This is a genomic window from Thermotoga sp. Mc24, from assembly GCF_000784835.1.
GTDB lineage: Bacteria > Thermotogota > Thermotogae > Thermotogales > Thermotogaceae > Thermotoga.
The window spans coordinates 57,672-114,231 of sequence record NZ_JSFH01000002.1 but is presented as its reverse complement, the minus strand read 5'-3'; the positions used below and the strand labels follow the sequence as shown (position 1 = coordinate 114,231).

Annotated in this window: 62 protein-coding genes, 1 tRNA gene and 1 CRISPR repeat array (2 of these 64 only partly in view); of the genes, 44 read left to right on the top strand and 19 right to left on the bottom strand. The window is 46.1% G+C overall.

From position 1 onward, the window contains the following. From MC24_RS00565 to MC24_RS00550, 4 genes are all read left to right on the top strand, one after another. Window positions 1–1,690, top strand: partial view of a beta-galactosidase gene (locus tag MC24_RS00565; protein ID WP_012310641.1) — the 3' portion only. It extends 329 nt beyond the left edge of the window; the window shows 1,690 of its 2,019 coding nt (coding positions 330–2,019); its start codon lies off the left edge, out of view; the stop codon is at window positions 1,688–1,690. Window positions 1,691–1,787: 97 nt separating this feature from the next. Further along, window positions 1,788–2,276 carry a DUF6512 family protein gene (locus MC24_RS00560; RefSeq protein ID WP_011943218.1) on the top strand — a complete coding sequence of 163 codons (489 nt, stop codon included), beginning with the start codon at window positions 1,788–1,790 and terminating at the stop codon, window positions 2,274–2,276. Between the two features lie 59 nt (window positions 2,277–2,335). Further along, window positions 2,336–3,313, top strand: coding sequence for a Gfo/Idh/MocA family protein (locus MC24_RS00555; protein WP_038051523.1), 978 nt, complete (start codon window positions 2,336–2,338; stop codon window positions 3,311–3,313). Between the two features lie 13 nt (window positions 3,314–3,326). Then, window positions 3,327–4,286 carry a potassium channel beta subunit family protein gene (locus MC24_RS00550; protein ID WP_038051520.1) on the top strand — a complete coding sequence of 320 codons (960 nt, stop codon included), beginning with the start codon at window positions 3,327–3,329 and terminating at the stop codon, window positions 4,284–4,286. A 22-nt stretch (window positions 4,287–4,308) separates the two neighbouring features. Here the strand turns inward: MC24_RS00550 and MC24_RS09340 are convergent, their stop codons facing one another. Then, window positions 4,309–4,482 (bottom strand): YHS domain-containing protein, encoded by a 174-nt coding sequence (locus MC24_RS09340; RefSeq protein ID WP_065212819.1) that lies wholly within the window; start codon window positions 4,480–4,482, stop codon window positions 4,309–4,311. A 94-nt stretch (window positions 4,483–4,576) separates the two neighbouring features. Between MC24_RS09340 and MC24_RS00545 the strand changes: the two genes are divergently transcribed. From MC24_RS00545 to MC24_RS00520, 7 genes are read left to right on the top strand one after another with little or no spacing between them, the layout of a single operon-like run. Next, window positions 4,577–4,825 carry an SHOCT domain-containing protein gene (locus tag MC24_RS00545; protein ID WP_038051518.1) on the top strand — a complete coding sequence of 83 codons (249 nt, stop codon included), beginning with the start codon at window positions 4,577–4,579 and terminating at the stop codon, window positions 4,823–4,825. Next, window positions 4,818–5,144: a carboxymuconolactone decarboxylase family protein gene (locus MC24_RS00540; RefSeq protein WP_004083056.1), complete on the top strand. Its 327-nt coding sequence runs from the start codon at window positions 4,818–4,820 to the stop codon at window positions 5,142–5,144. Before MC24_RS00545 ends, MC24_RS00540 begins: the two co-directional genes overlap by 8 nt. After that, window positions 5,101–7,281, top strand: a complete 2,181-nt coding sequence (locus MC24_RS00535) for a heavy metal translocating P-type ATPase (protein ID WP_038051516.1) — start codon at window positions 5,101–5,103, stop codon at window positions 7,279–7,281. Before MC24_RS00540 ends, MC24_RS00535 begins: the two co-directional genes overlap by 44 nt. Beyond that, window positions 7,278–7,538, top strand: coding sequence for a class I SAM-dependent methyltransferase (locus MC24_RS09760; protein WP_235280266.1), 261 nt, complete (start codon window positions 7,278–7,280; stop codon window positions 7,536–7,538). Before MC24_RS00535 ends, MC24_RS09760 begins: the two co-directional genes overlap by 4 nt. Then, window positions 7,535–7,900: a class I SAM-dependent methyltransferase gene (locus tag MC24_RS09755; protein ID WP_235280265.1), complete on the top strand. Its 366-nt coding sequence runs from the start codon at window positions 7,535–7,537 to the stop codon at window positions 7,898–7,900. The genes MC24_RS09760 and MC24_RS09755 overlap by 4 nt, the downstream gene beginning before the upstream one ends. Further along, complete coding sequence (locus MC24_RS00525) at window positions 7,893–8,135, top strand: DUF542 domain-containing protein (RefSeq protein ID WP_235280264.1); 243 nt, start codon at window positions 7,893–7,895, stop codon at window positions 8,133–8,135. The genes MC24_RS09755 and MC24_RS00525 overlap by 8 nt, the downstream gene beginning before the upstream one ends. A 12-nt stretch (window positions 8,136–8,147) precedes the next feature. Beyond that, a complete protein-coding gene (locus MC24_RS00520) occupies window positions 8,148–8,351 on the top strand; it encodes a heavy-metal-associated domain-containing protein (protein WP_004083068.1) in 204 nt (67 codons plus the stop codon). On the opposite strand, the gene MC24_RS00515 is transcribed toward MC24_RS00520, so the two are convergent. Continuing rightward, window positions 8,336–8,920 carry a ThuA domain-containing protein gene (locus MC24_RS00515; RefSeq protein ID WP_038051514.1) on the bottom strand — a complete coding sequence of 195 codons (585 nt, stop codon included), beginning with the start codon at window positions 8,918–8,920 and terminating at the stop codon, window positions 8,336–8,338. The genes MC24_RS00520 and MC24_RS00515 overlap by 16 nt on opposite strands. A 153-nt stretch (window positions 8,921–9,073) precedes the next feature. Between MC24_RS00515 and MC24_RS00510 the strand changes: the two genes are divergently transcribed. The 8 genes from MC24_RS00510 (at window position 9,074) to MC24_RS00475 (ending at window position 15,620) form a co-directional block, all read left to right on the top strand. After that, a complete protein-coding gene (locus MC24_RS00510; protein ID WP_004083072.1) occupies window positions 9,074–10,084 on the top strand; it encodes a C4-dicarboxylate TRAP transporter substrate-binding protein in 1,011 nt (336 codons plus the stop codon). Window positions 10,085–10,152: 68 nt separating this feature from the next. Beyond that, entirely contained in the window at window positions 10,153–10,632 is a 480-nt protein-coding gene (locus tag MC24_RS00505; RefSeq protein ID WP_038051511.1) for a TRAP transporter small permease, read from the top strand. Between the two features lies 1 nt (window position 10,633). Continuing rightward, complete coding sequence (locus MC24_RS00500; protein ID WP_004083077.1) at window positions 10,634–11,917, top strand: TRAP transporter large permease subunit; 1,284 nt, start codon at window positions 10,634–10,636, stop codon at window positions 11,915–11,917. Window positions 11,918–11,932: 15 nt separating this feature from the next. After that, window positions 11,933–12,688 (top strand): SDR family NAD(P)-dependent oxidoreductase, encoded by a 756-nt coding sequence (locus MC24_RS00495; protein WP_004083078.1) that lies wholly within the window; start codon window positions 11,933–11,935, stop codon window positions 12,686–12,688. Window positions 12,689–12,700: 12 nt separating this feature from the next. Continuing rightward, complete coding sequence (locus tag MC24_RS00490; RefSeq protein WP_038051508.1) at window positions 12,701–13,543, top strand: MurR/RpiR family transcriptional regulator; 843 nt, start codon at window positions 12,701–12,703, stop codon at window positions 13,541–13,543. A 17-nt stretch (window positions 13,544–13,560) separates the two neighbouring features. Next, window positions 13,561–14,544: a phosphoglycerate dehydrogenase gene (locus MC24_RS00485; RefSeq protein WP_038051497.1), complete on the top strand. Its 984-nt coding sequence runs from the start codon at window positions 13,561–13,563 to the stop codon at window positions 14,542–14,544. 39 nt (window positions 14,545–14,583) lie between these two features. Next, a tRNA-Thr gene (locus MC24_RS00480) sits at window positions 14,584–14,660 on the top strand. 33 nt (window positions 14,661–14,693) lie between these two features. Further along, window positions 14,694–15,620: a type II restriction-modification system DNA methyltransferase gene (locus tag MC24_RS00475; RefSeq protein ID WP_038051494.1), complete on the top strand. Its 927-nt coding sequence runs from the start codon at window positions 14,694–14,696 to the stop codon at window positions 15,618–15,620. Window positions 15,621–15,624: 4 nt separating this feature from the next. On the opposite strand, the gene MC24_RS00470 is transcribed toward MC24_RS00475, so the two are convergent. From MC24_RS00470 to MC24_RS00430, 9 genes are read right to left on the bottom strand one after another with little or no spacing between them, the layout of a single operon-like run. Beyond that, on the bottom strand, window positions 15,625–16,077 hold the full coding sequence (locus MC24_RS00470; protein WP_052125259.1) for a hypothetical protein: 453 nt from the start codon (window positions 16,075–16,077) through the stop codon (window positions 15,625–15,627). Further along, the gene (locus MC24_RS00465; RefSeq protein ID WP_038051492.1) at window positions 16,052–17,356 is read right to left on the bottom strand and encodes an amidohydrolase; all 1,305 of its coding nucleotides are present in this window, start codon (window positions 17,354–17,356) and stop codon (window positions 16,052–16,054) included. Before MC24_RS00465 ends, MC24_RS00470 begins: the two co-directional genes overlap by 26 nt. Then, on the bottom strand, window positions 17,353–17,916 hold the full coding sequence (pyrE, locus tag MC24_RS00460; protein WP_038051489.1) for an orotate phosphoribosyltransferase: 564 nt from the start codon (window positions 17,914–17,916) through the stop codon (window positions 17,353–17,355). Before pyrE ends, MC24_RS00465 begins: the two co-directional genes overlap by 4 nt. Then, window positions 17,913–18,518 carry an orotidine-5'-phosphate decarboxylase gene (pyrF, locus tag MC24_RS00455; RefSeq protein WP_038051487.1) on the bottom strand — a complete coding sequence of 202 codons (606 nt, stop codon included), beginning with the start codon at window positions 18,516–18,518 and terminating at the stop codon, window positions 17,913–17,915. Before pyrF ends, pyrE begins: the two co-directional genes overlap by 4 nt. Beyond that, the gene (locus MC24_RS00450) at window positions 18,515–19,327 is read right to left on the bottom strand and encodes a tRNA-dihydrouridine synthase (protein WP_038051485.1); all 813 of its coding nucleotides are present in this window, start codon (window positions 19,325–19,327) and stop codon (window positions 18,515–18,517) included. Before MC24_RS00450 ends, pyrF begins: the two co-directional genes overlap by 4 nt. Beyond that, a complete protein-coding gene (locus MC24_RS00445) occupies window positions 19,315–19,968 on the bottom strand; it encodes an iron-sulfur cluster-binding protein (RefSeq protein ID WP_038050869.1) in 654 nt (217 codons plus the stop codon). Before MC24_RS00445 ends, MC24_RS00450 begins: the two co-directional genes overlap by 13 nt. Then, on the bottom strand, window positions 19,931–21,061 hold the full coding sequence (locus MC24_RS00440) for a dihydroorotase (RefSeq protein WP_038051557.1): 1,131 nt from the start codon (window positions 21,059–21,061) through the stop codon (window positions 19,931–19,933). Before MC24_RS00440 ends, MC24_RS00445 begins: the two co-directional genes overlap by 38 nt. A gap of 26 nt (window positions 21,062–21,087) precedes the next feature. Then, on the bottom strand, window positions 21,088–22,326 hold the full coding sequence (gene estD / locus MC24_RS00435; RefSeq protein ID WP_008193616.1) for an esterase EstD: 1,239 nt from the start codon (window positions 22,324–22,326) through the stop codon (window positions 21,088–21,090). After that, window positions 22,323–24,026, bottom strand: coding sequence for a YgiQ family radical SAM protein (locus MC24_RS00430; RefSeq protein WP_004083105.1), 1,704 nt, complete (start codon window positions 24,024–24,026; stop codon window positions 22,323–22,325). Before MC24_RS00430 ends, estD begins: the two co-directional genes overlap by 4 nt. A gap of 541 nt (window positions 24,027–24,567) precedes the next feature. Between MC24_RS00430 and MC24_RS00425 the strand changes: the two genes are divergently transcribed. From MC24_RS00425 to aroQ, 11 genes are all read left to right on the top strand, one after another. Beyond that, entirely contained in the window at window positions 24,568–24,951 is a 384-nt protein-coding gene (locus MC24_RS00425) for a DUF2089 domain-containing protein (protein ID WP_011943199.1), read from the top strand. Then, complete coding sequence (locus MC24_RS00420; protein ID WP_011943198.1) at window positions 24,944–25,444, top strand: SHOCT-like domain-containing protein; 501 nt, start codon at window positions 24,944–24,946, stop codon at window positions 25,442–25,444. Before MC24_RS00425 ends, MC24_RS00420 begins: the two co-directional genes overlap by 8 nt. 6 nt (window positions 25,445–25,450) lie before the next feature. After that, window positions 25,451–25,627, top strand: a complete 177-nt coding sequence (locus MC24_RS09725) for a hypothetical protein (RefSeq protein WP_164819368.1) — start codon at window positions 25,451–25,453, stop codon at window positions 25,625–25,627. 12 nt (window positions 25,628–25,639) lie between these two features. Further along, complete coding sequence (locus MC24_RS00410) at window positions 25,640–26,881, top strand: MFS transporter (protein ID WP_011943197.1); 1,242 nt, start codon at window positions 25,640–25,642, stop codon at window positions 26,879–26,881. A 256-nt stretch (window positions 26,882–27,137) separates the two neighbouring features. Continuing rightward, on the top strand, window positions 27,138–28,154 hold the full coding sequence (gene aroF / locus MC24_RS00405) for a 3-deoxy-7-phosphoheptulonate synthase (protein ID WP_004083125.1): 1,017 nt from the start codon (window positions 27,138–27,140) through the stop codon (window positions 28,152–28,154). Further along, window positions 28,151–28,912 (top strand): prephenate dehydrogenase, encoded by a 762-nt coding sequence (locus MC24_RS00400; protein WP_004083127.1) that lies wholly within the window; start codon window positions 28,151–28,153, stop codon window positions 28,910–28,912. The genes aroF and MC24_RS00400 overlap by 4 nt, the downstream gene beginning before the upstream one ends. Continuing rightward, window positions 28,909–30,174 (top strand): 3-phosphoshikimate 1-carboxyvinyltransferase, encoded by a 1,266-nt coding sequence (aroA, locus tag MC24_RS00395; RefSeq protein ID WP_011943196.1) that lies wholly within the window; start codon window positions 28,909–28,911, stop codon window positions 30,172–30,174. Before MC24_RS00400 ends, aroA begins: the two co-directional genes overlap by 4 nt. After that, on the top strand, window positions 30,171–30,932 hold the full coding sequence (aroE, locus tag MC24_RS00390) for a shikimate 5-dehydrogenase (RefSeq protein ID WP_011943195.1): 762 nt from the start codon (window positions 30,171–30,173) through the stop codon (window positions 30,930–30,932). Before aroA ends, aroE begins: the two co-directional genes overlap by 4 nt. Beyond that, complete coding sequence (gene aroC, locus MC24_RS00385) at window positions 30,929–32,059, top strand: chorismate synthase (RefSeq protein WP_011943194.1); 1,131 nt, start codon at window positions 30,929–30,931, stop codon at window positions 32,057–32,059. The genes aroE and aroC overlap by 4 nt, the downstream gene beginning before the upstream one ends. Then, window positions 32,007–33,485, top strand: a complete 1,479-nt coding sequence (gene aroB / locus MC24_RS00380; RefSeq protein ID WP_038051481.1) for a bifunctional shikimate kinase AroK/3-dehydroquinate synthase AroB — start codon at window positions 32,007–32,009, stop codon at window positions 33,483–33,485. Before aroC ends, aroB begins: the two co-directional genes overlap by 53 nt. Continuing rightward, entirely contained in the window at window positions 33,482–33,916 is a 435-nt protein-coding gene (aroQ, locus tag MC24_RS00375; protein WP_011943192.1) for a type II 3-dehydroquinate dehydratase, read from the top strand. Before aroB ends, aroQ begins: the two co-directional genes overlap by 4 nt. Here the strand turns inward: aroQ and MC24_RS00370 are convergent. The 6 genes from MC24_RS00370 to MC24_RS00345 all read right to left on the bottom strand — a co-directional run bounded on the left by MC24_RS00370 (window position 33,909) and on the right by MC24_RS00345 (window position 41,874). Then, entirely contained in the window at window positions 33,909–34,514 is a 606-nt protein-coding gene (locus MC24_RS00370; RefSeq protein WP_235231276.1) for a LysE family translocator, read from the bottom strand. The genes aroQ and MC24_RS00370 overlap by 8 nt on opposite strands. Window positions 34,515–35,134: 620 nt before the next feature. Then, a CRISPR array of direct repeats spans window positions 35,135–36,634; the repeat unit is 30 nt; unit sequence GTTTCAATAGTTCCTTAGAGGTATGGAAAC. A 69-nt stretch (window positions 36,635–36,703) separates the two neighbouring features. Then, complete coding sequence (locus tag MC24_RS00365) at window positions 36,704–37,918, bottom strand: ABC transporter permease (RefSeq protein WP_012310632.1); 1,215 nt, start codon at window positions 37,916–37,918, stop codon at window positions 36,704–36,706. After that, a complete protein-coding gene (locus tag MC24_RS00360; RefSeq protein WP_008193575.1) occupies window positions 37,905–38,609 on the bottom strand; it encodes an ABC transporter ATP-binding protein in 705 nt (234 codons plus the stop codon). Before MC24_RS00360 ends, MC24_RS00365 begins: the two co-directional genes overlap by 14 nt. Beyond that, a complete protein-coding gene (locus tag MC24_RS00355; RefSeq protein ID WP_012310631.1) occupies window positions 38,606–39,613 on the bottom strand; it encodes an efflux RND transporter periplasmic adaptor subunit in 1,008 nt (335 codons plus the stop codon). Before MC24_RS00355 ends, MC24_RS00360 begins: the two co-directional genes overlap by 4 nt. After that, window positions 39,610–40,872, bottom strand: a complete 1,263-nt coding sequence (locus MC24_RS00350; protein ID WP_012310630.1) for a TolC family protein — start codon at window positions 40,870–40,872, stop codon at window positions 39,610–39,612. Before MC24_RS00350 ends, MC24_RS00355 begins: the two co-directional genes overlap by 4 nt. A 15-nt stretch (window positions 40,873–40,887) precedes the next feature. Next, entirely contained in the window at window positions 40,888–41,874 is a 987-nt protein-coding gene (locus tag MC24_RS00345) for a TolC family protein (RefSeq protein WP_011943187.1), read from the bottom strand. Window positions 41,875–42,040: 166 nt separating this feature from the next. On the opposite strand from MC24_RS00345, the gene ilvA reads away from it, so the two are divergent. The 4 genes from ilvA to MC24_RS00325 all read left to right on the top strand — a co-directional run bounded on the left by ilvA (window position 42,041) and on the right by MC24_RS00325 (window position 45,735). Continuing rightward, complete coding sequence (gene ilvA, locus MC24_RS00340) at window positions 42,041–43,246, top strand: threonine ammonia-lyase (RefSeq protein ID WP_008193563.1); 1,206 nt, start codon at window positions 42,041–42,043, stop codon at window positions 43,244–43,246. An 81-nt stretch (window positions 43,247–43,327) separates the two neighbouring features. Continuing rightward, the gene (locus tag MC24_RS00335) at window positions 43,328–44,536 is read left to right on the top strand and encodes an iron-containing alcohol dehydrogenase (protein WP_008193562.1); all 1,209 of its coding nucleotides are present in this window, start codon (window positions 43,328–43,330) and stop codon (window positions 44,534–44,536) included. An 81-nt stretch (window positions 44,537–44,617) separates the two neighbouring features. Then, entirely contained in the window at window positions 44,618–44,824 is a 207-nt protein-coding gene (locus MC24_RS00330; protein WP_004083158.1) for a hypothetical protein, read from the top strand. A gap of 2 nt (window positions 44,825–44,826) precedes the next feature. Continuing rightward, a complete protein-coding gene (locus MC24_RS00325; protein WP_038051478.1) occupies window positions 44,827–45,735 on the top strand; it encodes a diacylglycerol/lipid kinase family protein in 909 nt (302 codons plus the stop codon). 13 nt (window positions 45,736–45,748) lie between these two features. On the opposite strand, the gene mds is transcribed toward MC24_RS00325, so the two are convergent. Next, window positions 45,749–46,819: a GDP-mannose:di-myo-inositol-1,3'-phosphate beta-1,2-mannosyltransferase gene (mds, locus tag MC24_RS00320; RefSeq protein ID WP_011943183.1), complete on the bottom strand. Its 1,071-nt coding sequence runs from the start codon at window positions 46,817–46,819 to the stop codon at window positions 45,749–45,751. 234 nt (window positions 46,820–47,053) lie between these two features. On the opposite strand from mds, the gene tnpA reads away from it, so the two are divergent. From tnpA to MC24_RS00305, 3 genes are read left to right on the top strand one after another with little or no spacing between them, the layout of a single operon-like run. Continuing rightward, complete coding sequence (gene tnpA, locus MC24_RS00315) at window positions 47,054–47,443, top strand: IS200/IS605 family transposase (protein WP_038051475.1); 390 nt, start codon at window positions 47,054–47,056, stop codon at window positions 47,441–47,443. Beyond that, on the top strand, window positions 47,428–48,636 hold the full coding sequence (locus MC24_RS00310; RefSeq protein WP_038051472.1) for an RNA-guided endonuclease InsQ/TnpB family protein: 1,209 nt from the start codon (window positions 47,428–47,430) through the stop codon (window positions 48,634–48,636). The genes tnpA and MC24_RS00310 overlap by 16 nt, the downstream gene beginning before the upstream one ends. Before the next feature lie 50 nt (window positions 48,637–48,686). Further along, window positions 48,687–49,037 carry a MazG nucleotide pyrophosphohydrolase domain-containing protein gene (locus MC24_RS00305; RefSeq protein WP_012310625.1) on the top strand — a complete coding sequence of 117 codons (351 nt, stop codon included), beginning with the start codon at window positions 48,687–48,689 and terminating at the stop codon, window positions 49,035–49,037. On the opposite strand, the gene MC24_RS00300 is transcribed toward MC24_RS00305, so the two are convergent. After that, window positions 49,034–49,357, bottom strand: a complete 324-nt coding sequence (locus MC24_RS00300) for a hypothetical protein (protein ID WP_012310624.1) — start codon at window positions 49,355–49,357, stop codon at window positions 49,034–49,036. The genes MC24_RS00305 and MC24_RS00300 overlap by 4 nt on opposite strands. A 55-nt stretch (window positions 49,358–49,412) precedes the next feature. Between MC24_RS00300 and MC24_RS00295 the strand changes: the two genes are divergently transcribed. The 7 genes in view from MC24_RS00295 to MC24_RS00265 are tightly spaced (at most 47 nt apart) and all read left to right on the top strand, a layout consistent with a single transcriptional unit that may run on beyond the window. Then, entirely contained in the window at window positions 49,413–50,276 is an 864-nt protein-coding gene (locus MC24_RS00295) for a deoxyribonuclease IV (RefSeq protein WP_012310623.1), read from the top strand. 1 nt (window position 50,277) lies between these two features. Next, window positions 50,278–51,927 (top strand): Rqc2 family fibronectin-binding protein, encoded by a 1,650-nt coding sequence (locus tag MC24_RS00290; RefSeq protein WP_012310622.1) that lies wholly within the window; start codon window positions 50,278–50,280, stop codon window positions 51,925–51,927. Beyond that, on the top strand, window positions 51,924–53,249 hold the full coding sequence (gene mgt / locus MC24_RS00285) for a 4-alpha-glucanotransferase (protein WP_012310621.1): 1,326 nt from the start codon (window positions 51,924–51,926) through the stop codon (window positions 53,247–53,249). Before MC24_RS00290 ends, mgt begins: the two co-directional genes overlap by 4 nt. Next, window positions 53,249–54,604 carry an aminopeptidase gene (locus MC24_RS00280; protein WP_038051470.1) on the top strand — a complete coding sequence of 452 codons (1,356 nt, stop codon included), beginning with the start codon at window positions 53,249–53,251 and terminating at the stop codon, window positions 54,602–54,604. The genes mgt and MC24_RS00280 overlap by 1 nt, the downstream gene beginning before the upstream one ends. A gap of 9 nt (window positions 54,605–54,613) precedes the next feature. Next, on the top strand, window positions 54,614–55,255 hold the full coding sequence (nth, locus tag MC24_RS00275; RefSeq protein WP_011943175.1) for an endonuclease III: 642 nt from the start codon (window positions 54,614–54,616) through the stop codon (window positions 55,253–55,255). Next, the gene (locus tag MC24_RS00270) at window positions 55,227–55,904 is read left to right on the top strand and encodes a TIGR00266 family protein (protein WP_008193539.1); all 678 of its coding nucleotides are present in this window, start codon (window positions 55,227–55,229) and stop codon (window positions 55,902–55,904) included. The genes nth and MC24_RS00270 overlap by 29 nt, the downstream gene beginning before the upstream one ends. Window positions 55,905–55,951: 47 nt before the next feature. Next, window positions 55,952–56,560 carry the 5' end (the start) of a methyl-accepting chemotaxis protein gene (locus tag MC24_RS00265; RefSeq protein ID WP_038051468.1) on the top strand. 1,374 nt of this gene lie beyond the right edge of the window, so only the first 609 of its 1,983 coding nucleotides appear in the window; the start codon lies at window positions 55,952–55,954; the stop codon falls past the right edge of the window.

Sequence of the window (56,560 nt, the reverse complement as noted above, 5' to 3'; positions counted from 1 at the left end):
CAGACAGAACTTTTGTCCCAACAGTGAGAAGTACAGATATTTTGCAAGAAACATCGCAGAGAAACTCGCAGAACATTTCAAGGATCACCCTGCTCTCGTTCTTTGGCACGTGAACAACGAATATTTGAACTACTGCTACTGTGATATCTGCAGGGGGAAGTTTCAGAATTGGTTGAAGGAAAAGTACGGCACACTCGATGAATTGAACAGAAGATGGAACACGCGTTTCTGGTCCCAGACCTTCACCGCCTGGGAAGAGATTCCTGTTCCAACAACGAGAAGTGTTCTCTTCTGGAGAAAGGACAGGTATCAATCTGTTCTTCCGGAACTTTATCTGGATTACAGACGCTTCATGACACAGAGTATGCTCGAGTGTTTCCTGGAGGAATACAGGGCAATAAAGAAACACACTCCAGACATACCCGTCACCACGAATCTGATTGCGGCAACTTTCAAGGAGTGGAACTATTTCGAATGGGCGAATCATATGGACGTTGCAGCATGGGACAACTATCCCGGTTACAAAGAAGATTTCTCCGTGATTTCTTTGAGACACTCTCTGATACGCGGTTTGAAAGAAGGAAAACCCTTCGTCCTAATGGAACAGTCTCCTTCGCAGGCGTGCTGGAGATGGTACAATCCCCAGAAAAGACCAGGAGAGATGAGGCTCTGGAGTTATCACGCTCTCGCTCACGGTGCAGAGACTCTCATGTTCTTTCAGCTGAGACAATCAAAGGGAGGAGTAGAAAAATTCCACGGGGCTGTTATCACGCATGTCGACAGTCCGAACACAAGGGTCTTTCAAGAAGTGAAAAGAGTGGGAGAAGAGATAAAGTCCTTATCGGATATTCTCGACACAAGGGTTGTCTCACAGACTGCTCTTCTTTTCGACTGGGAAAGCTGGTGGGCGATGGAAGACACTCTGACACCGAACATAGACTTCAAGTACCTGAACGAAGCAGAAAAGTATTTCAAGGCACTTGTGAAAACCGGCCTTGGAGTCGATGTTGTTGGTAAAGATCAGAATTTTGAGGGATACAGGATCATCGTTGCTCCGGCGCTTTACATGGTGGACGAAGAACTTGCACGGAAGCTGAAAGATTACGTCTCGAACGGAGGAATCTTGATCCTCACAACAATGAGCGGTATTGTCGATGAAGACGATCAGGTTGTTCTGGGAGGTTATCCAGGTTATCTTCGCGATCTTATGGGGGGCTATGTGGAAGAAATAGATGCTTTGCCACCTGAGGAGAAAAACGAAATCTTGATGTTTGGCAAAAGGTACGAGTGTAGTTTGGTGTTTGACTACATAAAAACCACCACAGCGGAAGTGCTCGGAAGATTTGGAAGGGACTATTACATGAACGAACCTGCCGTGTTGAGAAACAGATACGGTGGTGGATGGGTTTACTACGTAGGTTCTTCCGCGTCTTTCGATCTTGTATGGGATCTTGTGAAGTTCATAGAGAGAGAACACGATCTCAGAGCAGAGATCACACCGCCAGATGGTGTAGAGGTGATAAAGAAAGTCAAAGGAGAGAAGACCTTCTACTTTCTCTTCAATCACTCTCATGAACCGCAGATCGTTGACTTGCCGGAAGGAACGTTCAGGGATCTGATCAAAGGAAATTTGTATGAAAAAAAGGCAAGACTGCAACCGCTCGATGTCTTGATCCTTCTGAAAGAGTGAGAGTTTTACCAACAGTAGTGTGTTCAAGGGCGGATTTCCGCCCTTTTTTGTTCTGGTGTTAGAATTTGTACAAGCTTCGTATAGGGGAGGTGTGATGATGCTCTGGAAGGCTTTGATCTTTCTGGGTATCTACGCTGTTCTTCACTTTGGCTACGAACTCTCCGGCTGGGAATTCTTAAAGCCCATCTGTGGAGTTGACGAGTCTGTCTTTGAACATCTCAAGATCGGCTTCTGGGCGTACTTTTTCACGAATATCATCGAGTATTTCTTCGCAAAGAAAAAACACGGGTTCTGGTATCCTCGTATCCTATCAACAGTTCTTCTTCCCTGGTTCATAGTGCTCATCTGGTACATGCTTCCTGTGTTCTTTGGACACATCGAATCGCTTGCTGTGGATCTTTCCTGGGCTTTTGTGGTAACCTTCCTTGCTGCGATCCTGTCGGAAATTTTCGAGAGAAATCTGGAAAGAAATTCTCTCGGAACAGATTTCAAAACAGTGATAGTTGTACTTTTCATCATCTCCATAATCTTCTACACCGCTTTTTCATTTGAAAAACCTTGGATCGACGTCTTCACTGAACATTGAAATGAAAACATTTTCAAACTATAATGTATTTGGAAACCACATGAAAGAAGGTGAAGCCTTTGAGAAAGATCAGATTGGGTGTTGTGGGGTGTGGAATCGCCGCTCGAGAGCTGCACCTTCCTGCTCTGAAGAACCTTTCCCATCTCTTTGAGATCACGGCTGTCACGAGTAGAACGAAGTCTCACGCTGAAGAGTTCGCGAAAATGGTCGGAAATCCTGTTGTTTTCGATAGATACGAGGAACTTTTGGATTCTGGTCTTGTTGACGCGGTCGACCTCACACTTCCCGTTGAATTGAACCTCTCGTTCATTGAAAAGGCCCTTCAAAAAGGAGTCCATGTGATCTGTGAAAAACCCATTTCAACGGACGTAGAAACGGGAAAGAAAGTTGTCGAGTTGTCAAAAAAGTCTGAAAAAACAGTCTACATCGCGGAAAATTTCAGACACGTTCCAGCGTTCTGGAAGGCAAAAGAACTGGTTGAGAGCGGGGCGATAGGTGATCCTGTTTTCATGGGTTGGCAGATCTGGGTGGGAATGGACGAAAACAACGAGTACGTTCACACCGACTGGAGAAAGAACCCAAAACACATCGGGGGTTTTCTCTCGGACGGAGGCGTACATCATGTGGCGGCGATGAGACTGATCTTTGGTGAGATAGCGTGGGTTTCTGCCATCGCAAAGGATATCTCCCCACTCCTTGGCGGAATGGATTTTCTTTCTTCGATTTTTGAGTTTGAAAGCGGTGTTGTTGGAAATTACACGGTTTCCTATTCTCTGAGAGGAGACGACAGGTTCGAGATCGTTGGAACGAAAGGAAGAATGGAAATATTCTGGGACAGAATAGTCCTGAACGGAGAAGAGATAGAAGTTCCCCATCAGGATAGTTATCAGAGAGAATTCGAGGATTTCTACCGTGTGATCATGGGAGAAAAGAGAAACGATCTGGGAGATCCTCTCGAGGCGCTGAAGGATCTTGCCTTCATAGAAGCATGTGTGAGATCTCAGGGAAACAGGGTGTCTGTTTCCAGTCTGCTGTGAGGAGGTGCTGTTTATGGAGTACAGGAAGGTTGGAAAATGGGGTATCAAGATCAGCGAACTCTCTCTTGGATCCTGGCTCACGTTTGGAAAACAGCTCGACCTCGATACTGCCACAGAAGTGGTGAAAAAGGCGTTCAACAGTGGAATAAACTTCTTCGACACGGCAGAGGCGTACGCGGGTGGAATAGCAGAGGCGATGCTTGGAAAAATACTCAAGAACTTCAGAAGAGAGGACCTCGTCGTTTCCACGAAGATCTTCTGGGGTGGAAGTGGCCCGAACGATCTGGGGCTTTCGAAGAAGCATCTTCTCGAGGGGACCTGGAACTCTTTGAAGAGGCTTCAGATGGACTATGTGGATATCCTCTACTGTCACAGACCCGATCCGAACGTTCCCATGGAAGAAGTTGTCTTCGCGATGGACTACATTTTGAGAGAAGGGCTTGCACTCTACTGGGGAACCTCTGAGTGGAGTGCAAAGGAGATAGAGGAAGCGCACAGGGTTTGCAAAGAACTGGGCGTCATGCCTCCCATCGTGGAACAGCCTCAGTACAACATGTTCGTGAGGGAAAGGGTGGAAAAGGAGTACGCACCTCTCTACGAAAAGTACGGCATGGGACTAACCACTTATTCACCTCTCGCGTCTGGCCTTCTCTCTGGAAAGTACAACAACGGAATACCGGAGGATTCAAGGCTTGCCACATTCCCGCAGGTAAGGAAGTGGCTCGAAGAGGGAGGGCTTCTCAACGAAAAAACTTTCGAAAAGCTCAGAAAACTTCAGAAAATAGCGAATCAGCTCGGTGCGAGTCTTCCACAGCTTGCCATCGCGTGGATCCTGAAAAACAAAAACGTCAGCAGTGTCATTCTTGGAGTGAGTAGACCGGAACAGCTCGAAGAGAACCTGAAAGCAGTCGAGATCAAAGAAAAGCTCACAGAGGACGTGATGAGAGAAATAGAAAAGATCTTGAATGAATAAAAGGCGCCGGGCGGCGCCTTTTTCAATGACAACAGCCGCGTGGTCTTTCCCGGTGTGCATACTGCTCCGGGTTATCTTTGAACTTTTCAGCACACTCTTGAGAACAGAAGTAGTACTCTTTCCCCATGTACTCTATCTTTTCTGCCGCTTCTTCTTTTTCGATCTTCATTCCGCAGACGGGATCCTTCACTTTCATAAAATCCACCTCCTTGCTAGAAAATTTCGACTTGAATTAGGCTTTCATAATATGCTACAATTAGTATAGCATAATTTGAAAGGAGGAATCAGCGATGTGTCCATTCTGTTTTTGGAGCTGGGGCTTCTGGCCCTGGAACTGGGGAGGAGTTATCATGATGATTTTCTGGGCAGTTATTCTGGTGTTTCTTTTTGTCTTTCTCTTCAGGTGGCTTGGAGGAGAAAGACATGAAAGAGTGGAAAGAACTGATAGAGCTCTTGAGATACTGAAGGAAAGGTTTGCCCGTGGCGAAATCACGGAAGAAGAGTATGAGAGAATGAGAAGGAAGATCCAAAATGAATGAATTCGAAAGGTGGAGAAGAGAATTCCCTGAGGTGAGCGGTGCGGTTGTGAGGATGAGAAATAAGGCCTTTTCTGATGGATCGATACCTGCAAAGTACAAGGTGCTGGCAGCCTTAGCCATAGCGGTTGTGGAAAAGTGCAAGCCCTGTGCTCAGGGGTACTATCAAAAAGCAATTGAAATGGGTGCCACAAAGGATGAAATAAAAGAGATCCTCGAAGTTGCTGTCACCATGGGAGCCTGCATCGCAGAAACCTGGGCGAGGGAGGTGTGGCAGTATGAGCGATCAGAAAACGATGGAGGATCGTGCTGCGAAGAATGAGGAGATAAAGAAGACCTTCACTGTGACAGGAATGACGTGCGCCACCTGTGCGAAAACCGTTGAAAAGGCCCTGAAAAAACTCGACGGGGTGAAGTTCGCGGCTGTGAATCTTGCCACTTCAACGGGGTTCATAGTGGCAGAGAAAGAGATATCCTTCGAGGAAATCAAAAAAGCTGTGGAGGAAGTAGGATACGGAGTAACAACAGAATCTCCGGAAGATGTGGAAAGAAAGCGATACGAAGAGTCGAAGAGAAATCTGATTCTTGCCTGGCTTGTCACGGCCCCTCTTGCCCTCCTCATGATCTATCACATGTTTGTTTCTGAGGTGCCTTATTTCACCTGGATAGAGGTTTTCGCGGGTGCGTTCGTTACGTTCTATGTGGGCAGAGGAACGATCAGAGGGGCATGGATAGCCCTCACACACAAACACACAAACATGGACACGCTCATCTTCTTCGGTGCGGTGACTTCTTGGGTGACCGCTGTTCTTGACAGTGTGGGACTTCCTGTAATGTCCTTTGGTGCCATCGGTGCGATGATCGTTGCGTTCCACATCACGGGACGTTTCATAGAATCTTACCTGCGCGACAGGGCCAGCAAAGAAATCAAAGCCCTTCTGAAACTTCAAGCAAAAGAAGCCCGCGTCATCACCGACGAAGGAGAAGTGATGATGCCGATAGAGGCGGTGAAAGAGGGTTTCATCGTGCTGGTAAAACCCGGTGAAAGAATCCCCGTGGATGGGGTGATCGTGGAAGGGCAGTCTTCGATCGACGAATCTGTGGTCACGGGTGAATCCATACCGGTTTTGAAGAAAGAAAACGATGAAGTGATCGGTGGTTCTTTGAACGTATCGAGTCCTATCAAAATAAAAGTCACAAAGGTAGGAGAAGACACCTTTTTGTCCCAAATGGTCAAATTGATTCAGGAAGCGCAAGGTTCGAAGGTACCGATCCAGGCTCTGGCCGACAGGATCACCATGTGGTTTGTTCCCACGATCATCGTCCTCGCTATAACCAGCGCTCTGGTGTGGTACTTCAATTACGAACGGTTCCTTCCCTTTGTAGAAAAGGCAAGAGAAATCTTCCCTTGGATCATACAAACCAGTGACCCGCTGACATTTTCTATCTTCGTCTTTGTTGCAACGATTGTCATAGCGTGTCCGTGTGCTCTCGGTCTTGCAACTCCCATGGCGCTTGTAACTGGAACGGGACTTGCGGCAAAGAAGGGCCTTCTCATAAGAAACGCCGAGGCGATTCAGACATCGAAGGATGTAGGGGTGGTTCTCACGGACAAGACGGGAACGCTCACCGAAGGTAGTCCGAAGGTGGTGAATCACGATCTCTCCGCTGAACTGATCAGAATAGTTGCAAGTATAGAAAGGAACTCGAACCATCCGCTCGCGAAGGCAATTTCTGAGCTATCTCAGGATGTGGTCGAAGTGGAGAGCGTGGAGGAGATTCCGGGAGAAGGGGTAAGGGCACTCTACGGAGGAGAGGAGTATTTCGTCGGGAAACCTCTGGATTACTCAAAGTACGAGTCTCTTTTGGAGGAAGGAAAGACCATTGTCGAGGTGAGAAGAAACGGTGAAGTTGTGGGATTTCTCGCAATAGAAGATCCGATCCGAGAAGACAGTCCCGAGGCCGTGAGAAGACTCAAAGAGATGGGAATAGAACCTGTCATGATAACGGGAGACAATGAAAAGACCGCAAGGGCGGTTGCAAGACGCCTTGGAATAGAGAAGTTCCATGCAGGTGTGAAGCCTTCTGAGAAACTTGATCTTGTAAGATCTTACCAGGCACATGGAAAGAAAGTCGCGATGGTGGGAGACGGCATGAACGATGCCGCTGCTCTGAAAGGAGCCGATGTTGGAATAGCGATAGGTTCAGGAACAGACCTTGCTATCGACAGTGCAGACATCATCATAACAAAGGGTGGCATATCGAAAGTCGTCGATGCGATAGAAATATCGAGAAAGACGTTCAAAATCATAAAACAGAATCTCTTCTGGGCCTTCTTCTACAACGTGATAGCTATTCCCATGGCGATGATGGGACTGCTTCATCCGGTGATTGCGGAACTCGCCATGGCGTTCAGTTCCATCACCGTGACCCTCAATTCTATGAGGGTGAGAGAGTGAGTGTTGAGAGAAAGTACGACAGATTTGCAGCACTGTACGATAAGTTCGAAAGTTTTATCGAGAAAAAATTTTTCTCACGGTTTCGTGAAGAACTCTTCAAAAGAGTAGAAGAGAAGAAAATATTGGAAGTTGGTATCGGCACCGGAAAGAACGTTCCGTACTATTCGGACGATATGAACGTCGTGGGTGTAGATATCAGTGAAGGAATGCTCAGGGTGTGTCAGGAAAGGTTAAAAAAGTTTCCAGAAAAAAGGTGAAGTTGTTGAGAGCGGACGTTCAGAATCTTCCTTTTTCAGACGGAGAGTACGACTGTGCTGTTTCTACGTTCGTTTTCTGCACAGTGCCTGATCCTGTGAAAGGTTTGAAGGAAGTTCACAGAGTTCTCAGACCTTCTGGAAAAGCCGTTTTTCTCGAACACATGAGAAGCAGAAAATGGTACGTTAACGTGATTTTGTTTTTGATGCACATCTTCACGAAACTTCTTTGGGGAACGAGCATGCTCAGAAAAACGGTTGATAACATAAAAAAAGCAGGATTTGTGATCGAAGAAGAAAAACACCTCTTGGGTGATGTGGTACGTTTGATAGTTGCCAGAAAAGGAGGTGAGGAAAGTGGTTGAGAAGATAAAAGAAGATTCCACTCTCAAGGAGATCATGGAAGCCCACGAGAGACTGGAAAGGACACTCAGAAAATACGGCTTTGATACTTGCTGTGCAAAGATGGAAAGTTTGAAAGATGCCTGTGAAAAGAAGGGCCTGGATGTTGAAGAGGTTCTGGAAGATCTCAACAGAGTTGTGGAAGAGATCAACGAGGAAGAGAGGATAATAAAAGAGATAGAATCTCAGTTTCTGTGAGGAGGTGCTGCCATGAGGTACGTTCTCTATGTTCCAGATATTTCCTGCAATCACTGCAAAATGAGAATTTCGAAGGCGCTGGAAGAATTGGGTGTTAAAAACTACGAGGTGAGTGTGGAAGAGAAAAAGGTGGTCGTTGAAACGGAAAATCTGGACAGTGTTCTGAAGAAACTCGAGGAGATCGACTATCCGGTGGAGAGTTACCAGGAAGTCTGATTAACAAAGGTGTTGAGAACTTTTTTCAAAAAATCTCTAAAGACCTGATCCTTCAGGCCCTCGCTGTGAGCAGGTGTGAGGGCCAGTATTTTTCCGTTGTGGTATCTTCTTCTCCAGCCCGCAATGGAAGTTCCATCGTCCGACTCGCTCCAGAGGAATATCTCTACATCGGAATACAGATCCACAAAATAGTGTTCATCCACAAACTCAAATTCGATGTCCTTGCCGTAGTATCTCACTTTTTTCTGAGGTGGATGGTGGATGAACCTTCCTCCAACGAGTCCGTTGTAACTCTCTGGAAAACGTGCAAGGCCGGAGTGCCAGACGAAGAGTTTTCCTCCAGATCTCACATAGTCTTCCAGGATCTTGATGTCTCCCTCTTTGAGCCACGGTGTTTCATCATCGAGAAGGTTCCATCGTCCTATGACAACAAGATCTGGGAGTTTTCTGATCTCCGGGAAATCCTCAGGACGAAGATCATTAATCTCACAGTTTAAGGCATACTTCAAAGTTTCCAGAAAGAGATCGTGATCGTGGTACTTATCTCCAAGAAAAGAAAAAGCTGTCATCTCAACCCCTCCTCATCAGTATCCTATCACCACGTTATGTAACAAAAATATTAACCATTGACTTCCAATTCGATTTAGACATAAAATTTTTTTGCAAAGATATGGTTATATGGTCATAAGAAAAAAATATTTTTAACGAGGAGGTGTGGATTAATGAGTAGAAGGCTTCTTCTGATCCTAGTCTTGGGTGTATTTTTGGTGTCAGCGGTATTTGGCGCGAAGTACACACTGAGATTTGGACACGTTCTTGCTCCAGGTGAACCGTACCATCAGGCGTTTCTGAAATGGGCCAAAGCAGTTGAAGAGAAAACGAACGGCGACGTTAGAATTGAGGTTTTCCCGAGCTCTCAGCTCGGAGTGGAAGAGGACATCATCGAACAGATCAGAATGGGAGCACCTGTGGGATGGAACACGGACTCTGCGAGGCTTGGAATGTACGTTAAAGACATCGGTGTCATGAATCTTGCATACTTCATCGACTTCATGGGTGCAAAAACTCCTGAAGAGGCAATTGAGGTTCTGAAGAAGATCAAACAGTCTCCGACAATGCAGAAGTGGTTGAAGGAACTTGAACAGAGATTCGGCATAAAAGTTCTCTCCTTCTATTGGGTGCAGGGTTACAGACACTTTGTGACAAACAAACCTATCAGGAAACCGGAAGATCTGAATGGCTTGAGAATCAGAACTCCCGGTGCACCAGCATGGCAGGAATCCATAAGATCTCTCGGTGCTATCCCTGTTGCTGTCAACTTCGGAGAGATCTACACAGCGGTTCAGACAAGAGCAGTTGATGGAGCGGAACTCACCTACGCAAATGTTTACAACGGCGGTCTCTACGAAGTTTTGAAGTACATGTCTGAAACAGGTCATTTCCTCCTCATCAACTTCGAAATCGTCAGCGCAGACTGGTTCAACAGCCTGCCTAAGGAATATCAGAAGATTATTGAGGAAGAGATGGACAAAGCGGGAATCGAAGTCTCTCTCAAAATCATGAAAGAACTCGAAGAAGAATACAAACAGAAGTGTATCGAAAAGGGTATGGCAGTGATACCAGCTTCTGAAATCGACAAAGAGGCTTTCATGGAAAAGGCAAAACAGGCTTACAAAAATCTCGGTCTTGAGAATGCCCTCAACCAGCTGATCAAGGAAGTGAAGGGAGAGTAATTATTAACTTACCCGGCCCTTTCTGGGTCGGGCTTTCTTTCACTCTAATTCAGACAGAGGTGAGAGACGTGAAAAAAGTGGACCAAATTCTTTTGAAGTTTGAGAAGCACGCCGCCAAGATTCTCCTTATGGCTATGATTGTTCTTGTCTTTGCTTCAGGGGTTGCCAGATTTCTAAAGCATCCAATAAACTGGGCTGTTGATATGAGTAGTTTTCTCTTTGCCTGGGCTTGTTTCTTTGCAGTCGATGTAGCCTGGCGTGAAAACAAAATGATGTCGGTAGATATACTTGTGAAGAAATTCTCCGAAAGAACTCAGAAAATCATCAGAATAGTGAATTACCTTATCATTCTTGCCTTCATTGTTTATCTCATTGTGTGGGGCTTTTATCTTTCCTATAAAACAAGATACAGAACCTTCGTAGGGATACCGAACTTTAGCTACACGTGGGTTACACTTAGTGTTCCTGTTGGTGCGATTCTGCTCTTCAGAACAACTGTACTGAAGCTGATAGGAGAATTCAGAGGCAACAAGAAGGAGGAAAGATGACATGATCATAGTTCTCATCGCCTTTGCTGTTTTTCTGATGCTTGGAATGCCTGTTGCCTTTGCTATAGGAATATCCGGGTTTCTCTGGTTTCTCCAACATCCTGAACTACCTATCACCATTCCGATACAGAGACTGCTTTCTCAAACGGTGAATTTCACGTTGCTTGCTATTCCCATGTTCATTGTGGCTGGAAATGTGATGAATTCTGCTGGAGTGACGAGAAGACTCCTCGATTTTGCCTCCACCCTCGTTGGTCACATGAGAGGAGGACTCGGTCAGGTTTCAGCTGTTCTTTCCACGTTGATGGGAGGAGTTTCCGGATCCAGTATTGCAGACGCAGCTATGGAAACAAGGATGCTCGGTCCAGAGATGCTCAAACGAGGTTATCCAAGAGGTTTCGCAGTTGCCGTGAATGTCTGGACGTCTCTGATCACCCCGATCATTCCCCCTGGTATCGCTTTCATCATTTACGGTACGATCGGTCAGGTCTCTATAGGAAGGCTCTTCGCGGCAGGAATAGGACCCGGTCTTCTTTTGATGATCGTGTACATGATCACCATATGGTTTGTTGCTAAAAGATTGAACCTTGCACCCGAACGAGAGAGACGAGCACCGGTAAATGAAGTTTTCAGATCTCTGGGAAAGAGCATCTGGGCTCTTATGTTTCCGGTTTTGCTGATTGTGGGTCTGAGAGGCGGTATCTTTACCCCTTCAGAGGTTGGTTCCTTCGCGGTTTTGTACGGAATGCTGGTGGGATTCATAATACACAGAGAGATGTCTCTCAAAACCTTTTACTGGGAAACCCTGGAGAATTCTCTTGGTGATATCGGGAGTGTGATGTTCATACTTTCGATGTCTACAATTTTCGGTTACGGTATGATCTGGGAAAGAATACCGGAAAAGCTCGCGGAATTTCTCCTGGGAATATCTTCCAATCCAAACGTTCTGATGATAATGATCTCTTTATTCTTGGTTTTTGCCGGTCTGTTTGTCGATGCAACGGCTTTGATTCTCATGCTCACGGCAATCTTGCTTCCTGTGGCAGAACAGGTGGGAATAGATCCAGTTCACTTCGGTCTGGTATTCATTTTATCCGCTGCTATGGGTAACCAGACACCTCCTGTAGGTGCTTCTATGTACGCAGGTTGCTCGGTACTCGATGCGACTATGGAAGAGTACATACAGGCATCCTGGCCTTTCTTGTTTGTGACGATACTGGCGATACTTATAGTCATCTTCTTCCCACAGATCGTATTGTTCATTCCGAATCTCATCTTTGGATGAGGAGGGAGCAGAGATATGAATTTCCAGGGAAAAGTGGTTTTAATAACAGGAGCAGGTTCCGGTATTGGAAAGAAAGCAGCCGTTATGTTCGCAGAAAGAGGGGCAAAAGTAGCGATCAACGATATCTCTGAAGAAAAAGGAAAAGAAACTGTGGAGCTGATAAAGAGCATGGGAGGAGAAGCTGCGTTTATCTTCGGAGATGTAGCGAAAGATGCAGAACAGATAGTGAAGAAAACGGTGGAAACGTTCGGAAGGCTCGACATCCTGGTGAACAACGCTGGCATCGTACCTTATGGAAACATAGAAGAGACTTCGGAGGAAGATTTTGATAAAACAATGGCTGTGAATGTCAAAGGGCCTTTTCTTCTCTCAAAATATGCCGTTGAGCAGATGAAAAAGCAAGGCGGAGGAGTCATTGTAAACGTTTCCTCCGAAGCAGGACTCATAGGAATTCCAAGAAGGTGTGTCTACAGTGTTTCAAAAGCTGCACTCCTGGGACTTACAAGATCTCTTGCCGTCGATTACGTCGATTATGGAATCAGGGTCAACGCGGTGTGCCCGGGTACCACTCAGTCTGAGGGACTCATGGCGAGGGTGAAGGCTTCTCCAAATCCAGAAGAACTCCTGAAAAAAATGACCTCCAGGATCCCTATGAAGAGACTGGGAAAAGAGGAGGAAATCGCCTTCGCGATCCTCTTTGCAGCGTGTGACGAAGCCGGATTTATGACGGGCAGTATCATAAACATAGATGGAGGTTCTACCGCTGTGTGAGGAGGTCTTAGTGTGGATGTTATTCAGAGGATAAAGGAAAAATACGATGAGTTCACGAATGCGGAAAAACAAATCGCAGATGTCGTTCTGGCAGATCCGAGGAGTATCATAGAAAGCTCCATCAGTGATCTCAGCATGAAAGCCGGTGTAAAAAGTGAAGCTTCCGTCGTGAAGTTTTACAAAAAACTGGGGTTAAACAGCTTTCAGCAGTTCAAGGTGCTTTTAGCCCAGAGTATCTCCAGGGCACCGCTCGAGATCGTCTACGAAGATGTCTCAAGTGAGGACGATACGAAAACCATCACGGAAAAGATATTCAAAGCAACGGTGAGAGCCATTCTAGACACACTGAACTGGCTGGATATCGATTCCATTGAAAGAACCGTCGATCTGTTCAAAAACGCTCAGAGGATCATATTCATTGGTTTTGCAGCTTCGGCCGCCGTTGCCTTCGATGCGTTTCATAAATTCACAAGAATTGGAAAAAACTGTCTGTTTTCCAACGATGAACACATCATAGCAGCCATTCTTGCCACAGCCTCACCAAGCGATCTGCTGGTTGCCATATCGCACACTGGAGAAACGATCTCCGTGGTGAACTTCGCTAAGAAAGCGAAAGAAATGAAAATGCCAGTTGTTACAATCACAGGAAACAGAAAATCCACGCTCGCGAAGTACTCAGATGTTGTTCTTGCCACCAATACGAAAGAAACGAAAATAAGAACCGATGCAATGACTTCGAGGATAGTCCAGCTTGTGATTCTTGACACGATATACACACTCTTAGCAGCAAGAGATCCAAGGGCAATAGAAAATCTCAACAAGAGTAGACTCGCAGTCTCAGAATTGAAGTACTGAACCTGGAGGGGGAAGATATGAAAAAAATATTGATCGTGACACGAACCTTCGGAAAGTACTCTCAGGAACCTGTCGAATTCCTCAGAAAGGAAGGTTTCGAAATAATAAGGTCTGATACTATAGACCCCGATGTCTTGAGAGAAGCAGATGCTTTGATCGTGGGGACAAACCCTCTAACAGCGGAAATGGTAGAAAACTCCAGTCTCAAGATCATAGCAAAGCACGGTGTGGGAGTGGACAACATAGATTTGGAAGCTGCCACGAAGAAAGGTATTCCCGTTACCATCACAGCCGGTGCGAATTCCCTTTCTGTTGCGGAACTTACAATCGCTTTCATCTTCGCACTGAGTAGGGGACTTGTATGGGCTCATAACAAACTGTTTCTCGAAAGAAGATGGGAAGGAACGGTGGGACAGGAAGTTTCTGGAAAAATACTGGGTATGGTGGGGTTTGGCTCGATAGGAAGAGAAGTGGTTAAAAAGGCTGTCTGCCTTGGAATGAACGTACTGGTCTACGATCCTTACGTGAGCAAAGATAGTGTTAGATTACTGGAAGCCACCCCTGTTGATGATCTGGAACAGCTTTTGAAGGAAAGCGATTTCGTCTCACTCCATGTTCCGCTGAACGAAAGCACAAAGAACATGATAGGAGAAAGAGAACTTTCACTCATGAAGAAATCTGCTTTTTTGATCAACACCTCCCGCGGAGAGCTGGTGGATGAAGAAGCGCTTGTGAAAGCTTTGAAAGAAGGAAGAATAGCGGGTGCAGCCTTGGACGTCTTTTCTGAAGAACCTCCAGATACCAATTCACCTCTTTTCGAATGTCCCAATCTCATCACCACGGCGCATATAGGTGCACACACAAAGGAAGCCATCTTCAGAATGAACATGATGGCCGCCCAATCTATTGTGGATTTCTTCAAAGGTAGAATACCAAGGTACGTGGTGAATAAAGAAGTGATCCGAATTTTGAAAGAAAAGGGTTATCAGGAAATATCTTGAATAGAAAAGGTTCGTGTGTTAAAATAACCACAGAGGCGAGCAGGCGTAGCTTCAAGCGGTGGAGCGCCGCCTTGGTAAGGCGGAGGGTGTGGGTTCGAGTCCCACCGCCTGCTCCATTTTCTATTTTCCTATCCCCAGGGGATGACATTGTGAAGAGAAGAAGATCAACAAGAACCAGTTCGTTTGGAGTAAAAGGCAGGGAAAGCCACGATTCGTCTCCATTTTATAGTAGAGCGATCTATTCCAACTTTTCCCTTCCAAAACCTTCAGAGGAAGATTTCATCGAGAACCCACTTCCTGAAAATCTCTTAGACAAAGTCATTGAGGGAGATGCCAGAGAAGTTCTGAAAAAAATACCTGATCGTTCGATACATCTCATGGTAACTTCACCTCCGTACAATGTAGGGAAAGAATACGATGAAGACATGACTCTTGATGAATACCTTGAATTCATAGAAGAGGTCATGAAGGAAGTGTACAGGATTCTCGTCTGGGGTGGAAGAGTCTGTTTCAATGTAGCAAATCTTGGAAGAAAACCTTACATTCCGCTCCATGCGTATCTCATCCATTTGTTTGAAAAGATAGGCTTTTTGATACGTGGAGAGATCATTTGGGACAAAGGAGAAGCGGTGAGCGGTTCTTCGACTGCATGGGGTTCGTGGATGTCGCCTGTGAATCCTGTGCTAAGGGATCAACACGAGTATATCATTGTAATGAGTAAAGGAGATCTAAAGCGAAGAAAACCCAGTGATAGAGAAGTAGAATCAACAATAACAAGAGAAGAATTTTTAGAATTCACAAGGAGTGTTTGGAAGTTTCCCCCAGAGTCAGCTAAGAGAGTAGGACATCCTGCTCCCTTCCCTGAAGAACTTCCCTACCGTTGTATACAGCTCTACACCTTTAAAGGAGATGTTGTTCTCGATCCTTTTGCCGGTGTAGGGACAACATGTGTAGCTGCCGTTAAAACAGGGCGGCATTTTGTTGGAATAGAGATAAATCCCGAATACGTAAAAAAGGCCGAAGAGAGAGTAAAGGATATTCTCAGCAAACCTACTCTTTTTGAAGATCACTGGTGATATTTTATTCTTCTTTCGCTTTGGGCATCAATTCAGCGGGAAAAGGTTTGTAATCGATTTCGAGATAATTTCCCTCTTCTTTTGAAAGCTCGATCAGTCTTCTTACAGTGGAACTCTTCAATCCGAAACCACGTGGGTTTGTGTTGCTGTTCGGGAGTGAATAGTACTCCCCCAACTTGGAAAATCCTTCAGTTGTTTTTATACTGTACCTCTTTGTTGAGCCGTCTTGAAAAGTTATTTCAATATCCCAGTTTCTTTCTGTGTCCAGGGCTTGATTAACGGATTTTATGAGGTGTGGAAGTTCTTTTCTTAGCATCTCAACTATGAAATTCTCGCGCCTTTTACCTACATCGGGAGCTCTTCCTTCAAAATAAAAGATATCCCATGCTTTTCCAAGGATATCGATTCTCTCTTTGTTCTTCTTGAAAATGTCAATGAGAGGATCCGTTTTTCTCATAAATCTTCACCCCCTCCACGAACACCGCAACGGGATCGTCCTCGAAAAGAAGTGGATCTCTTTCGTAGAGGCAGAAATCTGCTCTGTACCCTGCTTCTATCCTTCCTGTTTTTATTCCTACCTGGCTTGCCCCCGCTTCCGTCATCAGATAGAACGTTTCTCCTCTGGAAAAACCCATTTTGAGCGCGTGTTCTGCGATATATTTTGGATCACACGGTGAAACGGGGGAATCCGAAGAGAAGGAGATGGAAACACCCGCTTTGAACATTCTATAGAACGGGTAGTGAAGCGCGTTCACCTTCACCTTCTCCAAAAGGGGCTGGTCTTCGAAGAAGAAATGAGGCTGAACGGAAAAAGTGGTGTTTTTTGCTCGCTGTAGATCTTTTTCTTGAACGAACTGAGCGTGGATGATTCTGTGACCGCGGTGTCTTTCGAGAACATCGAGAACAAGACTCACCGCCCTGTCCCCTATGGCATGAACGTTCAGAATTAGATCGTGTTCGTCGCAGAAGCGAGACAGTTCTTCGAGTCTTTCTTCTGTGAGAAGTTGCACACCCTGTGTTCCGTCGTCGTATTCACCGGAGATGAGAGCCGTTTTTGCTCCAAGGGAGCCGTCCATGAAGACTTTGACACCTTTAACGTGTACTCTCTCGTTGAGATCTCCGAAGTGTTCGGGTTTTAGATCCTTTGGTTTCAGCTTCTCGAAGAGTCTGATTCTGGAGTGTTTTATAATGGAAAGAAGCCTTTCCACGCTCACACCGTAAAGATCGTCGCTCTGAACAAAAGTCACACCGTGTTTGAGAAATTCCTCTTCTCCAACCCTGTAGAATTCGGCCATTTTCTCTTTGAAGACGTACTCGTAGATCTTTTCCAAGTTCTCTACGAGATACCTTTCTTCGACTCCCAGAACCTCCATCGCTTTTTTGTTGAGAAACGCTTTGTGACCGCACCGTCTTATGAGAAAGACAGGCACTTCGATTCTGTCCAGTCTCTCAACAACCGATCCGTCTGGTTCTTCAAACCAGCCTCTTCCCACCACGACTTCACCGGTGAGGTCTCTTTCGAAGAGCTCGTCCCAATCGTTGAACTGGACACTGAGTTTCGAAAAGCCCGTTCCCACAACGTGTGCGTGTGAATCGACAAAGCCAGGAACGAGGAAGTATCCTTTCGCATCGATGACAGGTTCACTCGATTTTTCGACGAATTCTCCGTTTTCCACGAACAGATCTTTTTGAACGAACTCCTTTCCGCTCCACACCAGGGCACCTTTTATTATCATTTCAATCCCCTGCTTCCCGGTTTTTCTGCCGGGATTCCCTGTTTGCAGAGTGGACAGTCTTCAGGATCGTAAACCGGAAGGTCGAGCTTCAGAAGACTTTCGAACGGAACTCCAAAGTCCACTTTTCCGCCGGAGCGATCGATGATGGAACCCACACACACCACGTTTGCTCCATACTCTTTCAAGAGCTCTATCACTTCCTTCACAGAACCACCCGTGGTCACCACGTCTTCAACTACCGCTACTTTTTCTCCAGGTTTCACGAAAAAACCCCTTCTTAGTTTCATCACTCCGTTTTCTCTTTCCGCGAACAACGACCTCGCTTTCAGGTACCTTGCAACGACGTACGAGAGTATTACTCCCCCCATTGCGGGACCCACTACTGTTTCAACATCGTACTTCCTCAGAAGCTTTGCTAATTCTTCTCCCACGACGTCGCCGTACTCTGGAAACTCGAAAAGACGTGCGCACTGCACGTATCTTGAGGAGTGTTTCCCGGAAGAGAGAATGAAGTGCCCTTCCATCAAAGCACCGGTTTTCTCGAGGATTTCCTTTATCACAGTCTCATCTCCTTTATCCTTTTGATCTTTTCTCTGGGATTTTCGCTCAGGTAGATCTCTCTTCCGAGCACAGCAAAATTCGCTATTCCCTTCATCTCTTCGAGCGTTACGACGTCCTTTTGATCGTCTGCTTTCACTTCCATTCTGATGCCGGGAACGAGAATTTTGCCTTTTATCTTCTCTCTCAGAGCCTTTGCCCATGGACCGGGAAGCACGAAATCACACCCAAGCTTGTTCAGTTTTTCTATCCTGTCCATGTAATCCTCGAGGGATCCTTCCATGGAAGTGAGTTTCACCACAACGAACACGTGTTTGTCTGTTGCACTGAGAGCCCTCTCCACGCTTTCGTATCCAGCGCAGGAGTGAACTGTGAAACCTATGATCGCCGGGTGATCCCAGCTCTTTATGGAACGTTCCACCGTTGAAGGGATATCGCAGAACTTCAGGTCGAGGATTATCTTCAAATTTCTCTTTGCGAGCTCGTCGAAGATCTTTTTCCCGTGTATGGCGAGGTTGTGACCCACCTTCACCACTTCGAAACTGCCGTTTTCGTCGATGAATCTGATAGGATCTTCCATGTCCAGACTGAGAACAGGTATCATCTTTTCACCTCCAGCAGATATTTTCCAATTTCTTCCACAACACCAGGATCTTTGAAGAGAGCGCTTCCGACCCCTATCACGTCCGCTCCCACTTTTAAGAATTCTTCTGCGTCTTTCACGGAGTACACGCCACCACTTGCTATCACAAAGAGTTCTGGGAATCTTTTCTTCACTTCGTACACTGCCCTGAGGGCGATCGGTTTCAGCACGGGACCAGAAAGTCCTCCTAAGATCATCGTGTCTTTTTCAAAATGCAACCCCCTCACCGTGTTCACGAGCGTGATTCCGTCCCACCCTGTTTTCATCACAAACTCCGCGGCGTCTTCCACAAAGATACCCTCTACTCCCACTTTCGCTATCAGGAAGGAGTCGGGAAGTTCCTTTCTGAGTGTGTTCAGGAGTTTCTTCCACTCTTCCGCGTTTTTGACTATGGAGAGTCCTCCTTCTTTCACGTTCGGACAGGAGAAATTGAACTCCACCGCATGGAATCTGTCTGCTACTTTCTTGAACACACGGGCCACTTCCAGATACTCCTCGAAAGAATCACCGCCGAGACTTGCGATCATGGGAACAGGAAGTTCTGGAACGTTTTCAACGAACGCGTGTATTCCGGGATTTTCCAGTCCGATCCTGTTTATCACGTAGAAATCGCTGTCTGCCATTCTAGGAGTGGGGTTTCCTTCTTTCGGATGGAGCGTGACGGTTTTCAGCAAAACACCGCCCACGTATCTGTGATCCATGAGCTTCAGATACTCTCCAAAGCCGGCAGGACCGGAGAGAAGAACAAGGGGAGGTTTCAGCTCCAGCACAGTTCATCACCTCTGAATATGGGGCCATCGGTGCAGACGTGTTTCACACCCTCTTTTGTGAAGACGGCACAGGACTTACACGCTCCTATTCCGCATCCCATGTATTCTTCGAGCGAGAAGTAAACTTCTTTTCCTCTCAGGTGTTCCCAGCAGACTTTTTCCATTCCCCGAGAACCGGAGACGAGGTACCAGTCGTACTCTCCCGTGGAGGAGAGTTTTCTCAAAAACTCCTCATCACCAACGGCCGTTTCGTGTTCGAGCGGTATCTGGAAGGGAGTTCTGCTTCCCACGAGTACATCTACGTTCATCTTCTTTCGAAGCGCTTCGGCCATTGTGAGGCATGTGGGAGAGATGATGAGAAGGCCTTTTCCAGGCTTTTCGAAGCCGTTTCCAAGAGGACCGTGACCTTTTATCTTCTCTGCTTCTTCGACGATCCACTTCGTTCCCTTTCCCTTCACCTGAACGGAGATCGCCGTGTGATCTTCCCAGTATCCGAGAACGAAAGGCTTTCTGACGAGTTTCGGTGTCTCCAGCATGACGAACTGTCCTGGAGAGAAATCAATCCGTTCCTCGAAGAGAACGATCCAGGTATCCTCGTTCACTCTAATCGTTTTCTTTTTGGTCAGCAATAACCTCTCCATCTATCATCACCCATCTTCCTTTGAGTTTAAGAGCGACCACTTTTCCCTTCAGTCTGACACCGTCGAACATGGAATTCTTCCCTTTGCTTTTGAATTTTTTTGCATCCACGATGAACTCCGCCTTCGGATCGATGAACACAAGAGTATCTTCTGTGAGACGAGCTTCAACACCAAGCACTTCGAGGGGCTTTTTCGTGAGTTTTTCTACGACGAGTTCGAGATCACCTAGGGCTGTGTAATAGGCAGGAAAGGCGATTTCTATGGATGTTGAGCCGTAAGGAGCGGTGAGAAAATCGTCTGGTTTTTCGTGGTGTGGCGCGTGATCTGTCGCTAAAACATCGATCACATCTTTCTTCACGGCTTCGATGAGAGCTTTTCTGTCTTCTGGAGATCCGAGAGGAGGGTTGATCTTGAAGTTCGTGTTTTTGATGTCTTCGTAGCAGAAAAACAGATGGTGTGGTGTTACTTCACAGCTGACCTTTGCTAGATTCTTCAAAAACGATATCACTTCTACGGAGTACTTCGTTGTTACGTGCTGGATGTGGAATCTTTCGAATCCGTACTCAAGGCCCGTCAAAACGGTTCGTGTTATGGCTATCGCTTCGTTCGATCTCGGTCTTTTCTGAAACGGCAAAGGAGCCCCCTCGTAGAAGATTCCATCCACCTCGTACATCTGGCTGTGGTCGAACCAGAGGGCTTTCTTTTTCTTTTTCATTGTTTCAATGAGTGTAGGGTAGTCGCACTCTATGCCGTCCGTTGAAAAGCCCACCACTCTTTCTCCTTCAGCTTCGATCGATCCGAAGGGAGAAACGGCAAAGAGAAACTCGACCGCTCTGTTTCTGGAGAGATCCAGATGTCTTTCCAGAACTTCTTTGCTTTCTATGGGCGGCTTTGTGTTGGGCTGTACCACCACTTTAAAAAAGCCTCCCACAAGGGAGGCTTCTTCTAAGGAGCTGTAATCTTCTCCACCGTTGAGACGAACATGAACGTGAAGATCGACAAAGGGAAACGTGGCAACCAATCCTTTCGAGGGAAAGGGTGTTTCTATTTCTTCTTCTATCCATTTCTTTCTAAACGGATCGTAGATCCTCACGCTTTTCCCTCCGAATTCCTTTCCTGTTATTTTACCATCCACCTGGCGATCTCATCTATTACTCTTTTGTCAACGTGACCTTTCTTCATGTATTCAACCGGCGTTGATTTTCCTTCTCCTGAAATCATCAGGTGATTGAGATCGTCGAAGACGAGTATTTTCACATTTTCCCTGCCTGAAAGTTCCTTCAACCAGATTTCTCGGTCCTTTTCAGTCACCTGGTAGTCTCTGCCGCCGAAGATCAAAAGCATGGGGATGGTTAGTCTCTTCGCAATTGAAACAGGATCTCTTTCTCTCAAGTCGTAGAAGTACTTCGCGGGAGCTCCAAGGACGAATTCATCTGGAGGAATCTCTTTTCTTTTGAGTTTTTCCAGAATGTTCAGAGTTTCTTCTACGTTGCTTGCAAGACCCAGAGACTGAAGATATTTCAACTGATCTTCCATGACTTCTTCGAGCGGTCTTGCGGGCGGTGCTATCATGACAACACCGTCTGCCTTCGATCTTTCCGCTATCTCCGGTGTGAGCATCGCACCGAGGCTGTGTCCCAGCATATAAACTCGGGAGACGTCTTTTCTCTCTTTGAGTATCTTCACCGCTTCCAGTGCGTCTTCTATGACTTCTTTTTCGACGGTCAAGGTGGTGGGGTCCACTTTCTCGACGAACGTTCTTTTGTGGTATCTGAGAACGATGATACCCTTCGAAGACAGACCGTACGCGATGTCCTTGAATATCTTGTTTGGACCGATGGTTTCGTCCATGTCGTTCGGTCCAGAGCCGTGCACGAGGACAACAGCTGGGAACGGTCCGTTTCCTTTTGGGATCGTGATCTTCCCGGGAAGGCCGTTCACGGTGATATCCTTCTCCTCGAAGCTCTCCGGGTCCACGTAGTCTGGAAGTTCGTACTCTGTCTTTGTAGCCTGTTTGAAGAAGAGTCCGGCGACTTTTCCTTCTCTGTCCATGGTGACAAGTGCTGAGATTTCTCCTCTTTCGAACCTCAGAGTGAAGTTGTAGATCTCGTATTCACCCTGGGTGATTTTTTCGTATCCAGTGATTTCTCTGAAGTCACCGAGCTGTGCTTTCAGAGAGTTCCAGATGTTCAAAAGGCTCTGGACACTGAGCTGTGCTTTTACCTGATTGGAACACATATTCAAAGCCGATTCGAAGTTTTCAGCGGTGAGATGCTGAACGAAGAGAAACGCTTCCTGATCGAAGGCACCAAACACCATCACACCAAGAAAGATCAAAAGGAAGACAGTGAGTCTCATCTCTTTTCCCTCCCCTTCTTTTTGAACAGCACGTTCTCCTTCATCTTGTTTCTCACCTTCAGCGATCTTTCGACGTGGACCTTTTCACCTGTGAAGGGATCCACACCAGAGTAGTACATCGCGGTGCTCACCGTTCCGGGAGTAGGTGTGAAGATCTGGATCTGCTGGGGAAAGTACCCGAGGTGTTTGAGTATGAAGTCTCTCAAGTAATTGTTCTCCCTCCAGCCTTCTCCCGGGTGTCCCACTATGAAGTAGCCGATCACATACTTTCTCTTTCCCATCTTCTTTGCGAGTGTTTCGAAGCGTTTTTTGAACTCGAGAAACAGTTCCACAGGCGGTTTTCTCATCAGAGATAGCACCTTTGGATGAGCGTGTTCGGGGGCGAGTTTCAGCTGTCCCGGGGTGTACTTCACGAGTTCCCTTATGAAGACATCTGGGTCTTTTTCGGCAAAGACAAAGTCGTGTCTGATTCCTGAAGAGACAAAGACGTTTCTGACACCTGGAATTTGCCTGATCGACTCGAGAAGAGAGATGAATTCGTCGTGGTTCGGTCGGACAACCTTGCACACGATGGGATACAAACAGAACTTCTGGCACTGTCCTTTCGTTTCTCTGATGGAACAGCCCGAACCGTAGAGGTTCGCAGTCGGTCCTCCAACGTCTGTGATGGTGCCTTTGAAGTCCTTTTTCTTCGTGAGGATCCTCACTTCTTCGAGAATGGAATCTTTGCTGCGGTAGGAGACGTGAGTTGTCTGATGCTGTGTGAGGGCGCAGAAAGAACAGTTTCCGAAACAACCTCTCACAGCCGTTATCGAGAACTTCACCGTCTCTATCGCTTTCACTTTTCCCATCTTTGCGTAAAACGGATGAACTTCTCTTTCGAAAGGGAGAAGGTAGAGCCGGTCGAGTTCTTCCTGGCTGAGCGGTGGCTGGGGTGGATTCTGCACCACGTACCTCGTGTCTTGCCTCTGGTAGATCGGAATGTTCTTGTATGGATCAGTGTACCAGGTCTGAAGTTTCAATGCTTCGGCGTATTTTTCGGGATTCTCTGAGATTTCATCGTAAGAGGGCAGTTCGATGCCTTCTTCGGGTTTTTGAGAGGCCCACCAGACGACTCCACGAATACTTTTGCACTTTTCTATATCACCCGTTCTGGAAAGGATCTGTGCGATCCCAAGAACTGCCTTTTCACCCATTCCATAGACGAGGAGATCTGCCTTTGAATCGACGAGAACAGACTTTCTCACTCTATCGCTCCACCAGTCGTAGTGTGCGAACCTTCTGAGGCTCGCTTCCAATCCACCAAGGACAACGGGAACTTCCGGGAAGAATCTCTTGATGAGATTCGTATAGACGATGGTTGCCCTGTCGGGTCTTTTTCCACCGATTCCACCCGGTGTGTAGTCGTCCGTTTTTCTTTTTTTCTTCGAGGCCGTGTAATTCGCCACCATCGAGTCAACGTTTCCAGCGGTGACACCGAAGAAAAGACGAGGCCTTCCAAGGCGTGTGATGTCTTTCTCTGTTCTCCAGTCTGGCTGAGCGATGATCCCCACTTTGAAGCCATGAGAGACGAGATAATGACCGATGAAGGCAACACCGAAGGAGGGATGATCCACATAAGCGTCGCCTGTGACAAGGATGATATCGAGCTCTTTCCAGCCTAATTTTCTCATTTCCTCACGTGTTGTGGGAAGAAACACAGTATCACCCTATGTATTTTAAAACAAAAAAAGCCTCGTTTCGAGGCCTGGTTAAAAAATGGGGACGCAGGGGTACGGCACTTACTTTTTGTTATTCTTCTTTCTGTTTTCCTGTGTTTTTCCACCAAAAATCTCTATGACCACATCCAGCGGTATCAGTTCTAACATCTTCTTCACCTCCTTTCAGATATCATCATCCTTCGCCTGTAAATGTAGCATCGGAATATTAAGCACAAAATAAGAATTAATAATTATCTGTTCCTTTTCTGTCCTATCTTCTCGCTGTGAATGGCTATCAACACATCTACCGGTATCAACACAAACATTTTCCTCACCTCCTTTTTGAGAATTACTCTCATTTTTCATGTGTAAGTGTATCATCGGGAGATTAAGAGTCAAATAAGGTAACGCTAATTATATGTAAAGAAAGACTCATTTCACGGTGAAGAAGGGAGCAATAAGAATCCTCACAGAAAAATTTTTGGGGACTTGACAAAATATTTGGTGATAGTCTAAAATATTTTGCAGGAGGTGACAAAATATGTTGCCCAAGTGTCCGGTCTGCGGAAAAGAAATGATAGTTACAGAGCTTCACTGCAAAAGAGACGATGTCACTGTGCGGGGACATTTCAAAGCGAGCCCGTTCGATTTTCTCGACAAAGATGAACTCGAGTTCGTGATTCTATTCTTCAAGGCGCGTGGGAATTTGAAGGAGATAGAGCGTTACACAGGACAGGGCTATTTCGCCTTGAGGGGGAAGCTGGAGAGAATCCTGGAGAAGATGAATCTCCAACCCCTTGGAGAAGTGGAGGAAGAAGCTGCAGAAGAGGATCTCTTCAAGCAGGTGAAAGAAGGGAAGATCAGCGTTGAGGAAGCTTTGGAAATTCTGAAGAAGAGGAAAAAAGGAGGAGAGAGCGATGTCTGAGGAGATCAGAAAGATCCTGGAAGCTGTGGCAAGGGGAGAAATCAGTCCAGAAGAAGGGGAGATGCTGATAAAGGCGGTACAGGAAAAGGAAAGAGAAGAAATCGGGCCAAAAGGTGATTTTTCTGAACGGGAGGGCGACTACATCCTCGGCGAAAACGAGATAGTGGAAGAAGATCTCGTCCTTTCTAAAAAGAAAGCGATCATAAGGGGAAAAATCAAAGGAGATCTTGCGCTCATCAACTGTGAAACGTTCTTTTCCGGAGAGGTGGAAGGTGATCTTGCCGTCATCGGCGGAAAGATCGAATTCGATGGAGGAACGGTGAAGGGAGATCTCGCTCTCATCGGCGTCAAAGAATCAGGGAAAACACCGGTGGTGGAAGGTGATATCGCGAGGATATCGAACTTCTTCGTCAGCGGTATTTTGAAAATGGTCTCTCCTTTCATCAGTAACATCTCTGTTTCTTCCAAGAAGAAGGTCGAAGGAAAAGAATGATCTTCCATGAAGGTGTATCTGATGGTTTCGACGATTCTTGTGGTGATGTTGTTTTCTTTGATATGGCTGTATGTGCTGTTTTTTTCTACTGTAGAGACAGCTCCATCTTCACCGGCGGTTTGGGAACTGGGTGTCACAGAAACATCCAGTGCAATGGTACCTGGAAGTCTTCAGGATCGATGAGGAGGGAGTACTGTGAATGAGCTCTTACACTGGAAGAGGAACTTCTTCCTTCTTGCCCTCGGAAGGTTCGTATCGATTCTTGGAAGTTCCATTCAGGCGGTTGCGATTCCTCTTTTTGTACTGGATCTGACACACTCTGGATCTGCTGTTGCCCTGATGACCGTAGCCTACATGGTTCCGAGGATCCTTTTCACACCCATAGCCGGGATCGTGGGAGACAGGGGAGATAGAAAGTTTCTCATGGTCTCGATGGATTTTCTGAGGGGATTTCTCATCTGTTTTCTGGCCCTTCTTGCGTTCAGAAACTCCGTCACCCTTCCCGTTCTCTACGTTTCTCAGATAGCGATGGCTGTCATGGACAATCTCTTCGACATACCGACAGGTGCGATGTTTCCCGATATCGTTCCTCAGGATTTTCTCATGAGAGCCAACTCCATCATGGGTATGGTGAGGATCTTTCCACAGATCCTGGGCCCCGCACTGGGAGGAGTGATCTACGGATTCTACGGTATAGCGATCGTTTTTCTTGTGAATGGGGTGTCTTTTGTCCTCTCTGCTATCAGTGAGATCTTCATCGTTTACAGCCGAAAGGTGGAGAAAAAGCCAGCAAAATTCTCTCAGATCCTTGAAGATCTCAAAGAAGGATTTCTCTTCATCTGGAACCACGAGCTCATACGAACCATTCTGATCTTCGCACTTTTTCTGAATCTGCTCATCTCTCCGCTGTTCATGGTGGTGTATCCTTACACGATCAGGGAAGTGATGAAATTTTCGGCTCAGGAATTTGGTTTCCTGGAGACTTCCTTCACCTTAGGGGCGCTTCTTGGGAACTTTCTGATCGCATCGTACCTGTCAAAGAAGAACATGTGGAAGGCCATGAAGATTTCTATCTTTCTTTTTGAACTTCCCATCGTCTTCCTTGGCTTTCTCGTCATGCCTGATTTTTCCTTGAACAGACTGGTTCTTTTCTCGCTGTTTTTCATCACGTTCCTGATAATGGGTTTTTTGAATCCCATCATCAACGTTCCTCTGGACACGGCGTTTCAAAAGATGACACCTTCTCACATCAGAGCGAGGGCCTTTTCTTTCCTCATTCTCGTAGCAAACGGAGTCACTCCGCTCGGATCGGTTCTCTACGGATACCTCGTTGATAGAGTGCCGGTCCATTTTCTTTACTATATTGTCGGAGCGCTTTCTTTTCTGGTCGCTGTGCTGCTTCTGGTAGCTTTGAGGGGAAAAGAGCTTCCCACTTGATTTTTCCAGCGTTGTTTGTTAGAATAGTAACCAAACAGGGGTGAAAGGTTATGCGATGTGGAAGAATAATATGTCTCAAATCGATTGAACACAATTATTATTACTTTTGGTTTAACAGGGGCACCTGTCCGTGAGTGCGACCGCTCCGGGCAGGTGCCTCTTTCGGTATCTGCCCGGAGCGATAGAAAACACTGAAGGGCTCCGGGCAGCGGAGCCCTTTTTTTATTACCAAAATCCCGTAGGAGGTGGTAGATCTATGATAGTCGTTTTGAAACCCGGTTCCACAGAAGAAGATATAAGGAAGGTGGTGAAGTTGGCTGAGAGTTACAACTTGAAGTGTCACATTTCCAAAGGTCAGGAAAGAACGGTTATTGGGATCATCGGGGACGATAGGTACGTGGTGGCGGACAAGTTCGAATCTTTGGACTGTGTGGAAAGCGTTGTGAGGGTGCTCAAGCCTTACAAACTCGTCTCTCGTGAGTTCCATCCGGAGGACACGGTGATCGACCTCGGAGATGTGAAGATAGGAAACGGCTACTTCACCATCATAGCGGGACCGTGCTCAGTTGAGGGCAGGGAAATGCTCATGGAAACCGCGCACTTTTTGAGCGAACTCGGTGTCAAGGTTTTGAGGGGAGGGGCTTACAAGCCTCGAACATCTCCTTACTCTTTCCAAGGACTCGGAGAGAAAGGGTTGGAGTACCTGAGAGAAGCTGCCGACAAGTACGGTATGTACGTGGTGACGGAGGCTCTCGGAGAAGACGATCTTCCAAAAGTGGCCGAGTACGCTGATATCATTCAGATAGGAGCGAGAAACGCTCAGAACTTCAGATTGCTCTCTAAAGCGGGAAGCTACAACAAACCCGTTCTTCTGAAAAGGGGTTTCATGAACACCATCGAAGAGTTCCTTCTCTCCGCTGAATACATCGCAAACTCTGGAAACACGAAGATCATACTGTGTGAAAGGGGAATCAGAACGTTCGAAAAGGCCACGAGGAACACACTCGATATATCCGCTGTTCCTATAATCAGAAAGGAATCCCATCTTCCCATTCTGGTGGATCCGAGCCACTCTGGGGGAAGAAGAGACCTCGTTATTCCACTCTCCCGGGCCGCTATAGCGGTTGGAGCTCATGGAATCATTGTGGAGGTTCATCCGGAGCCGGAGAAGGCACTTTCGGATGGAAAACAGAGTCTTGACTTCGAGCTCTTCAAGGAACTGGTTCAGGAAATGAAGAAACTCGCTGATGCCCTGGGGGTGAAGGTGAATTGAAAATTTCTGTGCTCGGAGCGGGATGCATCGGTGGATCGATCGCACTTAAATTGAAAGAAAAGCATCATGTCACAGCCTTCGACAGAGATGAAGAAACGATGAAAGCATTGGAAGAAAACGGAATAGAAACTGTTTCAAAGGAAAGCGATCTCTACGATACAGACCTTCTCGTTCTTGCGCTTCCCATGAGCGTCGAGGAGAGATTCCTGAAAGAAACGGACTTTTCAGGGAAGATTCTCGATGTGGCGAGCGTGAAGACACCTTTCATGGAAATAGCCAGAGAGAGGGGATTGAACTTCACAGGAGGACATCCCATGGCCGGAAACGAACGAAAGGGAAAATCAGGTTGGGATCGAGAAATGTTCGACGGAAAGATCTTCTTTCTCTGCTCTCTCGACGGAAAAGAGGATGGGATGATTGAAAACATCGTGAAAGATCTTGGTGCCAGACCTTTGTGGATAGACTACAGGATCCACGACGAGATCGTCGCTGCGGTGAGCCACGTTCAGTACTTGATCTCACTGAGCGCACGGTACGTAGGGAAACCCTTTGAAGAATACGCGGGACCTGGTTATCTTTCCAACACGAGACTTTCGAAACAGAACATGGAGATGGCGCTGGATATGATCAGATATAATAAAGAAAACATCCTCAAATACCTGGAGAACGCAAGAAACTTTCTGAATGTTTTATATCATCTCACAGAGAAAGAGGATTTCGAAAACCTGAAAAAAGTGATAAGGGAAGTGATATCTTGAAGGTACTTCCGGCGAAGAAGGTTGAAGGAGTGCTGAGCGTTCCTCCGGACAAATCCATAACTCACAGGGCTCTCATTCTGTCCGCTTTGGCGGAAACGGAAAGCACCCTGTACAACCTCTTGAGGTGTCTCGACACAGAGAGAACCCACGATATTCTCGAAAAACTCGGTACACGTTTTGAAGGCGATTGGGAAAAGATGAAGGTCTTTCCGAAGCCCTTCGCTGAGCCAATAGAACCTCTCTTCTGTGGAAACTCCGGAACAACCACGAGGTTGATGAGTGGAGTTCTTGCTTCATACGAGATGTTCACAGTGCTTTACGGGGATTCTTCTCTTTCCAGAAGGCCGATGAGAAGAGTGATCGAACCTCTGGAGATGATGGGAGCGCGTTTCATGGCGAGGCAGAACAACTACCTTCCCATGGCTATCAAGGGAAATCACCTTTCCGGTATCAGCTATAAAACACCGGTGGCGAGCGCTCAAGTGAAGAGCGCGGTTCTTCTGGCGGGGCTCAGAGCCAGCGGACGAACAATCGTTATCGAACCAGCAAAAAGCAGAGATCACACGGAAAGGATGCTCAAAAACCTCGGTGTTCCCGTCGAGGTGGAGGGAACACGTGTGGTTCTGGAGCCTGCTACCTTCAGGGGTTTCACGATGAAAGTCCCTGGTGATATCTCGTCGGCTGCTTTCTTCGTGGTTCTCGGCGCCATTCATCCCAACGCTCGAATCACAGTAACGGACGTTGGCCTGAATCCCACCCGAACGGGACTCCTCGAAGTTATGAAACTCATGGGAGCCAACCTGGAGTGGGAGATCACGGAAGAAAATCTTGAACCGATAGGAACTGTGAGGGTTGAGACATCTCCAAACCTGAAAGGTGTGGTTGTTCCCGAACACCTCGTACCTCTCATGATAGATGAACTGCCTCTTGTGGCGCTTCTCGGTGTTTTTGCGGAAGGAGAAACGGTTGTGAGAAACGCGGAGGAGTTGAGAAAGAAGGAATCCGACAGGATAAGGGTTCTGGTGGAAAACTTCAAACGGCTCGGTGTCGAAATAGAAGAGTTCAAAGATGGTTTCAAGATCGTTGGAAAGCAGAGCATAAAAGGTGGATCGGTGGATCCAGAAGGCGACCACAGAATGGCTATGCTCTTTTCCATAGCAGGGCTCGTGAGTGAAGAGGGGGTTGATGTGAAAGATCACGAATGCGTGGCGGTGTCTTTCCCGAACTTTTACGAACTGCTGGAGAGAGTGGTGATATCATGAAATTCTGCATCATAGGGTATCCGGTGAGTCACAGCATATCACCAAGGCTTTACAACGAGTATTTCAAAAGGGCGGGAATGAACCACTCGTACGGTATGGAAGAGATACCACCTGAATCTTTCGACACGGAGATAAGAAGGATTCTCGAAGAATACGATGGTTTCAACGCGACAATTCCTCACAAAGAAAGAGTGATGCGGTACGTCGAACCATCTGAAGATGCGCAGAGAATAAAAGCCGTGAACTGCGTCTTTCGGGGAAAGGGATACAACACCGACTGGGTTGGCGTTGTGAAATCGCTCGAGGGTGTAGAGGTGAAAGAACCCGTTGTCGTTGTGGGAGCGGGCGGAGCCGCACGTGCTGTGATCTACGCTCTCCTCCAGATGGGCGTGAAAGACATCTGGGTGGTGAACAGAACGATCGAAAGGGCGAAGGCTCTCGATTTTCCTGTGAAAATTTTCTCTCTCGATCAGCTCGACGAGGTTGTGAAAAAGGCGAAGAGTCTCTTCAACACCACTTCCGTTGGAATGAAGGGAGAGAAACTGACCGTTTCCGAAGCTTCTTTGAAAGGTCTGTATCTTGTTTACGACGTGGTGTACTTTGAGACTCCTCTCGTTTCTGATGCGAAGAGATTGGGAGTGGAACACGTTGTAAAGGGAAACCTCATGTTTTACTATCAGGCGATGGAGAACCTCAAAATATGGGGAATCTACGATGAAAGATCGTTCAAAGAAGTGTTCGAGGAGGTACTGAGATGAGGCTCACAATAGCGGGAGATTCCCACGGAAAGTACATGATAGCGGTTTTGGAAGGGATTCCTGCGGGTTTGAAGATCGACGAAGAAATCATAAGAAGAGAGCTTTTCAGGAGAAGAAATTGCTACGGTAGAGGAAAGAGGATGAGCATGGAAGAAGATGCCTTCGAGATCGTCTCCGGAGTGTGGGGAGGTATCACAACGGGAGCACCGGTGACGATTCTCGTTCCAAACAAAGCGGGCAACCCGGTGAAAGACGTTCGGAGCGTGCCGAGACCGGGTCACATAGATTACGCTGCCTTTGTGAAGTACAAACTGCCGGATCTGAACGTCTACGTGGAACGATCCAGTGCCAGATGGACGGTGGCTCTCACGGCGGCGGGTGCTCTTCTGAAGAGTCTCCTCAGAGAGTTCAACATAGATGTTCTCGGGTTTGTCACAAGACTTGGAAACGTGGAAGCGAAGAATATCCCAGACAATTTTGAGGAGTTGAGAAGAAAGAGGGACGAATCGGCCGTTTTCTGTCCAGATCCAGAGGCAACGGAAGGAATGATCTCCGAGATCGACAGGGCGAAAGAAGAGGGAAACACCCTCGGCGGCAAGGTGAAGGTCATTGCAAGAGGTGTCCCGGCAGGCATCGGGAGCTACTCCGATCTTTTCAAAAAGCTCGACTCGAAGATAGGTTCCCTCTTTTTTGCCATTCCCGCTGTGAAGGGAGTGGTGATTGGAAGTGAAGAGATGTGGTACGGCTTTGACTATCTGGATGAGTTCGAACTGGAAGACGGCAGGATAAAGAGAAGAACAAACAATCTGGGAGGAATAGAAGGGGGCATCACCAACGGAGAAGACGTGTGGGTGAACGTCTTCGTGAAACCCATTCCTACCACAGGAAAGCCGTTGAACTCCGTTGATTTGAGAACAATGGAACCGGCGAAAACACCGTACGTGAGATCTGACGTGACGGCCGTTCCTCCCGCTTCCGTCGTGTGTGAAGCCGCGCTCGCTGTGGTGATTTCGGACGCCTTGCTCGAACACCTGGGCGATGGAAACATCGACGACCTGAAAAGGAGGTTCGGGAATGAGAATCTTCCTCGTTGGGATGATGGGTTCTGGAAAGAGTACGATCGGTAAAAGGGTTTCCGAGGTGCTCGACCTTCAGTTCATAGATATGGACGAAGAGATAGAAAGAAGAGAGGGAAGAAGAGTTCGAAGGATTTTCGAAGAAGACGGTGAAGAGTACTTCCGATTGAAAGAGAAAGAACTTCTTAGGGAACTTGTGGAAAGAGACAACGTGGTCGTGGCAACGGGTGGAGGTGTTGTGATCGATCCAGAGAACAGGGAGCTTTTGAAGAAAGAGAAGACTCTCTTTCTCTACGCTCCCCCTGAAGTGTTGATGGAAAGAGTAACAACAGAGAACAGGCCTCTTCTGAGAGAAGGAAAAGAGAGAATACGAGAGATCTGGGAAAGGAGAAAACAGTTCTACACGGAGTTTAGAGGGATCGACACCTCCAAGTTGAACGAGTGGGAAACAACCGCACTCGTTGTGCTGGAGGCTCTGGACGAGAAAGAAATCTCAACGATAGAAAAACCACACCTGGTGAAGATCATCCTCGGTGGTTTCAAGAGGGTGAGGAACGAAGAGCTGGTTTTCACCACGGAGAGGGTGGAGAAGATATACGGAAGGTACCTTCCAGAGAATCGGCTTCTTTTTCCGGATGGAGAGGAAGTGAAGACGCTGGAGCATGTCTCCAGAGCGTACTACGAACTTGTGAGGATGGACTTTCCCAGGGGAAAGACCATAGCGGGTGTCGGAGGAGGTGCTCTCACCGACTTCACTGGCTTTGTGGCGAGCACGTTCAAAAGGGGAGTGGGACTTTCTTTCTATCCGACAACACTTCTGGCTCAGGTGGACGCTTCCGTTGGTGGAAAGAATGCCATCGATTTCGCTGGAGTGAAAAACGTCGTTGGGACTTTCAGAATGCCAGACTACGTCATCATAGATCCCACCGTCACGCTTTCGATGGATGAGGGCAGGTTCGAAGAGGGAGTCGTGGAAGCCTTCAAGATGACGATTCTATCGGGTCGCGGGGTAGAACTCTTCGATGAGCCGGAGAAGATAGAAAAGAGAAATCTCAAAGTTCTCAGCGAGATGGTAAAAATCTCCGTCGAAGATAAAGCGAGGATAGTAATGGAAGATCCCTACGACATGGGTTTGAGACACGCCCTGAATCTGGGACACACGCTCGGTCATGTGTACGAGATGCTGGAAGGGGTACCTCACGGTATAGCGGTAGCGTGGGGCATCGAAAAAGAGACGATGTACCTGTACAGAAAGGGAATAGTGCCTAAGGAAACCATGAGATGGATCGTAGAAAAGGTCAAACAGATCGTACCAATTCCTGTTCCATCCGTCGATGTTGAGAAAGCCAGAAATCTCATTCTGAACGACAAGAAGATCCTGAAAGGTTCCAGAGTTAGGCTTCCTTACGTGAAAGAAATCGGAAAGATCGAATTCTTAGAGGTCGATCCGCTCGAACTTTTGGAGGTGGTAGATTGAAAGTACTCGTGGTGAACGGACCCAACTTGAACATGCTCGGAAAAAGAGACAAAAACATCTATGGAAACTTTTCTCATGAGGATCTTGTGAAGATGATAGAAGATTGGGGAAGGAAAAACGATGTGGAAGTGGAGGTCTTTCAGTCGAACCACGAGGGAGAAATTTTGGATAGACTGCACAGGCTCGATTTCGATGGTCTTGTGATAAACCCGGGGGCTTTCACCCACTACAGCTACGCCATAAGGGATGCCCTGGAGATCGTGAAGGTGCCGAAGGTGGAGGTTCACATATCGAACATACACAGGAGGGAAGAGTTCAGAAGAAGGAGCGTTACGGCTGAGGTGTGCGACGGTCAGATAAGCGGACTTGGTGTGTACGGTTACCTTCTGGCTCTGGAGTACATAAAAAAGAAACTGGAAGAACTCACCTGAAAGAATCAAGCACGAAGAAAAGACCAAAACCGATGAGGAACAGACCGGTCACGGCCATCACTATTTTATAGATCCGTGAGGATTTCAATATGGTGTTTCCAAAGACACCTATCAGAGAGTACCAGAGAATGTCTGAGAGAATGTGGCCGAAGTAGAAGGCAGTAACCCCAGCCAGAAACGATGTCTGCGCTTTGACAAGGAAAGCGCTGCCGACGGACATCCACCAAAGAAGAAAGTACGGGTTGGACAGTGAAACGAGAGCTCCTGTGATGGGAAGGGGGATTTTCAGATCGTTTTTTTCTACCTGTGAGATCTCACCTTTGATGGCTGTTAGCTGAGAAATCCCCATGAAAGCAAGGAAAGATCCTCCAAGAAGACCTATCACTTTTGTCACAAGCGGAGATTTCAGGACCCATTGAAAGCCAAGAACCAGCAGGAGAACAAGAAAAGCTTCCAGAACAACGTGGCCGGATATCAGTTTTATAGAGTTTTTCCAACCTTTTGCACTCTGGGATATGGCTATCATCATTAGAGGGCCCGGTGCGACCGCACCGGAAAGCCCCACAAGGAAACTCCCGAAGAATATGGAAATCATCATCTTCCTCCCCAAGAATTTTGAAAAATTTTACCACTCTGTTCTTTGCTTTTGTGTTAGTGTGAAATATATTTGTTTTAACATATTATGTTTTATGCATACAAACCAGGTTAGTTCCAATCATTCACAAAGTAGGTGATGCGTGTATCTGGCACTGGAAGAACGATACAGAGTATGCAATTACCGGTAACGAAAAATTTCATGCAGGTTTGTGGTACCGGAAGCTATGCGTTAAAAAAGGAATAATGGATGATATTAAGAGACAATATGAAGAGAATTTGTGGTAATCGATGACGTGTAAGTGCTTTGAATTCGAGAAATTAGTAGTTAACTTCTAACACACTGAGGAATACCTTCTTTCATCTATTTGTGAAACATGGAACTAATCGATTTTTACCAGAAACACCTCAAAACACCCTGACGTAGGTTGATATAATTTATCTTCTGTTTTTTGCTTGTGTTCTTTCATTGTTGAACTATGCAATTATTCCATTTTTCCAAACAGTACTTGAAGGTGCTCTCTTGTGTGTTAGAATGGTTTATGGAAAAGGAGAATATGGAAGTTCAAAAAACATCTTGCTTTCAGAGTGTGTTTGTGATATAATTTCTCTTGAACTCAACGGGTTTCAATAATTCCTTAGAGGTATGGAAACCTTCACAGCAACCTGATGTGGAGAAATGTATAGGAGTTTCAATAATTCCTTAGAGGTATGGAAACAAAATGAAGTACCAATTCCTAAGCCTTGGTAATCTGGTTTCAATAATTCCTTAGAGGTATGGAAACAATTCTTGCGGAGACACAGCAAGCGGCTTCCAGTCAAGTTTCAATAATTCCTTAGAGGTATGGAAACAAATAAATAGATCCAATCGGCAGTGAACCCTCTTCGCGGTTTCAATAATTCCTTAGAGGTATGGAAACCTTCATGGCAAACTATAGAAGGAGGTGAGACAAGCAAGTTTCAATAATTCCTTAGAGGTATGGAAACAAAACCTTGAACGAAAGGAGGTGGGCTGATGCCCGCCGTTTCAATAATTCCTTAGAGGTATGGAAACATCTAAAAACTATTTCTTTGCGATCCATATAACCACCGTTTCAATAATTCCTTAGAGGTATGGAAACAAGAAAGTCGTAGTAAAAAGATTTACAACAAGAACTGTGTTTCAATAATTCCTTAGAGGTATGGAAACAGTTTAACGACCACGCGATGGATGCGTTGCGATACGCGTTTCAATAATTCCTTAGAGGTATGGAAACTCGGCGAAGAAACAGTGGATGATTGGAGCACAAAAAGTTTCAATAATTCCTTAGAGGTATGGAAACGATATCCAACTGCAGTTTTGTACGCAAGCTCGAGATCGAGTTTCAATAATTCCTTAGAGGTATGGAAACGTTCTGGGAGTTGGTCGGAAAGTGTACATATAACTGGTTTCAATAATTCCTTAGAGGTATGGAAACATTTACGGGAGGCGGGAAGGATGGCTAACGTGTTCGGTTTCAATAATTCCTTAGAGGTATGGAAACGAGAAGTAACCTTCCGCATTTGCTAGCTGACTACCCCGTTTCAATAATTCCTTAGAGGTATGGAAACGTATCTTGCGAAGCATTGCTGGTGTTGTCTGGCAACGGACTGTTTCAATAATTCCTTAGAGGTATGGAAACCCTTCATCCTGATCTCCCTCCCGCCTTGCCTTCCCGTTTCAATAGTTCCTTAGAGGTATGGAAACGATCCACATCCGTAATAATTGAGTCCGTATCACAATAGGTTTCAATAGTTCCTTAGAGGTATGGAAACCCATCGATGTAATACTCAACTTTTTTGTACACATGGTTTCAATAGTTCCTTAGAGGTATGGAAACTCGGTTTCTGGATTCATTGCCGCAGCAACCCATGTACGTTTCAATAGTTCCTTAGAGGTATGGAAACTTCCCATGTTGGTTACTACCACTAAACTCTTATCGCTGTTTCAATAGTTCCTTAGAGGTATGGAAACACTATTCACCCGAAAATCCTGACGAATGGTCTCAACGTTTCAATAATTCCTTAGAGGTATGGAAACGCTGTTTTGTAGAATGCCCGGTATAGACATCTTAAGTTTCAATACTTCCTTAGAGGCATGGAAATCTGATACAAAACAAAAAATGCCCCTTTCGGGGCAAATGTTTGTTTTTGTGTTTCCGCTATCCGGTTAAATTACTCGTACCTCAGGGCTTCTATTGGACTCAGTCTGGAGGCTCTGTATGCGGGATAGAACCCAAAGAACAATCCAACGCTTGCCGAAACTCCAAATGCAACAATCACAGAGAGCGGATCTATCACGGCTTTCAATCCGTACTGACTGCCAAAGGTGTTAACTATCGTGTTCGAACCTAAGATACCCAGAGCAACACCTATGGCACCAGCAACGAATGTGATCACAACGCTTTCCACAAGAAACTCCAAAAGAATTCTGAGTCTTGATGCTCCTATAGCCATCTTTATACCTATTTCCCTGGTTCTTTCAACAACAGAGACGAGCATGATGTTCATGATACCGATACCACCAACGATCAGCGACACAGCGGCGATTGCAACGAGAACAAGGTTGATGATAGACACACTCTCAGAGACCACGTTCAAGATGGCTTGCTGACTGATGATGTTGTAGTAACTTTCTTCCTCGTGAAACTTTGTGTAGAGCAGGTGATCTATCTCCATGACTGCCCTTTGAGCAACATCCGCGGATTTACTTGTTGCGAGTATCATGGAAACCTTCCCGTGTGTCTGGAAGACCCTGAATTTTCCCGTTTCATAGGGGATCAGAATCATGTTGTCTGGGTTGAACATGAGAATGCTACCGGTTCTTTCGAAGATTCCAATGATTTCAAAGACGAGTTTTCTATTTCCCTGAACGAGGTAAATCTTTTTGCCCAGAGGATTTTCGTTTCCGAACAGGTTGTACGCCACTTCTTGTCCGATGATCGCGACGTTGGCAGTGTTGTCCTCCTGGGAGAAGGTCCTTCCAGAAGAGACTTTCAGATTCAAAATGTGGAAAATATCAGCTGGTGCAGAGTACACGTTAGATCTGGTGTTTGTCTCTCTGTACTGAACAAGGAAACTTCCATTCACAAGACCGATCGCTTTGTCAACACTCGGGCACATCTTCAGGATATCTTCTACATCGTCTTCCTCGAGCGATTCCACCGATTGAGCGATCGTACCTCCTCTTCCTCCAGTGAATCCAGGTGTGATCATGATGATGTTCGATCCAAGCGAAGTGAGCCTCTCTGTCACGCTTTCTTTCATACCTGCCCCAAGAGACATCACCATGATAACGGCGGTCACTCCGATCACAATACCGAGCATCGATAGAAACGTTCTCATCTTGTTGGCAAGAAGTGATCTCAGAACCTCTTTAAGTATCTCCATACACAACACCTCGACGTTCTACACCTTCGATTTTTCCATCTCTGATTCTCACGATGCACGTTCCTTCGTCCACCATCTCGAGGTTGTGAGTCACAACAACCAGCGTTTTTCCCATCTCGTGGAGTTTTCTGAACAGCTCCAGTATCTCTTCGCCAGTTTTTGTGTCCAGATTTCCCGTTGGTTCGTCTGCGAGGATGAAGACAGGATCGTTTGCCAGAGCCCTCGCTATCGCAACTCTTTGTTGCTGACCTCCTGAAAGCTGATTCGGCCGGTGATGGAGTCTGTCTCCCAGACCGACCAATTCCAGAAGCTCTTTTGCCCTCCTTTTTCTCTCCTTCGCCGGTACACCCGCGTAGATCATTGGAAGCTCCACATTTTCCAAAGCGGTGAGACGGGGAAGAAGGTTGTAACTCTGAAAGACAAAGCCTATTTTCCTGTTTCTAACCTGCGCGAGCCTTCGATCACCCATCCTCGAAACCTCTTCTCCTTCTATGAGTACCTTTCCCTTTGTAGGACGATCGAGACATCCAAGAATGTGAAGGAGTGTAGACTTTCCGCTTCCAGATGGTCCTATTATGATCACGTATTCTCCTTCGAACACCTCGAAAGAAACACCACGAAGAGCCTCGACCTTCACCTCACCCAGGTCATATATTTTCCACACATCGACAAGCTCCATCACCTTTTTCATCTTGCTCGTCCCCCTCCGGGGCCGAACATTGGAAGACCTTGTCTTGTTCGAAGTCTCTGGATTTCCTGCTGTGACGGGATGAGAAGCAAAACGTCTCCTTCGGAAACACCCTTTTTGATTTCTATCTTATCGTTCAGCTCTTCACCCACCTCAACATACACCTTTTGAGGTCCTTGGGGTGTTTGTTTCATCACGTAGTAACCGTTTTGATCCTGACTGACCGCTTCTTTTGGTACAAAGAAAGAACTTGTAGCTTCTTTGATGATTATTTCCACGTCGCACGTGAGACCAGGTATCACTAAGCTGGGAGGTATCTGATCGAAAGAAAACTCCACCGGTATCACGGTAACTCCACCGGACGTTTCCGCAACAGGACTGATTCTTTTCACCTTTCCGGTCAGGGTGAGGCCAAGCTGTTCGAAGGTGAAAACAGCCTTCATTCCTTCTTTGACGTTCTTGAGGTCGTATTCACTGATGGAACCTTCTACTCTGAGGGTATCTGTTTCCACTATAGTGACTATGCTGGTACCAACCGACACACTGTCTCCCACATCCACATTGACCGATTGAACTACTCCATTCACAGGCGAAACCACCGTTGTGTTCTCCAGGTTCTCTTTTGCTTTCTCCAGATTCAAACGGTTGATCTCGGTGGGAGAAGTTTTGTAGCTGTTGAGAGCGGAAAGATAACTGATTTGATAATCTGTGTCGTCTATCTTTGCTATTTTCTGACCTACCTGAACCACATCTCCCTCTTCCACGTAAATTTCCAGAACGTCTCCAGATACTTTGGAAGTGACTTTCTTCGTATCGGCGGTGACCTGACCCACTATTTCTACAGTTTCATTCTCTTTCGTCACAGTGTAGGTGAGATAGACAGGAGCCTGTGTTGAAGTGGCGTCTTTTTCAGAAACGGTCTGGGCACTGGCTCTGTTCAAAAAGATCACAACGATCACCAGGACCACCAGTACTGCTATGATCAGCAGGGTTATCCACTTTTTCAATTCTGATCACCTTCCTTGAGGAATTTCTCAAGATCGTATCCTAAGATGCTTATGTATTTCAGTTTTTCCAGAATCAATGAATTTTCCAGATTTTCTTTCTCGAGAGTTCCTTCCACGTAGTCGAGTTTCGAGAGAGTGTAGTCTTCTTCACTCAGGAAGCCTTTCCTGAAAAGCTGATCGTTTGTTTTGGAGCTTTCCTCCAGATCTTCCAGTTCGATTTCTTTTTGTCTCAGCTGAGACTCGAGATTGGCAATGTTGACAAGCTCTTGGCTCAACGAGTTTTCTATGTTTCGCACCTTTTCCTGATATTCCAGAGAAACCAGCTGGGATTTTCTTTTCTCTGCTTCCAGTTTTCTTTCTCCAAAGTCCCAGAGCGTCATCTGAAATCCTATTCCGATCGACCACTCGCTATCTTCGAAGTCGTAGTTGAACGAGAACGTCAGTTCCGGAAGATACGGAAGAAACCATGTTTTCTTTTCTATCTCTTCGGCTTTCTTTTGAAGCTCCAGAGCTTTCAGGTCTTCTCTGTACTCCAGAGTGGTGGCCGGCAGAGTGACCCCCTCGAGAAACTTTCTTGTTTTCTGATACACTTCTTCGTCGATGTTCTTTGTTTGAATCGTCTGAAGACTGTATTCTGCACTTCTCAGGGTTTGTTCAGTGGAGAGTATCTGCTTTTCCAGAGCTTTCTTTTCGTCGTCATCTTTTGCCTTGCTGAGTTTTTCGTTCAACACCTGAAGTCTCTGCGAGAGTATTTCGATCTTCTTTGTGTAGTAGTACCAGTCGAATATGTCCTGGACGGTCTGGATGAAAATGCTGTTCTTTGTGGATTTCAAAGAATACTTGCTGGAAAGGTAGTTTGCCTCTGTCTTCAACTTGTCCACTGTGTATTCCGTTTTGAGATTTCTGGACACACTGAGCTGTGTTCCTTCGAAGTTAAAAGACCAGTCGTCAGTGTTCACGGAGATCGGAAAGGAAAGTCCGAGCTCGAATCCGTAGATGTTTACAAAGTTGACAATTGGAGATATTGAGAAATCAGAGATACCATCCTCTGTTATGGTGATACCTGTCTTTCCCAATGAAACGGATATCTCAGGATTCCAGAAGTTTGTGTAACGTTTGTAGTTGAGCTGTGCTTCTTTGAACTTTTCCACACTCGACCAGTAACCGGACGAATTTTTCAGGTTCTCCTCGAACAGATCGAAGACGTTCCCCACGAGGAAAACCGGAACAAGGAGAAAAACCAGAAAAAATCGTTTCATTTCTTACCACCTTCTTCAAAAGGAGACTTCTTTTCCAGCGTCTATCAGGAAGTTCACGATCGAAGTGTAGTAGCTGCGTAGCGAATTGAAGTAGTTCTTTTTGGTGTTGAGAAGATTGATCTTCTGGGTGTTCAGTTCTTTCTTTGAGATCAGTCCCTTTTCGTATCTTTCCTGGTAATCTTTGAGGATGTTCTCGTTGAGGTCAACCTTTTCTTTCAGTACTTTCAAATTCAAGAAGGCGATTTCCAGAGAATCGAGGGTGCTCTTATAGCTGTCTTTTGCTTCTTTCAAAGCTTCGTCGTAGTTCATCTTTGATTTCTTGTAATTCAGCTCTGCCTTTTTCTGTTCGTACTTCGAAGCGGAAGCGGAGAGGTTGTTGAGATCGTATTCAGCGATCTTCATGTTCAGCTCCGCGATCTTGACGGAAGAAAGATTGTCGAGGTATTCGTCTTCACTCACAAGGTTCTGATAATCGATGAGAGGAAGCTCTATTTCACTCACTTCCACGCTGAAGATCTCCTCATAATCTTTTTGGGCTTCTTCAAGGTCTTTTTGGGCGGAAAGGAGGTTGTTGCTGGCTTCTTCGAGGGTGAGCTCTGAATCTTTCAGGTCGTTCTCGGAAATGAGATTCTTCTTGAAAAGCTCCTGACTGGTTTTGTAGTCTTCCTGGGCGTTTTCGAAGTTCAGCTGTGCGATTTCGTAGGAAAGGTCAGCGGTCAGGAGATTGAAAATCCTTCCCAGAACATCTTGATAAGCGGATTTCAGCGAGTTTCTGTAGCTTTGAAGGTTGTTGTAGTAGCTGAGTTCTGCGGAGAGTTCTGATCTCTTGTTCGTTGCTTCGAGTTTTGCTTTTTCGTAGTCCATCGTCGCGGATTCTAAGTTGATCTGCGCGATTTGATAATCTGTACTGCTCGCAAGAGCGGTTTGAAGAACATCATTCAGAGAAACAGAAAAGCTCAGCACAGAAACGAGAGACAACAGCACCACGAAGAGATTTTTCATACGAATACCTCCTTTTTCGATTGTTTGACGATAAAATTCTATGCTTTTTTTGTGAAAAAAACGTGAATTTCTCACAAGTAAAATGAGAAACTCCTTCTTTCAAACGAGTTCGGGCCTGGAGTAAGATTAAAACTGTGGTTGCTCAGAAAACCGGGAGGTGTTTCTCGTGATCACACTCGAGGATATAAAAGAAGCCCAAAGAACGCTGAAGAATGTGGTGCACAGGACCGCTCTTGCTTACAGCTCTGTTCTGAGCGAAGTGACAGGTGGAGAGATCTACCTGAAGATGGAAAATCTCCAGAAGACCGGTTCGTTCAAAATAAGGGGAGCGTACAATAAAATAGCCCACCTGAGCGAAGAGGAAAGAAAGAGAGGAGTCGTTGCCGCGTCCGCTGGAAACCACGCGCAGGGAGTGGCACTTGCTGCTCAAATCTTCGGTATTCCCGCTACCATCGTGATGCCGAAGTACGCTCCTCTTTCTAAAATCACCAAAACGAGGAATCTTGGAGCTCAGGTGATTCTTGAGGGGAACATTTTTGACGAGGCCTACGAAGCAGCTCTCAGAATACAGGAGAAAACAGGTGCGGTTTTCGTGCATCCTTTCAACGATCCTCATGTCATCGCTGGGCAGGGAACCATAGGGTTGGAAATAATGGAAGATCTTCCGGATGTGGAAGTGGTGGTAGTGCCCGTTGGTGGAGGTGGTTTGATTTCGGGAGTATCCGTTGCGATCAAATCGATGAATCCTGAGGTTAAAGTAATAGGCGTTCAAACGGAGAACATGCCTTCCATGATCGCTTCACTGAGAAGGGGCAGGGCAGAGCGGGTCGAGGGTAAACCCACGCTTGCCGATGGAATAGCCGTGAAAAAGCCCGGTGACCTGACCTTCGAGCTGGTGAAGAAGTACGTCGATGAGATGGTCACGGTGAACGAAGAAGAAATAGCGGATGCCATCCTTTTCCTTCTTGAGCAAGCAAAGGTGGTTGCTGAAGGTGCAGGAGCAGTGGGGGTGGCCGCTGTTTTGAACAAACTGGATGTGAAGGGAAAGAAGGTAGCTATCGTGATAAGCGGCGGCAACATAGATGTGAACATGATAGACAGAATCATAAACAAAGGGCTCGTGAAGAGCGGAAGGAAAGTGTTCATAGAAACGTTTGTGATGGACAGACCCGGTACCCTGAAAGAGCTTCTCGGGATAGTGGCGGAACTCGGCGCAAACGTCCTTTCCGTTTTTCACAATCGCTCCGCGAAGGAAGTTCCCATTGGTTTTGCCAAAATAGAGCTCGAGCTTGAGACGGTCGATGAAAAACACGTTGAAGAGATAGAGAGGGTGTTGATCGCAAAGGGATACGAGGTGAGAATAGTCGTGTGAGAAAATTTTCACAAATGTAATTGTTATGAAATTCACAATGAAGAAAGTCCGGGTACAATGAAAATCAGGAGGTGATAGATTATGTGGTCCAAAGAGATTAACATCAAAAATGTAATTGAAATAAGAACAAAAACGACTTGTTACTTTGGGGCGGGTGCATTAGCTAAAATCGAGGATATACTGGATTTTCTGAAGGAAAGAGGTATAAAGTCTGTGGTAGTTGTTAGTGACAAAGTTGCGTACAAAGTTACAGGTGCATGGGATAAAGTGAAGCCTGCTTTGGAAAAGAGAGGTATAGAATACGTAGTTTATGATGATGTGACACCAAATCCCACAACCGAACAGATAAACGAGGCTACAAAAAAAGCGCTTGAAATAAACGCTCAAGCCGTGATAGGAATAGGCGGAGGAAGCCCCATCGACACTGCAAAAAGTGTCGCAATATTACTTGAGTATCCTGAAAAAACAGCTGAAGAATTGTATGAACAAAAGTTCATACCCGAAAAAGCAAAACCCATAATTGCCATAAACACAACACATGGTACAGGAACAGAAGTCGATAGATTTGCAGTGGCATCTATTCTGGAAAAAGAATACAAACCACCAATAGCCTATGATTGCATTTATCCAACCTTCTCTATCGATGATCCAGAGCTAACTAAAAGTCTTCCAGAAAAACAAAGTATTTATACCTCTCTTGATGCACTGAATCATATCACAGAAGCAGCTACAACTTCTTTAGGAAATCCATTTTCAATAAATCTTGCAAGAAATACTGTGGAATTGATATCTGAATACTTACCCGAGGTTCTCAAAAAACCTGATAACTTAGAAGCGCGTTACTTCCTGATGTATGCTTCTGCAATAGCAGGTATCTCTTTCGATAATGGTATGCTACATCTCACGCATGCTCTTGAACATCCGCTGAGTGCTATCAAACCCGATCTTCCTCATGGTTTGGGACTTGCTATGCTGCTTCCAGCTGTTTTTAAATACACATATAAAGCGAAACCACAAATACTTGCTTACGTATATCAGCCTATAATTCCTGATTTAAAAGGAAGACCGAATGAAGCGGAAGAAGCTGCTTCAAAACTTGAACAGTGGATTTTTAACTTGGGTGTCAAAGAGAAACTGGCGGATGTTGGATTTTCTGAAAAAGACATCCCTAAACTTGTAAGGCTTGCTTTTGAAACTCCTGCATTAGATCTTCTGCTGAATTTGGCACCAATGAAAGTAGATGAGAATCTGGTGGAAGCAATCTATAAAGAATCCTTGAAGCCTTATTGAGTAAAGGAATCAGAAACACTAAAGAAGGGCAGGGATTTCCTGCCCTTTTTTTGGTAGAATATCCCCTGCGGAGGTGAGACTTTGAGATTTGTATCGGATTTTCTGTTCTTTGCCGGTTTTGGACTTTTGTTCATCGCGATAGTGTTTTTCGATCTTGGAACACGTGCTATAAAGAAGAAGCAGAATCAAAAGAAAAAGTTCTACGATAAAAAAGGATGGCAGTTTCTCTCTGTGAGTCTTGGAGCCTTTGCTGTATCTATTCTGCTTGCTCTGATCGGAAGGGGATGAACATGGTATTCCTGATCTACAATCCCGCTGCGGGTGGAGGAAGAGCTGGAAAAATCTGGGACAGGGTCGAAGATCTTCTGAAGAAACACGGGATAGATCACAAGGTTGCCTTCACAAAAAGGCCAGGTCGCGCGATGGAAATTTCAAAGAAGGCTTTCAAAGAGGGATACAGAAGAATAGCAGCGTTCGGTGGAGATGGAACGGTAAACGAGGTGGTAAACGGGATCTTCTTGAACGGATACGATTTAAGAGAAGTTGTCTTCGGGTGGATACCGTTCGGAAGCGGCAAAGACTGGGCGAGAACGATCGGCGTTTCTCTTGAGATCGAAGAAGCGATCAAAACATTGAAAGATGGAAAAGAATTCGTTCAGGATCTGGGAGTAGGTGAATACGAAAAAGCGAGCGGAGAGATAGAAAAGCGCGCGTTCGTGAATGTTGCAGGCCTTTTCTTCGACGGATTTGTGACCTACAGGACCAACCTTCTCAAGAGGAAGAACCGCGTTTCTTACTTCTCGAGGATTTTCTCCTCTATCATCGAATACGATCCCCCTACTGCCAGGATCCAGATCGATGAAAAGGTGTGGGAGAAGAGGGTTTTTTCCATGAACGTTGGGATCTGTAAATACAATGGAGGAGGCATGAACCAACTTCCCCACGCTGTGCCAGACGACGGCCTTCTTGCTGTGACAGTGATAAACGACATAGGAAAGTTGAGAATCCTGGCTAACCTGCACAGGGTGTTCAACGGAAAGCTGTTGGAACATCCCGGGGTGGAGGGTTATCAGGCGAAAAAGGTGGTGGTGGAGTTTCAAAGAGATGAACCGGTGGAATTCGATGGTGAATCTTTCTGGGCCAAGAAGATTTTCTTTTCAATAATCCCCGGGGTTATAAGGGTGCTGGTGAAAAAATGAGGAGGCTACCCCCTCATTTGGTGATGGTCTTTGCAAGATCCAGGAATTCCTGAGCGATCTTGTCACCGCCGTACTTTTCCACAAAAACCCTCACTTCTTTCTTGATATCCTCGACCTGCTCTCTGTCCAGCATCAAAAGCTCGAGCTTGTGAACCAGATCGTGAATATTTCTGTACTTCACGATGGGGCCGAATCCGTACGCGTCGGTCTCTATGGTTTCAACGAATCTACTGTCTCTTATGACGATGGGGGTTTCACTCGCTATGATCTGATACAGGGTAGAAGACACAACAACGTTCGGAGTGTTTCCTTTTGGTAGAAGGTGTACGTTCGATCCCTTCAGATAACTGTAGAGTTTTTCGACGGTTGGTCTTTTCTGCCACTGAGTGATCCACTCAGCCTCGTAATCCACCCTTCCATCTGACCTGATGATCCAGTAGTGAACGTTGTCGAATCTCTTTCTGAGTTTTTTCAGGGCGTTGAGGAAGTCACAGTATTCTTCGACGGGTTGTCTTCCAAACGAAAAGAACAGGAACTTGTCTTCACTGACGGGTCTTTCTGGTTCCACATCGTAGGGTTTCATAACCGGGTAGCTGATCACTTCGACCTTTTCCCGGGGGATCTCGTAAAACTCCAGAATCTCATCGTAAAACCTTCTATCGAAAACCACGATTTTATCGCAGGGCAGTTTCACCACTTCTCTTGCTTTGAAGATGTTTGCTTCATGGAAAACGGAAATAACCGGAATCTTCAGCTTTTCTATGAGCCTGGTGAGTGGTTTTACCGGAACTCTCCAGAAGGTTTCTATTATGAGCAGGTCCAGGTTTTCCTTTAAAATCTCTTCTTCTTTCACCCAGCCCTCCTCTGTTACGTTGTCCACTTCCGTGTAGATCTCTCTCTTCACGAACTCCGGATCCTGGGCTTCCGTTCTTTTGTAGTATTTAACTTCCTTGCTGGCACTCTCTTCTGTTGGTGCAAAGACCACAACTTCGTGTCCCATTCTGATGAACTCTCTTGCAAGTATCTCTGCGTGCATCCCCACACCGCACGTGGCACCCCATCTGCTGAGGAATCCGATTTTCATACTCTCACCTCCTTTTTGTGATGCAAATTTTAAGAACTTCCTATAATATATTATAGAATTCATCGAATTTAGGAGCGTGATGAAATTGAAAGAAATTTTGAGCATGGAAACAAAAGAGCTGATTCTAAAAGCAAATAGAATGACAGAACCCCAACCACTTACTATCCCCCTTCAGGGGGATAGGTTTGTTGTGGTGTTAATTATCTTATGATATAATTGAATGTGGTGATAGGTATGCATATCAAGAAGACAAGGTGGAGTCATTATAATCTGAACTATCATTTTGTGTGGATACCTAAATACCGCAGAAAAATCCTGGTCGGCTCCATAGCTGAAGAACTTGAACGAATACTCCGCAACACAGCAAAACAACACGGAATAGAAATACTGGCCCTCTCTATTCAGCCTGATCATGTTCATTTGTTTGTATCGGCGCCTCCGAGATTTTCACCGGCTGAGATAGCAAACCTATTCAAGGGTGTTTCAGCGAGGAAACTGCTGGAGAAATTTCCAGAGCTTAGAACCAAAGAGGGCCTTTGGGCTCGAAGTTACTACGTTGGAACAGCTGGTAATGCCTCTGAAGAAACTATCAGGAGGTACATCGAGGAATGTCAAGACGTGTGATACGAACCTACAAACTCGCCGTACCAGGACACCTGAGTCAAACATGCGAAGAACTCAACCGCACAGCAGCAAGAATCTACAACAAAACGATGTCTCTTGTGCGAAAGATACACCGAAAGAAAGGCTTCTGGCTGTCCTGGCCCACCGCAGACAAATACATCCTCCGCTGGGCAGAAAACATCAAAATCCACGTCCATTCAAAGCAGACATTTGTTCAGCTCTACTTTCAAGCCCTCAAAGGGTACTTCAAAGCAGCCAAAAAGAATCAAGATGCAAAACCTCCCCACAAGAAAAAACGCTATCTGCCGTTCATATGGAAAGAAAGCGCTGTAAAACTTCTGCCAGACGGTACCCTAAGACTGTCTTTGGGCAAAGAACGAGAACCATTTGTTGTACAAACACCTCTCAAACCTCCCCTTCGCATCAAACAGGCAAGACTTGTCTTTGAAGATGGATACTATCTCCACCTTGCGATAGAGGTGGAGATTGAAGAGAAGAATGCTGGCTCTGGTGTTATGGCGGTCGACCTTGGAGTGCTCCGTCCCATCACGTGCTTTGATGGAAAAGAAGTCATCAGCTACCACGGAGGAGTCCTCAGCAGTGTTCTTCGCTATCGAAACAAACGCCTTGCAAGTTTTCAGTCTGCCATAGCAGAGTGCAAGAAGGGATCAAGAAGGTACAACAAGCTTGTTCGTGCAAAGAAAAGAGTCCTGAGACGGCTCAGAAACCAGATCAACGACATCATGCACAAGATCACAAGCAGTTTCATCGGACTGTGCCTCAGAAAACAAATCAGAACCATCGTGATAGGAGACGTCACAGGGATCAGAGAAAGAGCGGACTACAGCGACAACGCGAACCAGAAGATCCACCAGTGGCAGTTCAGAAAACTCATCGAGATGATAAGGTACAAAGCAGAGCAGTTCGGAATCGAAGTGGAACTCATTTCAGAAGCGAACACGAGCAAGACGTGCCCTGTCTGTGGTGCAAAGAACAAGCCGAATGGAAGAAGATACCACTGCAAAGCCTGTGGTTTTGAGTATCACAGGGACGGAGTTGGAGCAATCAACATCTGGAAAAGGTATCCTGGCACAGGCCAGGTAGTAGCGGGCTTGGCCCCCGTCAGAGGTGTGAGGTTTCATCCACACCTCTGTGGCCATGGAGCATCTTTGGCTCCATGGAAGGTGGCCTGAGAGCCACCAAAAGTCCCATCCCCTTCAGGGGATTGGGAGGAGGTCAAGGGATGGTAGAGAGACTTCTTGAAATCATCGAAAGAAGTTTGAGAAAGTGCCCTTGGTTAGAGAAACAGAGCATTGAAACTCTGCTTGAAGCCCTCGCTTCTGAAATAGAAGAAGTCGCTGAAGCTGTGAAGAAAAACGACCTCGTAAATCTCGAGGAAGAGATAGGAGATCTCATCTACGACGCGCTTCTCGTGGCAGCAGTGGCACAGAGAGATTACGGAATAGACCTTGAAAGTGCCATTCAGAAGGTGGTGGAAAAGATCTCACACAGGAAGCCCTGGCTGTTCTGGGAAGAAAAGATTTCCTTAGAAGAGGCGGAAAAGATATGGAAAGAGCGCAAAAAGAAAATTTAATCTTTCTTCTCCAAGGGAACCTCTCCAAAAAGCTTTGCAGGTATGAAATAAAGAGGTGATTTGAGTTTCCTGTTGAATTTCTCTACCTCAAAGTTGTAGTCTTCCTTGGCCCTTTCAAGGAGCTTCAGAATTTTCTCGTATTTTTCTTTGACAAAGTCATTTCCTGAGGCAACTTCTCTTCTGAAGAGCTTCTCTCTTTCTTCCAACTCCAAAATATCCCTTTCTATGTACGAGATGATCTTTCTGTGACGAACAAGAAACGCCCAGGTGTAAAATGAATATAGAGTGAATCCGAGAACAACGAGTGCGGTGATCCACACGATGTCACCTCCATGCACTGTTTCATTATATCACCGCGGGAAAGGGGTAAGAAGCATGATAAAAATAGGAGCTCACATGCCCATCTCGAAAGGATTTGACAGGGTACCACAAGACACAGTGAACATTGGGGGGAACTCCTTCCAGATCTTCCCGCACAACGCCCGGTCCTGGGGTGCAAAACTCCCTTCTGACGAGGTCGCCACGAAATTCAAAAGGGAAATGAAAAAAAACGGTATCGACTGGGAAAATGCGTTCTGTCACAGTGGATACCTCATAAACCTTGCCAGTCCAAAGGAGGACATCTGGCAGAAATCCGTTGAACTTTTGAAAAAAGAAGTGGAAATTTGCAGAAAGCTGGGTATAAGGTATCTGAACATTCACCCCGGAAGCCATCTCGGGACAGGAGAGGAAGAGGGAATAGACAGAATAGTAAGAGGACTGAACGAAGTGCTGAACAACACCGAAGGTGTGGTAATTCTCCTTGAGAACGTTTCACAAAAAGGAGGAAATATCGGATACAAATTGGAACAGCTAAAGAAGATCAGAGATCTCGTCGATCAAAAAGACCGTGTGGCTGTCACCTACGATACGTGTCACGGGTTCGACTCTGGATACGACATCACAAAAAAGGAGGGTGTCGAAGCCTTGCTAAACGAAATAGAAACCCTGTTTGGCCTGGAAAGACTCAAGATGATACACCTGAACGATTCTAAATACCCCCTCGGAGCGGCAAAAGACAGACACGAAAGAATAGGAAGCGGATTCATAGGTGAAGAAGGTTTTGCCGTGTTTTTCTCCTTCAAAGAGATCCAGGAAGTTCCGTGGATCCTGGAAACCCCCGGTGGAAACGAAGAGCACGCGGAGGATATAAAGAAAGTGTTTGAGATCATAGAAAAATTCGGTATAGAGGTCGATTGATATGCCCTTCGATGGGTTGCTTCTGCACAAAGCAGTCAGAGAGTTAAAGGAACTCGAAGGAGAACACTTGAGGCAGATCTATCAACCAACAACGGTTGATTATTATTTTCTTTTCAGAAGTGCGACCGTTCGGGTGTGTTTGAGACCCGATGTTTCCCATGTAACGATCGCTGAAAAAGAAGAGGCATCGGAGAAGATGCCCTCTTCGTTCACGATGCTTCTGAGAAAGGAACTGAAAGGTGCGAAACTTCTAAAGGTAGAACAAATTGGGATGGACAGAACACTGCGGTTTTCCTTCGAGAAATTCGATGAGATAGAGGGAATCGTTCAAAAAGATCTCTACATCGAAATAATGGGGATCCACTCGAACATGATACTGGTCAGAGACGGGAGAATCGTTGACGCACACAGACGCATTGTAACGAAAAAGAGAGAAATCCTCCCCGGAAGGGAGTTCGTGATTTTTCCCTCTGGAAAGTTATCTATTTTTGAATTGAAAGAACTTCCCCCAGAGAGTGAAAAAACGATTCGAAACGTTCTCCTTTCACTTCTTGAAGGCTTTTCTCCCGCCTCCGTGGAGGAGTTGATCCACAGAACCGGCTACGAGCTGAATACTCCGTGGAGGTCTGTGAATCGAGGGAAGATACTCGAAGTTCTTGAGGAGATAAAAAAGGAGCTGGAACTCCCGGGGGTGTTTGTTTATTACGAAGCTTCACACCCTGTGGAAGTTTCTGCCTTCAGGTTCACCATGCTGGGCCCCAAAGAAAGGTACTTTGAAAAACCCTCCGAGGGTATCAACGAATTTGTGAGATGGAAAGAAGAAAAATCCACCTTTGAAAACACCAAAAATCGTTTTATCAAAGTGGTTGTGAATAGAATTGAAGATCTGGAGGATCTTGAAGAAAAACTTTCGAGGGAACTTTCCGAAGCAGAGAAAGCCGAAAGATACAAAAAACTCGGCGATCTCATCGTTCAGAACCTCTGGAGTATAAAGGGAAAATCCGGAGAGGTCGAACTCACGGACTGGGAGACAAACGAAAAGATCGTTGTGGATGTGGGAAAAGATCCTGCCCAGACGGCTCAGAAGTTCTACAATACCTACAAAAAACTGCAGAGAAAGAAAGAACAGGTAGAAAAACGGCTCGAAGAGATACAGCGGGAAAAAGAGTATCTCTATCAGCTGTGGCAGACGATCGAAGACGCGGAAGATCTGGAAACACTCGAAGAGATAGAAGAAGAAATGAGAGAATTTGGACTCCTGAAAGAGAGGAAAACGAAAAAACAAAAATCAAAGAAAACCCGTTTCAGAGAGGTGTACTACGGCGGATTCAAAATTCTCATAGGAAGAAACAACAAACAGAACGATGAACTCGTGAGAACTTCCTCGAAGGAGGACCTGTGGTTCCACGCTCATGAAATGCCGGGAGCTCACGTTGTGGTGAAGACAGAAGGAAAGGAGGTGCCTCAGGAAGTCGTGGAGTATGCGGCGAGTCTCGCAGCCGGTTACTCGAAGGGAAAAAACTCCGGGAAAGTGTCGGTCGATTACACGTTTATAAAATATGTAAGAAAACCTAAGGGGTTCAAACCCGGTATGGTGATATACACGAACTACAAAACCATTCTTGTTGAGCCAAGGAGGATAGAGGGATGATAGGCTATCAGATCTACGTGAGATCTTTCAGGGATGGAAACCTCGACGGTGTGGGAGATTTCAGGGGATTGAAAAACGCTGTTTCCTACCTGAAAGAACTGGGGATTGACTTTGTCTGGCTCATGCCTGTTTTTTCCTCCATATCTTTTCACGGGTACGACGTGGTGGATTTTTATTCTTTCAAAGCTGAGTACGGTAGCGTGAGAGAGTTCAAAGAGATGCTCGAGGCGTTCCACGACAGCGGAATAAAAGTCGTTCTTGACCTTCCCATCCATCACACAGGCTTTCTCCACACGTGGTTCCAGAAGGCGCTGAAAGGAGATCCACACTACAGAGATTACTACGTATGGGCAAACAAAGAGACGGATCTGGACGAGAGAAGAGAGTGGGATGGAGAAAAGATCTGGCATCCCCTGGAAGATGGAAGGTTCTACAGAGGACTCTTTGGACCTTTTTCACCCGATTTGAACTACGACAACCCACAGGTATTCGATGAAATGAAAAAGCTGGTTCTCCACCTTCTTGATATGGGAGTGGATGGTTTCAGGTTCGACGCAGCAAAGCACATGAGGGACACGATCGAACAGAACGTTCGCTTCTGGAAGTACTTTCTTTCCGATTTGAAGGGCATCTTCCTCGCGGAAATATGGGCAGAGGCCAGAATGGTGGATGAACACGGCAGAATATTTGGCTACATGCTCAACTTTGACACATCCCACTGTATAAAGGAAGCTGTATGGAAAGAGAACACAAGAGTTCTGATAGAGTCGATCGAAAGGGCCGTTGTCGGCAAAGACTACCTCCCGGTGAATTTTACTTCGAATCACGACATGTCAAGGCTTGCAAGCTTTGAAGGAGGCTTCAGCAAAGAAAAGATCAAACTTTCGATTTCCATTCTTTTCACTCTCCCGGGAGTTCCTCTCGTGTTCTATGGGGATGAGCTTGGAATGAAAGGAATTTACCAGAAACCGAACACAGAAGTCGTTCTGGATCCGTTTCCGTGGAATGAGAGTATGTGCGTTGAGGGACAGACCTTCTGGAAGTGGCCCGCGTACAACGGGCCTTTCTCTGGTGTCTCTGTGGAATACCAGAAGAAAGATCCCGATTCGATTCTTTCACACACGCTGGGATGGACGAGATTCAGAAAGGAAAACCAGTGGATCGATCGGGCAAAGCTCGAATTTTTGTGCAAAGAGGACAAGTTCCTTGTGTACAGACTCTACGATGATCAGCATTCTTTGAAGGTGTTTCACAATCTTTCAGGGGAAGAGGTTGTCTTTGAGGGAGTTAAAATGAAGCCTTACAAAACGGAGGTGGTTTGATGAAAATGGAAAGGAAAAACGTCTGGCACCACAGGAAGAAGAAGGAGATAGAAGCCTTTTCGAAAGAGTACATAGAATTCATGAGCAAAGCAAAAACCGAAAGGATGACGGTGAAAGAAATCAAAAGAATTCTCGACGAATCAGGATTCGTTCCTCTTGGAGACTTAGCGGGAGATCCCATGAACATGACAGTTTACGCTGTGAACCGGGGAAAAGCCATCGCCGCCTTTCGTGTGGTGGATGACCTGAAAAGAGGTCTGAACCTTGTGGTTGCGCACATAGATTCTCCGAGGCTGGATTTCAAACCCAATCCGTTGATAGAAGACGAACAAATAGCCCTGTTCAAAACACACTACTACGGAGGAATAAAGAAGTATCACTGGCTGAGCATTCCTCTTGAAATACACGGTGTTCTCTTCAAAAACGATGGAACGGAGATAGAGATTCACATAGGGGATAAACCGGAGGATCCCGTCTTCACGATTCCAGATCTTCTTCCGCATCTCGACAAGGAAGACGCGAAGATCTCTGAGAAGTTCAAAGGAGAAAACCTCATGCTCATAGCCGGAACGATCCCCCTCAGTGGAGAAGAAAAAGAAGCGGTGAAGACGAACGTTCTCAAGATTTTGAACGAGATGTACGGTATCACCGAAGAGGACTTCGTGAGCGGTGAGATAGAAGTGGTTCCTGTTTTCTCACCGAGAGAGGTAGGAATAGACAGAAGTCTCATAGGAGCGTATGGACAGGACGACAGGATATGTGCCTACACAGCTCTTCGAGCGCTTCTGTCTGCAAATTCCGAAAAATCGATAGGTGTGATCTTCTTCGACAAGGAAGAAATAGGAAGCGACGGAAACACGGGAGCAAAAGCCAGATTCTACTTGAAAGCCCTCAGACAAATTCTGAAAATGCAGGGTGCGAAAGATTCGGAGTTCGTGCTCGATGAAGTTCTTGAGAATACCTCTGTCATCTCCGGAGATGTGTGCGCTGCCGTGAATCCTCCTTACAAAGATGTCCACGATCTTCACAACGCTCCGAAACTGGGATACGGAGTTGCTCTTGTGAAGTACACGGGTGCAAGGGGAAAATACTCCACGAACGACGCGCACGCTGAATTTGTAGCTCGTGTGAGAAAAGTGCTGAACGAACAGGGAGTCATCTGGCAGGTGGCCACCCTCGGGAAGGTGGACCAGGGCGGAGGAGGAACAATTGCCAAGTTCTTTGCTGAGAGAGGATCCGATGTGATCGATATGGGACCTGCCCTTCTCGGAATGCATTCTCCTTTTGAAATCTCCTCGAAGGCGGACCTCTTCGAAACCTACGTTGCTTACAGGAGTCTCATGGAAAAACTGTGAGGTGGTACTTTGATAGAAGAGCTGGCAAGAGAAATCGTGAAGCGATTTCCAAGGAACCACAAAGAAACGGATCCATTCAGAGTTCTCATCTCCACTGTCCTGAGCCAGAGAACGCGCGACGAGAACACAGAGAAAGCGTCGAAGAAGCTCTTCGAAGTTTACAGAACACCGCAGGAACTCGCAAAGGCAAAACCAGAGGATCTCTACAATTTGATAAAGGAGTCCGGGATGTACAGGCAAAAAGCCGCGAGAATCGTGGAGATATCCAGGATCCTCGTGGAAAGGTACGGCGGAAGAGTTCCCGATTCGCTGGAAGAACTGCTCAAACTTCCCGGTGTGGGAAGAAAAACAGCGAACATAGTGCTGTGGGTGGGTTTCAGAAAACCTGCCCTCGCGGTTGATACGCATGTTCACAGAATCAGCAACAGACTGGGTTGGGTGAAGACAAGAACACCGGAAGAAACAGAAGAAGCCCTCAAGAAATTGCTCCCGGAAGATCTCTGGGGGCCGATCAACGGTTCTATGGTCGAATTCGGAAGAAGAATCTGCAAACCGCAGAATCCTCTGTGTGAAGAGTGCTTTCTGAAGAATCACTGTGAGTTTTACAGAAGGAGGGGAAAGGGTGAAGTACGAAATCGTACTGAAAGGTAGCTACGCTCTTTTGAAGGTGTTTCTTTCGATTGGGGAGAGTGTTGTGGTAGAACCGGGTGCGATGGTTTACATGAAAGGACCCATCGAAGTTAACACTTCAGCAACGGGAGGTGTCTGGAAAGCCCTCAAAAGAGCCATTTTGGGCGGGGAGAACTTTTTCATGAACACGTACATCTCCCGCGGAGAAAGTGAAGTCGGTCTGGCTCCTCAGCTTCCGGGAGATATAGACGTGATACCTCTGAAAGACATCCTCTACGTTCAATCGACTTCTTTCCTGGCATGTGATCCTTCGGTGGAAATGGACGTTTCATTCGGTGGTTTGAAGTCATTCTTCTCTGGTGAAGGAATATTTCTCTTGAAATTCGTTGGTCACGGTGATGTGGCCGTTTCTTCTTTTGGAGGAATAAAATCTATAGAACTCCAGTCGGGAGAGGAGTTTACCGTTGACACAGGACATGTCGTGGCGTTCGATGGAACGGTGAAGTGGAACGTCAGAACATTTGGTGGCCTGAAATCCACACTCTTCGGTGGAGAAGGTCTGGTGTGTACCTTCACAGGCCCAGGAAGAATTTATGTCCAGACGAGGAATTATCCCGCTTTTGTCGAGTGGATAAAGTCTCTTGTTCCTAGGCAGACGGGTAGCAGATGAAAATACAATGAACTGCAGTTATAATTTTACGCAAAGGAGGTGTTGCCGTGAAAAACTTACCTGTTTTCTGGAAAATCATGATCTTAGTGCTGATACTTGGTGCAGGTATAACGTTTGTTGGTACTTTGAGTATGATAACAATTAGGAGCAAAATACTGGAACACACTGATATGAACCTTCTTATCCAGTCGGAAGGGAGCGCCGATGCACTATGGAACTTCTTACAGGCACACATACAACTTGTGGATTTACTTTCCCGCGATGAGAGTGTGATCAATCTGCACAGCGATGAAACCAAAGAAGAAGATGTGAGAAGCTTGTTCGAGAGAGTTCTGAAGAGCTACCCAAACGTTATGAATGTCTATGTGGGTTTGAAAGATGGAAGAATGTATTTGGTTCCAGAGCAAAAACTTCCAGAAGGATACGATCCAAGGGTAAGACCATGGTATAAAGATGCAGTTTCTAAACTAGGTCAAATTGTCATCACCGACCCTTACACGGATGCCTCAACTGGAAAAACCGTCATAACAATCGCAAAAGCGGTTCAGATCGGTCAGGAAATTGTAGGTGTTGTTGGCCTCGATTTTGACTGTTCAAAACTGGTTGATCAGCTCTTCAAAAAAGGTGTGGAAAAGGGATATATGAGCGCTCTTGTT

Excerpts from the sequence above, each read along its gene's own strand:
- aroC (WP_011943194.1), top strand. The coding sequence starts at position 30,929 with ATGAGGCTCACAATAGCGGGAGATTCCCACGGAAAGTACATGATAGCG.
- MC24_RS00495 (WP_004083078.1), top strand. The coding sequence starts at position 11,933 with ATGAATTTCCAGGGAAAAGTGGTTTTAATAACAGGAGCAGGTTCCGGT.
- mgt (WP_012310621.1), top strand. The coding sequence starts at position 51,924 with ATGATAGGCTATCAGATCTACGTGAGATCTTTCAGGGATGGAAACCTC.
- MC24_RS00425 (WP_011943199.1), top strand. The coding sequence starts at position 24,568 with ATGTTGCCCAAGTGTCCGGTCTGCGGAAAAGAAATGATAGTTACAGAG.
- aroF (WP_004083125.1), top strand. The coding sequence starts at position 27,138 with ATGATAGTCGTTTTGAAACCCGGTTCCACAGAAGAAGATATAAGGAAG.
- MC24_RS00520 (WP_004083068.1), top strand. The coding sequence starts at position 8,148 with ATGAGGTACGTTCTCTATGTTCCAGATATTTCCTGCAATCACTGCAAA.
- MC24_RS00560 (WP_011943218.1), top strand. The coding sequence starts at position 1,788 with ATGCTCTGGAAGGCTTTGATCTTTCTGGGTATCTACGCTGTTCTTCAC.
- tnpA (WP_038051475.1), top strand. The coding sequence starts at position 47,054 with ATGCATATCAAGAAGACAAGGTGGAGTCATTATAATCTGAACTATCAT.
- MC24_RS00470 (WP_052125259.1), bottom strand. The coding sequence starts at position 16,077 with ATGAGAAAAACGGATCCTCTCATTGACATTTTCAAGAAGAACAAAGAG.
- MC24_RS00550 (WP_038051520.1), top strand. The coding sequence starts at position 3,327 with ATGGAGTACAGGAAGGTTGGAAAATGGGGTATCAAGATCAGCGAACTC.
- aroB (WP_038051481.1), top strand. The coding sequence starts at position 32,007 with ATGAGAATCTTCCTCGTTGGGATGATGGGTTCTGGAAAGAGTACGATC.
- MC24_RS00310 (WP_038051472.1), top strand. The coding sequence starts at position 47,428 with ATGTCAAGACGTGTGATACGAACCTACAAACTCGCCGTACCAGGACAC.
- MC24_RS00325 (WP_038051478.1), top strand. The coding sequence starts at position 44,827 with ATGGTATTCCTGATCTACAATCCCGCTGCGGGTGGAGGAAGAGCTGGA.
- MC24_RS00280 (WP_038051470.1), top strand. The coding sequence starts at position 53,249 with ATGAAAATGGAAAGGAAAAACGTCTGGCACCACAGGAAGAAGAAGGAG.
- mds (WP_011943183.1), bottom strand. The coding sequence starts at position 46,819 with ATGAAAATCGGATTCCTCAGCAGATGGGGTGCCACGTGCGGTGTGGGG.
- estD (WP_008193616.1), bottom strand. The coding sequence starts at position 22,326 with ATGAGACTCACTGTCTTCCTTTTGATCTTTCTTGGTGTGATGGTGTTT.
- MC24_RS00515 (WP_038051514.1), bottom strand. The coding sequence starts at position 8,920 with ATGACAGCTTTTTCTTTTCTTGGAGATAAGTACCACGATCACGATCTC.
- MC24_RS00305 (WP_012310625.1), top strand. The coding sequence starts at position 48,687 with ATGGTAGAGAGACTTCTTGAAATCATCGAAAGAAGTTTGAGAAAGTGC.
- MC24_RS00290 (WP_012310622.1), top strand. The coding sequence starts at position 50,278 with ATGCCCTTCGATGGGTTGCTTCTGCACAAAGCAGTCAGAGAGTTAAAG.
- MC24_RS09340 (WP_065212819.1), bottom strand. The coding sequence starts at position 4,482 with ATGAAAGTGAAGGATCCCGTCTGCGGAATGAAGATCGAAAAAGAAGAA.
- MC24_RS00365 (WP_012310632.1), bottom strand. The coding sequence starts at position 37,918 with ATGGAGATACTTAAAGAGGTTCTGAGATCACTTCTTGCCAACAAGATG.
- MC24_RS00535 (WP_038051516.1), top strand. The coding sequence starts at position 5,101 with ATGAGCGATCAGAAAACGATGGAGGATCGTGCTGCGAAGAATGAGGAG.
- MC24_RS00420 (WP_011943198.1), top strand. The coding sequence starts at position 24,944 with ATGTCTGAGGAGATCAGAAAGATCCTGGAAGCTGTGGCAAGGGGAGAA.
- MC24_RS00295 (WP_012310623.1), top strand. The coding sequence starts at position 49,413 with ATGATAAAAATAGGAGCTCACATGCCCATCTCGAAAGGATTTGACAGG.
- pyrF (WP_038051487.1), bottom strand. The coding sequence starts at position 18,518 with ATGATACCTGTTCTCAGTCTGGACATGGAAGATCCTATCAGATTCATC.
- MC24_RS00465 (WP_038051492.1), bottom strand. The coding sequence starts at position 17,356 with ATGATAATAAAAGGTGCCCTGGTGTGGAGCGGAAAGGAGTTCGTTCAA.
- MC24_RS00510 (WP_004083072.1), top strand. The coding sequence starts at position 9,074 with ATGAGTAGAAGGCTTCTTCTGATCCTAGTCTTGGGTGTATTTTTGGTG.
- MC24_RS00345 (WP_011943187.1), bottom strand. The coding sequence starts at position 41,874 with ATGAAAAATCTCTTCGTGGTGCTGTTGTCTCTCGTTTCTGTGCTGAGC.
- aroE (WP_011943195.1), top strand. The coding sequence starts at position 30,171 with ATGAAATTCTGCATCATAGGGTATCCGGTGAGTCACAGCATATCACCA.
- MC24_RS00445 (WP_038050869.1), bottom strand. The coding sequence starts at position 19,968 with ATGGAGAGGTTATTGCTGACCAAAAAGAAAACGATTAGAGTGAACGAG.
- MC24_RS00540 (WP_004083056.1), top strand. The coding sequence starts at position 4,818 with ATGAATGAATTCGAAAGGTGGAGAAGAGAATTCCCTGAGGTGAGCGGT.
- MC24_RS00545 (WP_038051518.1), top strand. The coding sequence starts at position 4,577 with ATGTGTCCATTCTGTTTTTGGAGCTGGGGCTTCTGGCCCTGGAACTGG.
- MC24_RS00335 (WP_008193562.1), top strand. The coding sequence starts at position 43,328 with ATGTGGTCCAAAGAGATTAACATCAAAAATGTAATTGAAATAAGAACA.
- MC24_RS00500 (WP_004083077.1), top strand. The coding sequence starts at position 10,634 with ATGATCATAGTTCTCATCGCCTTTGCTGTTTTTCTGATGCTTGGAATG.
- MC24_RS09725 (WP_164819368.1), top strand. The coding sequence starts at position 25,451 with ATGAAGGTGTATCTGATGGTTTCGACGATTCTTGTGGTGATGTTGTTT.
- MC24_RS00370 (WP_235231276.1), bottom strand. The coding sequence starts at position 34,514 with ATGATGATTTCCATATTCTTCGGGAGTTTCCTTGTGGGGCTTTCCGGT.
- MC24_RS00350 (WP_012310630.1), bottom strand. The coding sequence starts at position 40,872 with ATGAAACGATTTTTTCTGGTTTTTCTCCTTGTTCCGGTTTTCCTCGTG.
- MC24_RS00360 (WP_008193575.1), bottom strand. The coding sequence starts at position 38,609 with ATGAAAAAGGTGATGGAGCTTGTCGATGTGTGGAAAATATATGACCTG.
- MC24_RS00485 (WP_038051497.1), top strand. The coding sequence starts at position 13,561 with ATGAAAAAAATATTGATCGTGACACGAACCTTCGGAAAGTACTCTCAG.